Genomic DNA, 55,389 nt, shown 5'->3' with positions numbered 1-55,389 from the left:
TGATTCAAGCGACTTTGGAACATCCAGAAGGTGAACAGCACCCCCTGCGGTGTAGCCAGCGATCCGGGCGCCGAGGACAGCTCCATAGAATAGAGCCTGCTCGGCGGCCCTGAGTCGCTTTGCCTCCGTGTTGATCTCGCCTGGCGCCTTGTGCTCAAGCACGGCTACGGGCACAAGCCGCCCGTCCATTCGACGCGCTACAACGTGGTCGGGCTTTCCGACGCCCGGTCGTGCTGGGGGAGTAAACGCCGCAAACGAATAGTCGACGCCAGTGGGCATAGCAAAGGACAGGCCGGCTCGCGCAAGGGCCGTGAAGGATGTACCACCGAGATTGAGAGCCTCAAACGGACCGAAGCGCTCGCCAACTAGACCGTTGTCGAGGAAATACCCACGTTGGCTGAGCTCCTCGTTTGGCACACATGCTCCATGTCTGTTCGGGCGCAGATCCCGAGCGACCGCGCGACGATGTCGATCACTGATCCTAAGGCCCTGGCGCAATCGTTCCCGTCAGTCCATGCTGTGCCTCGGCTCGCCGGATGGCCCATCGCGGTGGCTTGGGGTGGGTCGTAAACCGAGCAGACTCGTACGAGGACGTCAATCGGTGGCCGAGCCCGTATGCCTCCTAGAGATGCAGTCTGGACTCGACAGCTGTGAGCATCACCACTAGGCCGCACCAAACGACACTCGGCCTGTCCCGATGGGCCGGGATGACAACGTGTGGCGCAAGCCGGGCAATCGGGCTCTGTGCCGCCGGCGTCGTTAACGCGCGCCAAGCTAGCTGAGTAGGCGGCTCGACGGGACCGCCAGCATGAACTGTGGAGACCGGTCACGAACCATCGTGCCAAGAATCGCGCGTCGCCGATCCACATGAACGTCGCAGCAGATCAGCCCCCCGCGGTGATCGACCCAAGGCCACTGGAGACGTTCGACGTTGCCGCAGCGCGCGGCGGGTCCAGCGATGCCACGTAAACAGCGTGAACACGCTCGGTTGCATCGCGCAGGCGCGCGTTCCACCCACTGAGGCGTTCGCCACGAAGTTCGCCGACGTAGACGATCTCTCCGCCCTGCCGGAGGATCCGGACGGCTCCATAAGCACGGCCGGTCGAGTCCACCATTGTCCAGACGCCTGGCGTGCGTTCCTCGGCGTTGAGCAGCGGATGCCACCCGACTCCGCTGTAATGGGGCTGGGCCATCGCCGCCTCCTCCCGCGGAACCGCCGAGGCGGCCTGATACTCGTCCCACACACATTCGGCCGCAAGTCGGAGTTCGTCGAGCGGGAAATAGCCGAGGAACGCTCGAGCTGCAACATCCGGCGACCAAGTCTCAGCCCGCAGTAGTGACCGCGGCGGGTTCGATCTCTGAACAACGCGATTGACTGCGATGCGTCGCGACCCGTCGAACTGAACCCACTCGCCTCGCTGCACGGCTCGCAGTTTCGGCTGCCAATAACGCACTGTGGCCGGACTCCTCGAAGTTGTTCGGAGCGCACCGGCCCGCGCGATGATCTGAGTGTACGGCGAGCGTGTACGGCGCGGCCAAGGTGCGCCAGCCTCGGGATCATTCTGATGACCGAGAGGACCACCTATGCGATCACCGGACTCCTGGCGCGCGAACATTGCACTCGTGAGCATCGGCATCGTCGCGGCGCTTGCTGCGGTCCAGGCCGCCGCGGTCTTCGCGCTCGCTGCGATAACGTCAACCTCGTATCCGCCGCTCACGGTGTGGCAACTGGTGGGTCTGTATGCGCAGCCTGATCCGACATCCGTCACTTCGCAGCCGGTATCCGCGGCCGACCACTGGGCACTTGTTGCCGTCCTCGCCGCTGCAGCCATCTTGCCTCTCGCGTCTTGGACCGCACTTCGGCGCGACCCAGCAATTACCGAGGCGCTTCGCAAGGGAACCGCCCGGCGACTAGAACTCGCGAAGCACGCAGGCGCCGATCAACTCGTCGCCCGTGCGCGCACCCTCCGCCCCTCCGTGAATTTGAAGGCGGCACGCCCCGAGGACGTCGGCTACTGCATCGGTCGCTCGCATCGACTGCCGATATGGATGAGTGTCGAGGACTCGGCAATCCTCGTCGGCCCGTCCCGGTCGGGCAAGGGATTCAACTTCATCGTGCCCATGCTCACCAAGGCGATGGGCGCGGTCGTGACGACGTCCACTCGCGCGGACAACCTCCTCCTGACGATCGAGCACCGCAAGCGGACGGGCGGGCCGGTGTTCGTCTTCGACCCGAGCGGCGTCGCAGCCGGCGCCGGAAACCAGCTGCGCTGGTCGCCGCTCGAAGGGGCAGAGGACCTCGACGTTGCGATGCGACGCTTGGCGTCGCTCATTCCCGGTGACGGGTTCGAGGGAGTGCAGAACGCCGGCTACTGGGAAGCGACGTCGAAGAAGATCATCCTCGCGCTGTTCCACGCGGCCGCGCTCGACGGCCGCACGATCGAGGACTTCTGGCGATGGATGAGCGACCCGAACCTCGCGAAGACCGAAGCGCTTGAGATCCTCAACAGCTTCCCCGACGCCGACCGAGCCACCGCGCGGTCGCTCAACGCCGTGCTCACCGGCAGCCCCGAGCAGCGCGGCAACGACTGGGCGGCGGCATATGCGGATGTCGCGTACATGGCGTCGCCGAAGGTGCGGACGTCGATGATCCCTGACGAGGATGACGCACCGTTCGACCCGTTCGACTTCATCATGTCGCGCGGGACGCTCTACCTGATCGGGGATGCCACATCTGCGGCCGCCTTCGAACCGCTCATCGTCGCACTCGTCGAGGAGATCTCCGCGGTCGCGCAGGGCATCGCCGGCGCGTCGCCCGGTGCGAGGCTGGATCCTCCGGTGCAGTTCATCCTCGACGAAGCGGCGAACTTCAAGATCCCGACCTTGCCGAAGCTCATCAGCTACAGCGGTGGGTCGGGGCTGACGGTCATCGTGGTGCTGCAGTCGATCTCGCAGGCTGAGATGGCGTGGGGACGAGAGGGCGCCCGAGCAATGTGGGGAGCGGCGAGCCTCAAGATCGTGCTCCCCGGAGGATCCGACCCATCCGATCTCAAAGATCTCGAGACGCTCGTCGGCGAGGTCGAACTCGAGCGCCGCTCGTACTCCACCTCGGAGAGCGGCGTCTCACATCAATACGCGCGCGAGGAGAAGCGAGTGCTGCGGGCGAGCGAGATTCGTACCCTGCCGTTCGGCACGGCGCTCGTGTTCTTCCGGCAGCTCAAGCCCGCGATCGTGAACCTCTCACCCTGGATCAAGCTGCCGATCGCCGAACAGCTCGAGCGAGACCGCGAGCTCGTTGCCGCACGCCTGAAGGCCGCAAGCCCGTACGCCGCGCGACTCCGCGCCTGGGACAATTCGCGAGCCTGATGTCGATGGCACCCGCGGGCCGGTCTCGGGCCGGGCTGGGGCTTACGCGAAAGCAGCGCTATGACGCGTACATCGACTCGCCTCAGTGGCGGCAGCGCCGCGAGGAGTGGCACGCGGAGCAGCGCCGGCGATCGCCGGCCGGGACGGTATGCGCCGTGTGCGGGAACCGGTGGGATCTTCGCCGCGACGATCTCCATCACGTCGAGTACTCAAGGCTCGGCGCGGAGCGACACGAAGACCTCGTTCCGCTCCATCGCCGCGCGCACGACGAGGTGCACCATCTGCTCGATCGCCTCGGGCTGCGACGTCGGATGCCGCTTCGCCTCGCGAACTTCCATGTACTTGCGCTCCTCCGACGAACACCGCCCTGCGCCGCGGCCGTCGCTGCGCGGCGGGTGGCATCGGAAGGGTGAGGTCCGCATCCGGTGGCCCTGGAGGGAGTAGAGGAGTCATGGCAACCACGAAGGAGAACATCCCGCTCAAGGGGCGGCTGGTCACCAATCCGGAGCGATTGGAGCACGACAACGGTCCGAAGATCCGCTTCCGGTTCGTGGAGGAGGACTACAAGCGGGAGAACGGGCAGCTCGTCCGCGACGAGAACGGCTACCCCGTCGTGTCGAACATCGCGTTCCACGACGCCGTCGTCTGGCACGAGCCGCTCGCCGAGCGGATCGCGAGCACCCTTCGGTCCGGCGACGCCTTCGTCGCGACCGGTGACCTGAAGTTCTCGACCTACGAGGACAAGGACGGCAACACCCGTCCATCACATGAGTTCGCGCTCCGCGCGATCGGTGCTGACCTCGCCAGCGGGCGGGTGGTGATCGATCGCGCCCCGAAGGCAGCGACCGCGGCGGCGGAACAGCAACTCGCTCCTGAACAGACGCGTCACCTCGCACGGTGACCCATGGGGCGGCCTCCGCGACACGCGGGGGCCGCCGTCGACTTCAGCCGAGAGGACAACGCGATGCAGGCTCCCGAGTTCGCGGAGCAGTCCGCGGCATCCGCCCCGGATTCGCCATCAAGCTCGCACGTACGCCGCCGCGTCCTTCTTCCCCTGGCAAGGGCAGGAATCGTCGAGACCCACGGGAATGGGTATGACTTCCTTGCCGCGAACGAGCGGGCGGGATGGCACGCCATCCCCGACTGGGGCAGGAACGGCTGGGACCTCGGCCGATGGCCTACCGCGATTGTGATGGCCTCGGACGAGCATCGCGGTCCGCGGGCGCTCGTCTACCTCGAGGGGGACGTGGAGGCGCGAGAGTTCGACACCGTCGACGAGCGCACCCGGTTCCTCGACGAAATCGCCGAAGAGCTCTGGCGCAGCGGCGAAGCGGACGGGCCTCGCGATGTCGCCGCGTATCCGGCCGGCGAGCTGCCCGCCGAATACCGCGGGCCAGTCTCACGAGCGCAGGGGTCATCGGCTGCGGGAACCGTCGGCCCGTCGCCGACATCCGTGCCCTCCATGTGTGAGGCGCCGTCCACCGCACACTCCGTCGGGCGGCGCTGACGCCTCCGACGTTCCGCAGATCGGGGCAGCCGTCCACAGATCGCACCGTTCTCCGGCCATATCGCGACCCCCTCCATACCTTCAAACGCACGACCGAAAGGACCGACCACAATGACCGCACAGGACCAGATCGACATCGCTCTGCAGCGCACCGCGATCGCAGCATTCATCTACTACCCGCAGGTACACGTCGACCAGCCGGACTACCGGCTCGATGAGGATCTTGCCTGGTGCGTCGAACCGCTCGGCGAACTCGACCCAGTCGCTCTCGCCGCCGTCAGGGAGATCGTCGGGCGGGCGATCGTCGAGCCCACGGAATACCGCGAGGAGCTCTTCGCAATCCTCTCGGACCTGGCCGACGCAGACACCCCGGCCGAATGACTCGTCCCCTCCCGGAAGAGGAGCGCATCGCCCGGGACCGGGCACGCAAGCAGGCATGGTGGGACGCCAACCCGAACTATCGGGCGGAACACCGTGAGAAGAACCTCGAGCGTCTCCGCGAGCAGAACCGCGAGTACATGCGCGCCCAGGCCGCCGAGAAGAAGCGGCGGGCGCGCGAAGTCGAGCGCGTTCGCGAATGGAGCAAGCAGAATCCCGAGAAGCGTCGAGCCGCGCGCGAGCGCTACAAGGCGGAGAACCCGGAGAGGTATCGCGAGGCCCAGCGGGAGTATTACCACCGCAACAAGGAAGCGATCAGGGCTCGCCGGGATGCGGCGCGCACAGCTGATCAGGTGCGCGCAGACGCGCGACGCGACTACGAGAAGCGGGATCGGTCCAAGCCTGCGAAGCCGCCGTCGCCGGAGCAACGCGAGCGGCACAAGGCGCAGGAGCGCGAGAAGAAGCGCGTCGATCGAGCGCTCGCCAGGGCCGGCCTTCCACCGCGGAGCCTGCAGCGCGTGCTCGCGTTCGAGAAGCGGAACAATGCGGCTGCGGCGGACGAGTTCTTCACCAGACGGCGAACCGTCAAGGAGATCGCGCAGATTCGGAAGCAGGACGCGCCGACTCCCCGTGCGCTGCTCGAGGGCTTCACCGAGACGAACGCTCGCCTTCGGGAGCGGCTCCTGTTCCGGCGCGCCGTCGACACTCACCAGCTTGCCAACGCCGCCCGGCTTCACCGAGACGTCCTCCTCGACTCGCGGGCACGTGAGCTTGCCGGCAGGCCGCGGTACGACACGTTGCTGGAGGTTCGCCGTCGCGCCGCCAACGAGGTCCGCGAGGCGCAAGCCCGCCAGAGCGGCGCTGGGCGCCTCGTCGAGGCGCACCGGAGCGGAGCGGTTCTGAGGGCCGGGAGCGTTCGTGAACTGGTGCAGGCGAATGTGAGGGCCGGATGGCGCGTCGTCCCCTCGCGCGCCGGTGTCGCGCCGCAGCAGCTGTTCCTCTTGAGCGACGAGTTCGACTCCCCGCGGCTGCTGACCATCAGCCGTGGCGGACCCGAGGTCCGTGAGTTCGACAGCGTGGAGGCACGGTCCGTTCACCTCGGGAAGCTGAATGGAGGGAGCGAGGCGTCGCCGGTCGGCCCGTCAGCGGTCGCTACTCGGAGAGGATCGACGTCACAGCCGCCGTCCGTGACGTCGCCCCGCACGGCGGCGGTCCCGGGTCGGTAGGCACAGCCTGGTCACCGTGCGATGTCGCGTTGCCCGACTCGAACCCTCTGGGTCAACAGGACACAGCGATTTCGATCGACGAGCTGCCAGCATCCTGGAACGGCCCGGCCCCAGAGGTCTTCCTCGACCCACTCTCCGGTCGCGTGATCGAGCGCGAGTACACGGGAGCGTTCGCTGGTGTGCACCGCTCGCTCGATGTAGAGGATCCCGTGGCCACCGTCCTCGGCCATGCGCACGAGTCGCGCCCACCGCCAGCGCGCGTAAGTGTCCGCGACCTGGCGTGTCGTGGCGCCGCCCACGACTGTCGCGGCGCCAAGAAGAAGCGCGCCGGTGATTATGAACGCGACGGTCGCGGCATCTGTCATTTCCGTGGTCGCTGTTGGCACCAGGACGGGCGTCGATGCCGCTCCCGCGATGATCGCACCGAGAAAGCCTCGGCGCACCAAGCGCCGGCTCGGGATGAATGCCAGCATGGCGCCGAGGACGAACGCCGCGTGGGCTACTTGGGCGCCGACCATTCGAGCCATGGCCGTGGCGGGTTCCACCTCAATCGCTGCCAGCCGACTGCTGGACGCGTTGATCGCAACGGCCGACGCGACGATCAGCACGGTCGGGATCAGGACGGCCAGAACACGGATACCGCCCCAGACTCGCCAGCATCCGGTCCGGCCTGCCCGGCGGTGCTGTTCGTCGTACGCGCGCCGCCGATCGGGATCCGTGAGCACTCGACCCGCAGCCAGGACCCGGCGATGTTCGCGCCGCGTACGGCGGGAGCCGGCCAGGTCGGGATGGGTCGCGAAGGCGCGCTCGGTTGCGGCGCGCGCGATGGTTTCGGCGGATGCGTGACGGTCGACGCCGAGCGACCGGTAGAGATCGCCTCTCATGGCGCCGACCGTAGCTGCGGTCCACGATGCTCGTGCAGTTCGGTCGGAACCTGTGAAGCGGCGCCTACCAGCCCTCGGCGCGGGCTTCTCGGTGAATCCGGGCTCGTCTGCTCGATACGATCGAGCGCGCCCCTCGCCACGGTGTAATCGGCGCGGCGCTGATGGTTCAGGTCGTCGATGGGCCCAAGGGGGTCGGCGGCGGTCACGCCCCACTTGTCGCGGTAGGCGGCGATCGCGATGGCGGCGGATCGCCATCCTTCACGTGATGCGTCGCCGAGTCGCTCCGCCCATGGCTCGCGATCCGCGAGCGCACGGTCAAGGACGGTCTCGGCTCGCGTGACGATCGCGGCCGCGCGTTCCTCGAGCGCGCGGCGCATGTCTGCGTTGTCCGTCGTGACGCTCGGAATCAGGCCTGCGATGTGTTCGCTGTGGCGGTCAGGCCGGGATGCCGCGGCGACCGCGAGGCGATCGGTCAGCCGCTGATGCACCACGGCCGCAGCATCCGTCGCATCATGCAACTGACGCGAGCAGACAGCGTCTCTGACCACGTCACGGACGGGAAGACCTTGCTCGTCCACGCGGCGGACGAGCGCGACGAGCGCGTCGTACCCGCCGTGGCGCAGAAGCTGGTCGTGCAACTGGTCGCCGAGCGTGTCGGCGAGTAGTGGACCGTAGCGTTCGTGCGAGACGTGTGCCGCGAGTGTCTCGTACTCGGCCGCGAGCTGGCGGATGCTGGACACGCGCTCGTGCTCGCGCGTGATGGTCGCCGTCGCCGAGGTCTCGGCGCCGGTCGAGCGCAAGACGGACTCGAGCACATCCCGCCAGCCGCGCTCGAGCTGCCGGGTGGCGTCGGTGTCGGCGAGACCAGCGGTGACGTAGGCCCGGTTCGAGTGCTTGCCGCGGGTCATGCCGACGTAGAAGATCTCCTGCGAGGTGCTCTCATCGACCAGGACGTGTGCCGTGTCGACGGTGCGGCCCTGGGACCGGTGCGCGGTCGTCGCGTACGCGAGTTGGACGTGGTCGCGCAGGTAGTCGACCGGCAGCGTCACGCGGGCCCGGTCGGCGTTCTCGACTATCGCTTCCCCGTTGCGCCGTATCCGGACGATGACCCATTCCTGTCCGTTTCGAACCCAGTCGCCGGCGCTGTCGCGCAGCGTGCGGTTGTTGTTGCGAGACACGATGCGGTCGCCGATGTGGGCGCGCATCCGCTCTGAGATCTCGACGGATGCCTCGCCGAGGCGGCCAGCGTCGCGAAGCCATTGCTGGGCGTGGTCGTTCAGCGTGCGAACCTGCGCGTTGTCGGACGCGATCAGGAGGGCGTCGCGATCGTCAGCGACATCCTGTTTCCATGCGGAGAGCGCGTCGGCGAGCATCTGCTCGCTCGTGCCCGACTCGACCCTGTTGTGCGCCGCGTAGGCGTCGATCGCGGCGGGGTCGCCGAGGCGGAGCAGCACGGACGCGTCGCGTTCCCACTCGGCGGTAAATCGCCACACCTGGTCGAGTTCGGCGGCGTTCTTTCCGCGGGAGGCGGCGATCGTGGCGAATATGCCGCCGGCGTCGACGGCGCCGAGCTGTGCCCAGTCGCCGACGAGTAGCAGCTTCGCACCGGCCCGCTCGGCCTGGGCGCGGAGCTCGTCGAGTGCGAGGGTACCGCTCATGCCGGCCTCGTCGACGATGACCAGCTGTCCCTGGCGCATCGCGAATCGCGCGGCGGGGCGGGTTGAACCGGTGATCCACATGGCGGTGTTCTCGGTCTCGATCTCGAGCGCCTCGCCGAGCACTTTCGCGGCTGATGCTGACGGGGCGAGACCGATGACGGAGTTCTGCCCGTGCTGCTGCTCCCAGAGTTCGCGGAGCTTCGCGAGGGTGGTGGTCTTCCCGGCGCCGGCCGGCCCGACGAGCACGTCGACGGCGAGCCCAGACGCGGCGATCATCGCGACAGCGTCACGCTGATCGGTGCCGAGCATGCGCCCGTGCGGGTCCGGCCTGTCGAGCCGTGCCTCCAGGATCGCGGCGTCGACTCGAAGCCCGGTCTGGCGCGATGCGGCATTCAGGAGCCGGCGCTCGGCGTCGAGCAGTCGCTGTGTCGTGAACAGCTCGCGGGATGTGGGCGCGAACGCGGACGCGCCATCCGACTGCCGGAATTCGCGCGGCGCATGCAGCGGGTCTCGTAGGGTGACTGCGACCGCTTGGTCGATGACGTGCTGCAGCACTCGCCGAGATGCGTCGTCGCGGTCGAGGATGCTGCGGAACGTGATCGGCTTCAGTGCCCGGTGGATTTCGGCCATTGCGTTCGCCCGCGACCACGTCGCGCGCGCCTCGGCCAACCGCGCGAGCACCCGGCCGGCGACCTCCGCTACATCGAGCGCATCGGCGAGGTCGTCGCCACGCACCGACCAGCGGCCCTGTTTCGCGAGTCGGGCGGATCCGGCACGGACGATGTCGGCGACGAGCTCGTCGGGGTCTGTGATGCGAGCGGCGCGTTCCCGCCAGTCCTCGGCCAGTTGTTCGAGCGAGCGGACGCTCTTCGCGGTGCGCGTGCGGCGGGTCGCTTGGTTGCGCATCCGCCACACCTGGAACCGGGACGGCTCCCTGCCGGTCGCCGCCCGATACTCCTCGATCAGCTCGTCCTTCGCCTTCGCGATCGCCGCCGATCGTTGCGAGAACTCATCGAGCAGCCGTGGCGGGATGCCAGCGATCTCCCACTTCCGGTTCCGCGTCGCGACCCCGTTCGCGTCGGCGAACAGCGCCCGCGCCTCCTGCGAATCGGACAGGCCGTGGTCTTGCAGGAAGCGGGCGTAGCCGCGCTCGTCGACGGCGGCGGTCCGCTCGGTCCACTCCACGCCGAGCCGGTTCGAGAGCGCATCCATCAGTGCCGCGTCGTACGTTTCCGAGAGGGTGACGACGTGCGGCGAGAGCGCGTGACGCGAGTCGATGGTGCGCCACCGCCCGTCCGGCGTCTGCACCCGGTTCGCGATGAGCAAGTGCGTGTGCAGCTGCGGGTCGCCATCCCGCGAGTCCCAGTGATCGAAGCCGGTCGCGACCGCGCCGAGCACCTCGAGCTGCGCCACTCCACCGGCCCCGACGCGGGTCCGCAACGCATCGCGCTCGAGGATCGCGAGAGTCTCCTGCAGCGCCTGCTCGTGCGCGGCCTTGATCTGATCCTGCACGGACGTCGGCGCGAGCGCCCAGAGCACGCTCACCGACTTCGGCGGGTTGAACACCAGCTCGAACCCGGCGACGGATGATGGCGGCGTGTGCGCCGTCTCGTCGGCGATGATCTTGGCGACGGCGTGCTCGCGCGTCGCGTCATCGAGCGAGGTGTCGAGCTGCTTGACGCGGGCGTCGACCCGTTCGTCGAGTGTCGCGACTACGACGTACCGTCGCGCCAGCGGCTCACCGGTCAGCGGATGTGCGCCAGCGCCGTACAGATGCGACAGCTCCGCTGGCGTCACGGTCCGACCTTCGGCGACACCGAGGCCCGCGACACCGGCGCCGTACCACCGCCCCGCCGGCGTCCCCTCCGCGGCGTAGTAGTCGACAGCGTCACCACGCCCCGCTTCGACGGCGACAGAATCCTGGAAGTAGCGCCACGCATCCTCGCCTGACGCGATCTTCACCATCGAGATCACGACGCCGCCCCCTGTCGCGCCCGGTGCGCCGCGACACGGCACCGCGTCGAGCAGTACTGCTGGCCTGCGCGACCGCGCTGCATGTCGCCGCGACACGCGGCGTTCGCGCACGTCGTCCGGCGCGGTGACGCGACACGCGACGCGTCATGCCAGGCACGCTTGCGACACGTCGCCGAGCAGAAACGCTGACGCGGAATCACCGACACGTACCGCGACAGACAAGCCTCGCAGCGGCGCACCAGCACGGATGTCGCGGCATCGCTGTGATGACGCGACTGTCGACGTCGCGCCGCGTCACGACACGACTGCGAGCAGAACGCCGCGTGCTGTGTGCCGGCGACAAAGCGGCTGCGACACTCCCGACACCACGACGCGAAGCGCCGGTGCCCGATCCGCTGCGGCGCGTGCGTCGCGTCGCCAAGCGTCCGCATCACTCGCGACAACTGACGCGTCAAGGTCGCTGCTCGACGTCGGCCGTGGTCGCAGGCTTCGTGTCGGCTGGCTCCAGCCGCTCGTCGCCGTGCTCGAGTTCAAGGTCCGCGCCGGGTGCCTGCTCCATGCTTGCCCGATAGACCACGGCGCGCACTCGGCGTAACGCGGTTGCGACGCAACCGCCCTCAAGTGCCAGACGTGTTCAGCTTCTTCAAGCAGCCAGGCGCTCTGCCGGTAGAGCGCTGCACGGCTGCCGTCGCCAGGGTCCGCCGCCGCAAGCGAGAGTCGGAGTGTTGCCGGATCTACCGAGCTGAGTCGCCGGTGGCAACTTTCCCCAACCGATTTGGCGCTCCCCGGAGAGAAGCAATCCCACCTTCGCAACGAGGCACGCGCACGTGCCAGACGCCGCCCAGGATCGACGCGGCATCCTCGCGAGGCCTGTTGTCGACGTATCCCCGTGCGCGCCGCATACTTCCCGCGTCCCATCGGCGATGCTCAGCGACGCGTCCCTCCGGTTGCAGCGACGCCGCCCCGACTCGCCTTGACGTCCTATTGGTGCGACTCAGTGACGACATCCCTGCGGATCGTGGAGCGCTGCTCGGCGACGTCCGGCACTCACAAGAGGTCCGCCGTCAACGCCGAGAGGATCCGCTTCGGACACCCGGAGTGCCGCGTTGACCGACGGCGCGGGCGCGGTCCACACTTCGCGTCGTCGCACTGGTTCTCGTCGCCATCCGTTGTGCGAACCGTCAGGTAGCACGGCCGGATGTCTCGCTAGGAACGGCCGAACAACTCCATGAGTCGCGCTTGGACTTGATCGCCAAACCTCAACGGGCCGTTCGCACCCGGATAGTAGGGATTTGCGCCCCACGTGAAATGCCCAGTCTGCGGATCGAAATCCACCCAACCCTCGTAGCTTCCTTTGCCAGAGTTGGATCGAACCCCGATGTCCACTCGATAGTCGGTGATCGACACCACTTCGATCTTCCATGCACTCGCCGCAACGTCCTCGGCAATCGCTCGAAACTCTTCCTTCGAAATCAACGTCACAAGTCGTACCCTCCCATTCTGAGCGGGAAGCAGTCAGAAATCGGCTGTGTCCCGCCGGTAGGCCGCGTGATGTTCTATCATGTCGGATCCAGCGCAGGCGGTCGTGGTGTCCTGCCTCCCGCAACGCATCAAGGCGGTATCCGAGCACTTCATGGATCGTGGAGCCCTCAATGCGGCCGGCTTGTGCCACGTCGTGAGACTTGAGGACCGCTTGCCGACTAGATGAAGCTCATGTCGTCCCGAACCCGCTTATCCAAAATCGTCTCGAGCACCGACCACCGCCAGACCCTGCCCAGATCGGAGGTCGGGTCGGTCCGACCCGAATAGACACCCACAAGCTCCCATCGAACACCCCCTGATTTCGAGTTGCCCGAGGTGGGAACGGAGCGGATAACTGGCGAGCCGGACTGGCCGAGCCGCGTCCGAGCGTCGATGAGGAAGCACGGCTCCCCGGAGAAGTTGAGGGTCGGTTCCGAGGCAACTGTGCCGCGGACCCACACAGCGGAATTTGCTCCGCCCGTAAGGCCGAACGGAAAGCCCACGACGCTCAGGTCGACAGAAGGCTCCAGCTCTGGCGCGGGGTCAGCGGACCCGAGCGAGTACGGCAGCAGCTTGGTCGAGATCGCTGAGTGCCCTCGGGATTCAGGTGGGGCGAGCGGAATGGCGACCACGTCGGCCCGCCTCCCGAACGTGGGGTGAACTAGCCAATTCGGCCTGTCATCCGCGTCATACAGATCAATCTGCCGGGACGAGAACCCGATCAGCGCCGCCTCACCCAGGCCCGGATCGGTCGCTTCGATTGGCAGAGCGGTATCGAGGTACCTCGGGAGCACCTTGATTTCCCCCAGGGGGTCGTCCGTGATGCGATGCCGACCCGTGACGATGTGACCGTTGGTGATGAGGAAGTAGTCGGAATCGTGCTCAATTACGAATCCGGTTCCCTCGATCACTCGCACGGACGCGAGGGGCGGGCCAACCGCGTCTCGCATGGCTTTGATCTGCAATGACATGAACGACTGAATGGCCATGGGGGAATTCTGCCGATGATTCGCTTCCAGGTCGCGGGTTGTCACTAGAGTCATCAACGGTGTCCACGGTGTGGGCCAAGGGCGACTTCAGGCGCGTCGGCGCGAAGGGGGTTGCAGTGACTGTTCTCTTTCCGGCGGTTTGGTCTGACAAGCCTGAGCCAGAACTCGGCCAGGTCCTCGAGGACCTGAAGCGGCGCGTCGCCGGCTGGTCTCAGGAGATTTCCGAACCGGTGCCCCTTGTCGAGGGGCCGAGCGAATCCGTCGTGTCGCAGGATCACCAGGGTCGTACCCGCTGAGCACGTCCCACCGGTGCGGCGCCTCCGCCCCTTAGCGATCTGACCGCGCGAACTCGAACCAGTCGCCCGCGTGGTCATCGAGCTCCTGCGCGAGTTCATCAAGCAATCTAAGAACGAGGCCCTCCAGTTCGTCATGGGTCATCACCCCGAATAGCTTCCCGTCGCCGGTCACGCCAATTGCGAGTGACTGATTCGGCAACGCGCCGATTCCACGAGTACGGGCGGCAGCGGTTCTCGCCGTCGCAGTCCATGACTCCTGATCGAGTTCCGCCTCATCGAGATGCTCAATGGCGTTCCGAAGTCGCTTCAGATTCTCGAGGGACTCGGGTACACGGCGTCGGCGTGCGATGTAGAGTTTGCGCACCCATGCCTCAAGGTTGGCGGCGCTGAGGATCAGAAGACAATCGGTAGTCCAGACTTGTCGAAGCGACTCCTCGACCGCCTCCCACGTGATGCCATCACCGTCCATTCGCTCGTACATCGAATCCAGATTGCGGTAGTGCCGCCGTCGTTCCTTCGAACTGTTGAGCAATTCGTACGTCGCATCCGCCCAGCTTCGTGCAAGCATCAGCGGAATGTCGTCTCCGTTGGCATCGAACGTTTGGAGCGGCTGCGGCCCGGGCATGCTCGTCATCGTAGCGAGGCTCGCTCGGGCGGAGCCCTTGATACGGAGGACCTGGTGAAGCTCATCCTCTGGCGTCTTGTGGCCAGCGCATGATCAACTGCGTGAACGAATCCGGGTCGGGCGCTCACGGCCCGCAACTCGCCGCGCTACTCGGCCCGTGTCAATGGCGGCCGCGGCATCCAGAGTGCCCATACCGCGCCGGGTACGCTGGGCAACATGTGGACTGAGACTGGGGGCCTCACCGGCGTCGGCTATGAGGGGAAAACCATAGAGCTGCTGGTTGCAGACCTGGCCGCCCTCGGGGTGACCATCCTCGTGGATGTCCGACTCAACGCGATCTCGCGCAAGAAGGGATTCTCCAAGCGCGCGCTTGCCGATGCCCTCAAGGCCGCCGGCATCTCCTACCAGCACCGACCCGAGCTCGGAAACGCCCGCGACAACCGCGCCGGCTTCTCGGAGGAGTGGCGCACCGAAGTCGGCCGCGCGGCGCGTGCCAAGTATGCCGACGGCCTGACCACGCCCGACGCGGCCGCGGCCATCGATGAGGTCGCGGATCTGGCGAGCACCGAGAGGGTCGCGTTACTTTGCTTCGAAGCGTCGGAGCTCCATTGCCATCGCCGCGAGGCTCTTACTGCCCTCCGCAACCGCATGAACCAGGTCGTCGGCGCGTAGTGGCTCAGAACAGGCGCACCTTCGAGGCCACTGCCAACGGCGGGTAGTAGATGCCGAGCACGCTGAACTTCGACCGCTTGAACGGGGCCTCGAAGTTGCCCATGAAGAACGATGTCTGTCGGCGGCCCTCGAACATCTGCCGGACAAACTTGTCCTCGACGATCTCCCGCAGGCGACCGATCGACTCACGGTGATACCGGTTTTGCAGTGCGGTCAGCTCCCAGTCCAGATTCAACCCCTGATGTGTCGGGCACTCGGGCTCTAGGCACTTGTACTGATACCGGAGCTTCAGTCGCGGCGCTCTGAGCTTCGTCGCCGGCGGAGCATTCGTTCCGAACAGGTCCAGCTCCGAGCTCAGCATGGCCTTAGCGATCTTCGCTTCCTCCTCGGCCGTCCAGCCCGGGTGATTCTCGAGCGCGTATCGTTCTAGGCCCGCTACCCTCACCATCCCCAACGATGGGGCGGCATGATCCCGTTCCGTCTCACGTATCAGCCGACAGGTCGTTGTCGCCGGGAGCATGTTCATGTAGGGCGCCCGAGCAGCCCAGCCGTCCAGATGCTCCACCACTTCGATCGACTGCGTATCTGGGACGAAGCTTTCGGTGCGGCTATCCTGCGCTCGTCGATTCACGCTCACGTCGATGATGTCGAACTTGCTGAACTGGCTGCTAGAGCTCAACCAGCGGAACGGCACCGGGTACAAGCGAATCCACCGGTGCGGCGACTCATCGATCCGCAACCCGGCGACGCACACGGTGTCCCCGTACTTCGCTGAAGGCTGGGGTGAAGCCTTGACCGTCACCAGTACCCGAGCCCGCTCCCCAGCAATCCCCATGTCGTGACCCTACCCAGCGGGTCGGCGGCCGCGAGCGTGCGATCCCGGGGATTCCGCACCCGGCGTCCTCGGGCACCGATGCGGCGACGTGCACGCCAAGCGCGCCGTGCCGCACTTGTGCGGGCTCGCAGCAGCGCGACGGCAGCCGGTCGCCAACCGCGCGCGAGCCAGGCAGCTACCAAACGCGGCCGGTCGGTCCGAAGATTTGCGAACGTGCGCGCGGTTCTCTCGTTCGCTCCTACCGCGGATGCCATTCAGTCTCCACGCAGCGATCTGCTGAGGCCCGGCTGACGCCGACCACGACCGCGACCTGCGCCATGGTGAAGCGCCGCTCGTCGTAGAGCTCCTGCGCCTTCTGACGTGCTTGTCGGTGATGCTGCGACGGCGTCCACCGACCTTGGCGTTTGCTAAGCGGCTGGAATGCGCGCGGCGGCCCGACGCCTTCACATACGCCAACGTTTCACAAGAATCCAACGGTGCGTGCAGAACCCGTTTCGGACGTCGGCGTGCCCCCGATCCATGCGAGGCGACGTTCGCGGCGCTGCAGTGCTGGTTATCGCGCAGATCGCTCGAATTCGCGATGGTGGCGCTAGCCTCATGCCATGGCCCGACCTCCACGATGGCAAGCCACGCTTGACGCGAGCATCGAGGAGGCATGCTTGGCCGTGCGCCTCTACAACGACTCAGCTGAGGCCCGCGCCTTCGAGGGGTTCGTCATCCACATGCATCTGGCGTGGCTCTACCTGCTCCACGCCCAGTTCGTCCGCGACGACGTGGACTTCCGGTATTGGGACCCGAACTTCACGAGGCGTCTGCTGAGGATCGATGGCGAGCCGAAGCGGTGGGAGCTCGAGCGTTCCATGAAGGAGCGGTGGCCGGCGGACTCCGACCCGGTGCGCGCGAACCTCGCCCTGTTCATCAAGCTCAGGAACCGCCTCGAGCACCGACACGCGCACGCCGACGAGGCGCTCATGCTCTACCTCGCCGGCCATGCCCATGCGCTCCTCGTCAACTACGAGTCGGAGCTGACCGAGCAGTTCGGAGAGAACCAGTCGCTGGCCTTGCGGCTGAGGCTGCCGATCTTCGTCGGCACGTTCACGCCCCAGGGAGAGCAGGCGCTGAGGAAGTTCCGCGGCACGCTGCCTGCGGACCTCCGAAGCTTCGTCACGGAATACGAGGCCGGCCTCGACGACTCGGTCACAAGCGACTCGCGCTACGAGTTCAGGCTCCGCGCCATGGTCGAGCTCGCTCCGAAGGATCCGGATGCGATCGCCATACAGTTCACGAACTACGCCGACATGACCGACGACGAGCGAGAGTTCGCTGAGAGGCTCGGCCGCCGGGGCCAGGTCATCGTGCGTGATCGGCAGCAGCCCGTCTCCGGGCTGGGCCGATACATGCCGACGAAAGCCGCCGAGGAAATCCAGGCGGCGATTCCCTACGTGTTCAACGTCTACCACTTCACCGAAGCCTGGAAACGGAAGAAGATCCGTCCGCTCAACGGGGATCCGAACCCGGCAAGGACCAATTCCGACTTCTGCGAGTACGACGAGCCGACGAATTCGTACCGCTACACGAAGGCGTGGATCCAGCACCTCATCAAGAAGTGCTCGACAGCCGAGGGCTTCAGTGCCGTGACCGGCGCACAACCGAGGCTCAAGCTCGTCGAAAAACCCGGGTAGGCCTGTACCGCCTGGCAGCCGTCGACCGCCGCACGCCGCCCGGTAGAGTCCTGTTGCATGCGGACGAGGGCAACGCGCTGCTACATCGACGAGTACACGAACGAGGCAGGGACGCTGAGCGCCCGTCTCCGGGAGAAGATCACGGGCCGCAAGGTCGACCTCGGGATCGCCGACGCCGAGGCGCGCACGCACTTGCTACAGTTCCTGAGCGCCGTAAAGCAGAATCAGGCAGACTTCCCGGATTACTTCGACAAGGACGCCGACGAGAGCATCGTCGTGACCGGCGAGGTGGACTTCGACGCCCCCGACGAGATCCGTTATCTCTACAACGGCGAGCTGTCGTATCTCTTCGGGTAGCGGCATTGCAGACGACCCCAGTGATCGAGTACCCCACGGGCCACGAACCCGACTTCTGGGAGCCGGATCCCGGCGTGCAGTCGCACCGCTTTGCCCTCGGCAGCACATCCGGGTCGAGTGCCGGCGGGCCACCGCTCATCGCGATCGGCATGAACCCCTCGCACGCGGCAGAAACACAGGCGGACAAGACCGTCAAGAGGCTCATCGAAGCAAGCGTGCACCACGGCTACGCCGGCTGGGTAATGCTGAACCTCTATCCGGAGCGTTCGCCGAAGCCGAGCCGGCTCTCAGCGTTCAACGCATCGCTGTCGGCGATGAACTGCGCGGCGATCGAACAGGTGCTGCTCAGACACGGGGCGACCGAGGTACTCGGCGCTTGGGGGGACATGCCGCACCGCACGCTAAAGAGGGCCAAGCTCGACGTCCAGGCGCTGCTCGACCGGATGTACGTCCGGGTGTTCACCTGGGACCCTCTGACGAACTTGGGCAACCCGCGCCACCCGAGTCCGCCGGGAAGACCGCTGCCGATGCTCGGACCGAAGTGCTACCTGACCTGACGCTGGCTCTGGTCGGCGTATTCGGGGTTTGCGTTCTAGGGCCAGCGGCGTGGAGCAGGACCGCACCGACGAATCGCTGGGTGCCGCGGGCGAGACCGTCGAACTGGGCGGCGGCATGTGGCAGCTCGAGATCATCAGCGGCGAGCGAGTTGGTCGTCGATCGCGGCTTCCGGCTGCGGGGCGACCGTTGGTCGCATGTGCCGATCCCTCAGCGCACAGGAGCGCCGCTCGGAGGCGCCGCCCTCGATGCGGTGGTGATCCTAGAAGCCGGTGACTAGCAGCGTGAAGACGGCTCCGGCGACACCGAGCGCGATGAGCACTCCCATCGCGGTCCGACCAGCCCACGCGGGCATCGTGACGCGAACCACGCTCGCAGCCAAGGCAGTGAACCCGACGATCATGGCCCAGACGGCGGCTGTGCCAGGTCGAAGGGAAAGTGGCGGGCACACCTGAACTCCGTTGCAGGCTTGGGGCCATTGTCCGATGAAGAGGATCAAGAGGCACAGGGCAGCCCCGATCACGAGGGGTCGGATGGCTCTGGGAAGTGCAGGCGCTGGCCGAGTGGGCTCGAGGTCAGAACGGGTCATGGCTGATCCTTATCCACCCGGGCCGCGCCCTGCCATGGCTCCGCGATGGTCGTTGCCAAATCGATCCCTTGGCGACACAATCGGTATGACCGGTTATACTTTGGCAATGAAGACCGCGATCTCCATCCCGGATGGCGACTTCGAGCGTTTCGAACGCGTGGCCGCCCGGCACGGCATGAACCGCTCGGAGTTCTTTCGACGCGCTGGCCGCCGCTTCGTCGAGGAACTCGAGGGCGAGGCAGAGCTGACCGCCCTGGCCGACGCGGTCATCGAACGCGTCGGGCAGCCCTCGGCCGACAGCCCGTTCCTCTCGGAGTCCGAGCGTCGCATGCTCGAGGCGACGGAGTGGTGATCGCCCACGGCGACGTCGTCTGGGTCGACTTCGGTTTACCGCGCGGATCGGAACCGGCGAAGCGGCGTCCTGCCGTCGTCATGCAGGAGGACTGGCTGCTCGCCACGCAGATCGCCACCGTCCTGGTCGTGCCGTTGACATCGAACGTCGCGCTGGAAGCGTTCCCCGGCAACGTGCTCGTACCAGTCGACTCGTCCGGCCTCGAGAAGGACTCGGTGGCGGTCGTATCGCAAGTCGGACCGGTCAGCCGGGAGTTTCTCGACGCGTTCCCGGTCGGGCACCTCCCGAGCTACGTTCAGACGAAGATCGCCGACGGCATCCGCCTCGTCATGGGCATCTGAGCCGCGACCACACTGTCGATCCGCTTACGATCCCTCAGTGAGGCGCGGTGGCGATGCGTAGCTCTGCCGCGAGACGTCGGTGCTCGAGGACGATCGCGATGATGCCGAGGATCGCGGCGGCGATTGCGACACCGACTATGACGGGTCCGAGCCAGATGTAGCCGGTGCCGGGTGATCCGAGGGCGGGCCCGCTCGCGCTCTGGGTGGGGAAGCTCTGCAGCCCGGCGAAGAACAGCACGACTGCACCGAACGTCCATGCCCACCACAGATGTTGCTGGCCATAACGTTGTGGTCACGTAGGAAGGTCGCGGCAGGAGGCTCCGCCTCTGCGCGCGTCATCTCGGATTGGCTACAGGTACCTGCAGACCTCGTCGGCGTTGCAGGTCTCGGGTTCGGGTTCTGCGGCTGCGTCGCGGAGGGCGGCAACGTTGTCGCGGAGGGAGACGAGATCCGAGATCTGGCGCTCAATGTCCTTCAGACGAACGTCTAGGAGGTCCCGGACGTGGCCGCAGGGAATCTCGCCTCCATCGCGGATGTCGAGGATCTGTTTGATCTGCGCGAGGGTAAGTCCGGCAGCCTGGCCGCGGTGGATGAAGTCGATCCGAGTCGCTGCTTCCGGATCGTAGTCGCGGTATCCCGACGCGGTGCGCTCGGCCGCGGGAAGCAGGCCCTGCTCCTCGTAGAACCGCAGGGTCTTGGCGGTGGTGCCGGCCGCCTCGGCGAGTTCGCCGATCCTCATCTGGGTCTCCGATGTGTCACAGGTCGCACTTGACCTTCCCCCGTACTGGAAGGTCCATTGTGGCTGCATCAAGAGCAATTCCCAAGACTCAGGGGAGGAATCGGGATGCAGTCCAGGTACGACCTTGCGATCATCGGATCCGGTGGCACCGCGTTCGCCGCCGCCATCCGCGCGACCACGCTCGGCAAGTCGGTGGTGATGATCGAGCGCGGCACTTTCGGCGGCACGTGCGTGAACACCGGCTGCGTGCCGTCGAAGGCGCTCATCGCCGCCGCTGAGGCCCGCCAGACCGCTGCCGAGGCGGGCAACCGTTTCCCGGGGATCGCCACCACAGCGGACGACGTAGACATGCCCGCGCTGATCAGCAGCAAGCAGGACCTCGTCGAGGAACTTCGGGGTGAGAAGTACGTCGACGTCGCCGACGCCTACGGCTGGCAGATCCGCCACGGCGACGCTGCGTTCGCCGGCACGCCAGAAGCGCCCGTTCTTGAGGTCACCGCGACTGACGGTGCGGTCGAGACGATCGACGCTGATCACTACCTGGTCGCCACCGGCGCCAGCGCATGGGCCCCACCGATCGACGGTCTTGAGGAGGCCGGCTACCTGACCTCGACCACGGCGATGGAGTTGACCGAGGTTCCCGACTCGCTGCTGGTGCTCGGCGGCGGCTACGTCGCCTTGGAGCAGGCCCAACTGTTCGCCCGGCTCGGGTCGAAGGTCACCCTGCTGGTTCGTTCCCGGCTGGCGTCGAAGGAGGAGCCGGAGGTATCCAAGGCGCTGCAGGAGGTCTTCGCCGACGAGGGCATCCGCGTGGTCCGCCGTGCGGTCCCGACCCGCGTTGCCCGTGACGACGTCAGGGGCCAGGTTGTTGTCACCGCTGACATCTCCGGCGGCGAGCAGGAATTCCACGCCGAACAGGTCCTCGTCGCCCTCGGCCGCCGACCGGTCACCGATGGGCTGAACCTCGATGCGGTGGAGGTGAAGACCGGCGACACGGGCGAGATCGTGGTCACCGACCAACTGCAGTCCTCCAACCCCCGGATCTGGGCAGCCGGCGACGTGACCGGGCACCCCGAGTTCGTCTACGTCGCCGCCCACCACGGCAACATGGTCGCCGAGAACACGTTCGCTGGCGCTGAGCGGTCGGTGGACCACAGCCGGCTGCCGCGGGTGACCTTCACCAGTCCGGCGATCGGCGCGGTCGGGATGACCGAGGCCCAGGTGCTCGCTGCCGGGATCCGCTGCGACTGCCGCGTCCTGCCGCTGGACTACGTGCCCCGGGCGCTGGTCAACCGCGACACCCGCGGCTTCATCAAGATCGTCGCCAACGCTGAGACCGGCGAGATCCTCGGTCTCACCGCCGTCGCCAAAGACGCCGGCGAGCTCGCCGCCGCCGGTGTCCACATCCTCGGCAAGACCGTCACCGAGGTCGCCGACGCATGGGCGCCCTACCTGACCATGACCGAAGGCATCCGGATCGCCGCCAAGGCCTTCACCACCGACATCTCCAAGCTGTCCTGCTGCGCGTGACCCGCAGCCGACAGCCTCCACCCGACTCATGAAGAAGGTACCGCCATGTCGGAGCTCACGACGCAACTGCCCGAACGACTCAACAACACCGAAGAGACCGGCCTTGACGCCGTCCTATTGATCCCGCTGCTGCGGCTGATCGTCGAGGGCGGCCCGGTCACCGTCGAGCAGTTCGCCGCGGCCGCCGGCCGTCCGGTCGACGACGTACGCACGGGTCTGGCCGCGGTGCCGGACACCGAGTACGACGACCAGGGCCGCATCATCGGCCAGGGCCTCACCCTGCGCCCCACCCCTCACCGGTTCACCGTGGCCGGTGAGGAGCTCTACACCTGGTGCGCCCTGGACACCCTGATCTTTCCGACCCTGCTCGAGCGCGCGGCGAGCGTGGAGTCGGTCTCCCCGACCAGCGGCGAGCCGATCCGGGTCACCATCGACCCCGTCGCCGGCGTCACCAGCGTCGAACCCGCCACCGCGGTGGTGTCGCTGGTCAACCCCGACCAGATCACCTCGATCCGGTCCTCCTTCTGCAACCAGGTCCACTACTTCACCTCCGATGAGGACGCCGCGGGCTGGCTGGCCGAGCACCCCCGCGCCGAGGTCGTGCCCGTGGCCGTTGCCTATCGGATCGGTACCGACCTCACGACCGGCTTCCTCAACCAGTTCCAGGCCAACGCGGCAGTGGCCGACGACGGCCACTGCCGCTGCTGACCAAGAACACCGAAGGGAACTCCACTCCGATGAAGTCCAACCACGACGACCAACCGGGAGGCAGCGGCCTGCTCCTCGGAGCCGGGGCCGCGCTGCTCATGGTCGCCTGCTGCGCCCTACTTCCCTTGCTCCTCGCCGGTGGTCTGCTGGCCAGTGTCGGCGGGTTCCTCGGCAACCCCTGGGTGATCGGCACCGGCATCGCCGTCCTGGTGCTCGCGGTCCTCGCGACCACGCGGCGCCGCAGCGGCGGCAACAACGCCAGGCATGGCTGTTGCCCGCCTGTGAACTCCACCCACCCCAGCGACACGAAGGACGACCAGAACCGATGACGCTTACCCGCACCCGCCGCGCGACCCTCTCGGTCGCCGGCCTCCTGCTTGCAGGCTCTCTGGCTCTGACCGCCTGCGGAAACACCGACGCCACACCAGCCGCAGATGCGGGCACGCCAGCGGCGGTTACTAGCATCGACGGCCAGATGGTCAGCCTGCCCGCCAGCGGGAAGCCGACCGCGGTGTTCTTCTTCTCCGTCGGCTGCGGCGAATGCGTTGAAGGCGTCCGCTCCCTCGGCGAGGCCGCCACCGCTGCCGAGAAGTCGGGTGCTGGGGCGAGCTTCCTCGCCGTCGACATGGACCCCGGCGAGTCCAAGGAGACCATCGAGGGATTCATGGAGTACGTCGACGCCGAACACGTCCCGGCCGCCATAGACGAGGGTGCCGCCTTGTCCCAGCGATTCGACGTTGCCGCCCTGTCCACCCTCATCGTCATCGACGGCGACGGCAAGGTGACCTTCCGTGCCACCGAGCCCGACGCGAAGACGATCACCGCCGAACTCGTCAAGGCCGGAGCCTGATCCATGGGCGGATTGCTCAGCCTCGCCTTCGCCGCCGGCATGGTGGCGCCGGTCAACCCATGCGGGTTCGCGCTGCTGCCGGCCTGGATCAGCCAGACCCTCGGCGACGCTGACGCCTCGCCCGTCCCGGTGCGGCTGCTGAGGGCCCTGCGGTCCGGAATCGCACTGGCGATCGGGTTCGCCGGCACCCTCGCAGCTGCGGGCCTGCTGGTGAGCGCCGGGGCTCGGGGCCTGATCCAGGCAGCGCCCAAACTCGGTCTCGCCGTAGGCGTCCTACTGGTGCTCCTCGGCCTGTGGATGCTGGCCGGCCGTTCGATCTCCGTGCGGTTGCCCCGGATCACCGGCCGAGCAACCGAAGGCCTCCCGCCAACCGCCCGGATGCTGGTCTTCGGGATCGGCTACGCCCTCGCCTCCCTGTCGTGCACCTTCGGAGTGATCCTTGCTGTCATCGCCCAGGCACAGGCCACCGCCAGCTACGCGGGGCTGCTGCTGGTCTTCGGTGTCTACGCCGCCGGCTCAGCCAGCATCCTGCTGCTGCTCGCACTCGCGACCACCGCCGCGGGTACCGGCCTAACCCGCCACGTCGCACGCCTCGGGAGTTATGGCCCCCGGATCACCGGCGCCGTCTTGCTGCTCACCGGCGTCTACCTCGCGTGGTACTGGTGGCCCGCCGCCACCGCCGACAACAACCTCGTCGCGACCGGCCGTGCCGGCGGTGTCGCCAGGCTCTCAACGACCCTGTCCGGCTGGGTTCAGGCTCACACGGCGCCGATCGCGGCGCTCGCGGTCATCTCCCTCCTCGTAGTACTCGCCCATGGCGCCGCCCATAGGCGGCGTCGAGCCAGTTCCGAATCGCCGGAGGCCTGCTGCGACACCACGAACGTCGGGCTCGGCGTGTCAGGCGGCGACCACGAGGGTCAGTAGCCGACGGCTGAATGGGGGGCTTGGTCCGGGACTCAGCGACTCGACTGGAACATTCTTCGAAGGACGTGCATGACTCACCGCAACTCGCCACTGTCAGTCGAGGGACGTCGGCGGCTGGTCGAGCGTTGCAAGACCCGGCCGATCGCTCACGTGGCAGCTGAGATGGGAATCTCCCGCGCTACCGCGTCAAAGTGGGTCCAATCGCCATCGTGAGTTCGGTGAGGTCGGTCTGCTCGACCGCTCATCGACGCCTAAGCAATCCCCGACAGCCACCCCCAACGTCGTTGTTCGCGAAGTCGAACGCATGCGGCGCGAGCACAAGTGGTCAGCGGCTCGGATCACGTTCGAGCTCGAACAGGTCGGCATTCAGATCAGTCGGCGCACGGTGAGTCGCATCCTCACCGACCTGCAGCTCAACCGGCGCCGCTTCATCGACCCGACCGGGGAAAGTAACCGCGAAGCGAGGAAGATTGTCGCTCGGTGCCCCGGCCACATGGTTCACCTGGACGTCAAGAAGGTCGGCCGAATCCCCGATGGCGGCGGATGGCGGGCTCATGGCAAGGACAGCCCGGAAGCTCGCGCCGTCGCGCGGACGAAAACCCGCGGCACGCGAGCCGGCTACGTCTACCTCCACTCAGCGATTGACGGCTACTCACGCCTCGCGTACACCGAGGCGTTGCCGAACGAGCAGGCCGCGACGGCCGTTGCGTTCCTCGCGCGAGCGCGGGCATGGTTCGCGGCTCATGGCATCACGCACATCGAACGGATCGTGACCGACAACGGATCCTGTTACCGCGCCTCAGCGTTCGCCGATGCACTGGCCGGGTCGCGGCACCAACGGATCACGCCCTATACGCCCCGCCACAACGGAAAGATCGAGCGGTACAACCGGATCCTTACCGAAGAGTTCCTCTATGCACGGACATGGACCTCAGAAGACGAACGCGCCAACGCCCTCGAGCGCTGGAACCTGCACTACAACTACCACCGCCCGCACGGTGCCGCGGACGGTCAGCCGCCGGCCACGCTCGTGCCAATTCGCGTCAACAACGTCCTGGCCTCATACAGCTAGATGGGTAGGACGATGCCGTTCATGAGGTTCTGCAGGGTGTAGATGAGCGTGGTCCAGATGCCGGTGAGCATGGCGATGCCGGTGAGGATCAGCAGCACGCCGCCGGTGAGGTTGATGGCGTGGATGTGGCGCTTCAGTAGTTGGAGGGTTTGTGTGGCCCACGTGAAGCCGAGGGCGACGAGCAGGAACGGGATGCCGAGTCCGAGGCAGTAGACGAACCCGAGGAGTGCGCCGCGCGCCGCGGATCCGGTGTCGAGGCTGAGCGCGGAGATCGCGGCGAGGGTGGGGCCGAAGCAGGGCGTCCAGCCGAGCCCGAAGACGACGCCGAGCACGGGCGCTCCGAGCAGTCCCACGGCGGGCTGGTGCGGTATCCGGATGGTGCGCTGGAAGAGCGGGATCTTGCCGATGAACACGAGTCCCATGACGACGGCGCCGAGGATCCGGGTGATCAGGTCCTGCCATTGAATGAGGAACGCTCCGAGCGCACCGAACGCGGCGCCGTACGCGATGAACACGGTGGCGAAGCCGGCGACGAACAGGGCTGTTCCGGCGACGACTCGGCGTCGGCTGGCGGTTTCGGTGGTGATGGTGCCTCCCGCGTAGGCGAGGTAGCCCGGTATCAGGGGGAGGATGCACGGCGACGCGAACGAGACCAGCCCGGCAAGGAGCGCGACCGGGATCGCGAGGTAGAGTCCGCCGCTGAATGCGTAGTCGCCCCAGCTCACGAGGTTGGGCTTTCGGGTTCGTCGAGGATGTCGCGGATCAGGGTGTCCAGCGTCGTCCGGCTGGGGATCCGGCCGAGGATCCGGGCTCCGACCCGGCCTTGCCGGTCGAGCACGACGGTGGTCGGTACGGCGTTCGGGGCGAACTCACCCGCGAAGGCGAGGGCGGCGGTTCCGTCGCGCACGTCAATGATCGACGGGTAGGTGACGCCGTAGGTTCCCGCAAATGCGATCGCGGTGTCGGCGCTGTCGCGGATGTTGATACCGAGGAAGTCGGCGCCTTGGTCTTCGTACTTCTCGTTCAGAGCTTGCAGGTCGGGTGCTTCGGCCCGGCAGGGCGCGCAGGCCGCGTACCAGAAATTGACCACCAGGACACGTCCGCGGTAGTCGGAAGACGTGACGTCCGCGCCGGTCTCCGTCGTGCCGGCGAACTCGACCGGCTCACCGCGGGAGTCCGGAGACCATTCGGCGATCGTGCCGTCGCCGGCGACGTAGTTCTTGGTGCTGCCCTCCCGGTATTGCTCCTGCAGGGCGGTGGGCGCGCATCCGGCGGTGCTGAGTACGACCACGCACGCGAGGACCGCGGCGATACGGCGTGAGATGGGTGGCTCGGCTTTCATCGTCCAGGTTGTGAGCGTTCAGTGCGGAGGCGTCTGCCGGTGAGAGTGAGGGCCAGGCACACGGCGACGCCGGCGAAGACGAAGATGTCGGCGAGGTTCCCGATGAAGAGGTCACCGTAGGCGAGGTAGTCCACGACATGGCCGCGAGCGAAGCCGGGGGGCCGGGCGAGCCGGTCGATGAGATTCGAGAGCGCGCCGCCCAGGACCAGCGCGAGCCCGATCATCCAGGACAGGGACGATGTCCTTCCGATGAGCCAGGCCGCTACGGCGACGCCGGCTGCCGCGATCAACGTGATGAAAGGAGTCGCAGCCGCGCCGAGGGAGAACGCCGCGCCAGCGTTGTAGGCGAGCTGCACGGCAAGCACATCGCCGAGAATGGGATACCGGTCGCCGACGGTCAACGTCGACTCGGCCGCGGCCTTCAAAGATTGATCGCCGGCGACGGCGACCACGGCGACCCCCAAACCGATCCCTAGGATGCCGCGCCGACGTCGCCCGTGCCCGGACTGCTTGGCCGGGCCTGCGGGAGACTCGGCTCCAGCCGGATCCGGCATCGCCGCGGACGTCGGGTTCGCGTGGGAGCTGGGGAACATCAGGTGAGGACCCCGATCAGGCGGGGGACGACGCCGGACTCGATCAGGATGAACAGCCCGAGCCCGATGAACACCACAGGGACAAGCCAGGGCTCGATCCGTTCGAGGGTTTCCGTGACGGCTTTGTGGGTGCCGATGAGCTTGCCGAGCAGGCACCACACGCTGACCAGGGCAAGGAACACCACGATCGTGATCGCAGTATCGACTGGTGAGATTGTGCGGAACACGGGCGTGTACAGCGAGATGTTGTCGGCGCCGTTCGCGATCGTGATTCCCGCGATCCCGAGCAGGCCGAGGTTCTTCAGCGTCGACTCGTCGGCGTCTTCGTCGCCGCCGTCGCGGATCGCTCGGACAAGGCCGATCACGCCGATCACCAGCGGGATCAGGCCGAGGAAGCCGACCCACTCGTCGGGCACGATCGTCAGTCCCAGCGCAGCGACGACGCTGATCGCGACCAGCGTCACGAAACCGAGGTACTGCCCGAGCACGATCTGCCACGGCCGCGGTCCGCCTCTCGTGGAGGCCAGGAACAGCACGGTCAGGATGACGATGTCATCGATGTTGGTCGCCGCGAACAATCCCACAGCCGTCGCGATGGTTCCCAGCATCAGTCGTCGTCCTCGTCGAGTTCCTCGAGGACCTCGAACGGAGACTCGACGTCCCCGCGCCACGCCTCGATGCCCTCCCGGACCGCGAGCACCGCGACCACCAGCGCGGCGACGGAATCGGCCCACATCCAACCGAGCAGCGCGTTCAACAGCAACCCGACCAGGACGGTCCCGGAGAGGTAGATGCACAGGACGAGCTGCTTGGCGTCGGCCTGCACGCTCCGGGAGCCGAGCTCGCGACCGGTACGGAACTCGAACCACGCCAGCGCCGGCATCACCAGCAGACTCACCGTGGCGATGCCGATTCCGAGCGGACTACGGTCAACGGCCTCCACGCCGGTCAGCGTGAGCACGGCATCCACCGCCACGTAGCCGGCCAGGAGAAAGAACGCGACCCCGATCGTTCGGACTGTCGCCTTCTCCCACCGCTGCGGATCCTTGCGAGTGAACTGCCAGGCGACCGCGGCCGCCGAGAGCACCTCAACGACCGAGTCCAACCCGAACCCGATCAACGCGGCCGACGAGGCGAGCACCCCGGCCCAGATCGCGACGATCGCCTCGACCACGTTGTACGTGATGGTGAACCCGACGATGAACCGGACCCGTCGATGCAGGACCGCGCGACGGCTGTCCGTGACGGCGACCGCGGTCACTGCGCTGACCCAGAGCAGCCCGAAACAGTGCAGGCCGGATCGATGCACAGCGCGCTCTCGTCAATCGCGAGTGTGACATCAACCAGAAGCGTCAAAGCACGGGCAAGGTGCGGATCCGCGATCTCATACCGATGCTGCCGGCCCTCCGGCTCGGCGACCACGATCCCGCAGTCGCGCAGACACGTCAGATGGTTCGACACGTTCGAACGCGTCAGGCCGAGATCCCGCGCAAGCACCGCCGGATAGGAAGGCGCCTCGAGCAGCGCCATCAGAATCCGCGACCGGGTCGGATCAGCCATCGCCCGCCCGAGCCGGTTCATCACGTCCAAGCGAGAAGTCACAGTCAACACAACAGTGACTATACAGCCCCCACTGTATCGAACCCGAAGCAGCACGACACTGTAGCGAGACAGCCCGCAAGACGGTCCTCGACCGCAGCGCCACGCGCATGGGCGAGCTGAAGCGCGAACTGGAGAACCCTGCCTTCGACGCGTCCTCAGATGACCCGCCCGATTGGAGTGCACGCTGGGGGTTCGACAATCGGACACTAGCGGATGAAGAGCTTCTGCGCCTGCTTGACGGATAAGTCCTTGACCCCGATCGGCGCTCCCGCTCCGAGTGCCTCCAGATATGCATTCGTCTGCCTGCGGTAAAGGTACGGGAACGCTGCGCGTGCCACGACTCCTACCTGCTCCGCGATGATGTCGAGCAGTCGCCACGTCTGAAGCTGCGTGAGATGCGCACCGTGCGCCATGTACGGCCGGTGCTCGACCAAGCCGAGGGCCGCTTCCTCTGGCGTGATTGGGTTCCCCAGACCGAGCGCCTCGAGGTGAGCAGCGAACTCCGCGTGCCCAGCTTCGGTCCGGAGTTCGTCGCGGAGGTGTGCCAGCTTGTTGCGAATCCAGAGCACGGCAACGAGGTCGGGTGGTCTGACGTCAACGCCGACGTAGTGACGGTAGAACGCCTCGCACTCGGCCCACTTCCAGGAGTCTTCGGTGTTCATCGTGGCGAGTTGAGCGCCGGCCCGTCCAAGCACGACATTCGCCAGTTGTTCGAGGAAGACCTCATACAGGGCGACAGCGTCCTTTACCACCGCAGCAGAGAGCTGCCAGAAGTAGTCCGGCGGCCACACGCCCACGCGGTCCTCATAGACCTCAGCAACCAGTCCGGCGTCGTGATAGTCGGGGTCGAAAATCTCGCTCGCGTGGCTCTCCGCCGCTTCCCACTGCGCATCGAGCCACGCACCCATCGCGTGGTTCGTCGCCTTGAGAAATCCACGGATCTTCAGCTCGTCCATCTGCCAATAGACGTACTCGGCGGACACGGTCTGCGAATCGAGGTACACGACCATCCCGTCATACTCTCGTAGTAGGGCCTAGGTGCGCTCACCTCATCATCAAGTCGGGTGTTCAACGGCGGAAGTATCACCGCGCACGCTCGCGTCCCAGACTCGTGGATCGACAGACGACTAGCGGTTATCGCTTAGCCCAGACCTGGAGAATCCGGCGCGATACATCAGGCGAGGATCGAAGTTTGCCGTCAGGCTGCGATGCGATCGACGAGACGCTGCCGGATACGACGAAGTCGTCCGCGGAACGACCGGGCGGCGCGGCGACGTCCGGCGACGATCTCGGTAGCTCGGCGTTGCCCCGTCGCAATCGGCACCCGCCGCGTCGCCATGTCCCGGTTCGGTCTCCCATCGGCAGAGCCGGGAGGAGACTGTTCCGCGTCAAGCACGCTGAGGATGAGCCCGACGGTCATGACGGCGCCCATGATGGTCTCTAGTGCGGCGATGCCGGGCAGCCCGGTGTCGTTCGGGTCGATGTCGATGTCCATCGGCACGAGGACGGAGACGATCTCCAGTGCGAGCTGGGTGAGCATTGAGGACTCTGTTCTGAGTCCCGCCGTTCAGGACCCACAGGAGAGGTGCGGTCTCTAACCCACCGTCGGACGTCGCCTCTACGCTGATCTGAAGTGAGCTGCCGAGAGGGGGGCGTGAGATGAGCGACGAGATAGAGTTGATCAGCGATGGCGACGGCCTCGCGGTGTTCGGCAAGAAGTCCGCTGTCCAGCGGTTCCTCGGTGAGCGCGGCCTTCTTGAGTTCGCCCAGGACCTCGGCGCGACTCGGCTCGGTGAAGTCGCGCAGACGGCGGACACGGTTCTCTCCGCAGCTTCGGAGATCGCGGCGAACTCCGGGCGCTGGATCAAGCTCACCAGGGAGTCCGCCGACCTTGTCAAAGAGTTCGGCCTGATGGAGACCAAGACCCGGGGCATCAGTCACGCGATGATCGGCGACCCGGGCTCGATCAGCAAGTGGCTCCAGATCGACACAAGCACAGGCTCACTCCTCACGAACCCTGCCGTGCTCACAGGTGCGGCTGGTGTCCTGGCGCAGCTCTCCCGTCAGCAGGAGATCAAGGAAATCAAGGCGTACCTCGCCAAGATCGACGAGAAGCTCGACGACGTTCGCCGCGGTCAGCGCGACGCCCAGCTCGCCAGGATGGACGGCGTCGCCTTTGCGATCAAGGAGGCGTCGAAGGTCCGCGAGATCACCGGTCACGTCTCGGACGTGAACTGGTCCAAGGTCCAGGCCGCCTCGACAACGATCGGAGAGACTCAGTCCTACGCGCTCCGACAGCTCCAGGGTCATGCCGACAAGCTCGACGCGGCGAAGAAGATGGCGGACATCGCGAGAACGGCGCGGGAAGCCGAGGCTGACACTGCCGTCTGGCTCGCGGTCATCGCGCGCTGCTTCGAACTCCAGGAGGGCATCGCAGTCATCGAACTCGATCGCGTTCTCGAAGCGGCTCCCGCTGACCTGGACGGGCACCGTGCGGCGCTCGATGAAGCCCGCGAGGAGCGCCGCTGCCTCATCCTCGCCCAGACCGCGCATCTCATGGAGCGCATGGTCAATGCCGCGGGCACTGCCCGGCTCAACATTCTGCTCCACCTTCCAGCGGCCAGGAGCGTGGTCGACGCGGTTCAAAGCGTGGGGGCGACGGTCGACGACTTCCACCAGCCGCTCGGAATCGAGCCAACCACCAGCGAAGTGCAACCCGTTCGGTTCCGCGACGCTCTCCGGGAATGGAAGCAATGGAAGGGAGCTGGGAGGGAAGCCGGGCCGAAGCTTGCGGCCGGTGCCCTGATTGTCGGCGGCGTCGTGCTTTACGCCCACCCGAAGACCAGGCCGATGGCCCAAGCCGCCCTGAACGCCGCGACGAAGACCCTCGGCAGGTAGATCCCCGCGCCGCTCACCTATCCGTGCAGCAGACCCAAGATCACCGGCGATGCTAGGTATAGCGCATCGCTGTACCCACTCCTGCAACAATGGGGCAATAGAGGGGGTGCCGGTGGGATTCTTCGAAAGCGCCGAAGCCGATGCCGCGGACGCGTTCGATCGCTGGCAGCGGCAGAAGTTCGAGGCGGAGGAGCGCGAGCGTGCCGAACGTGAGCGGATTGAACACGAGTACGGCACAGTCGTGCAAGAGTTTCTCGCGGAGGTCCGCCGCCGGCAGATTCCGTCGCGCTCGTTCTTCCGAAACGGGAAGTCGGAGCCGGGAGATGAGGTCGGGCAACTCGGTCTTGGCTGGGTGGTTGGCGTCGTCGAAAACCAGGACCACTACCCAACGGTGTACCAGATCACCGCGGTCTTGGAGGACGGTCGCGTGTTCGGCCTCAGTACGCAGGAGAGGCCAGAGAAGACTACTCCTGGCGAAACGGAGCTCTTCGTTGTCGAGCGTGGTTTCGAGCACAAGATCGGACCCCAGGACTGGCGAAGGCCCGGAGAGCTGACTCAGGCGTGCGGTGAATTTTTCGCCGCAGCCACTACCTCCCGATCCTTGCGCGCAGGAGTAATCAAGGCGAGCAGCTGAGCCCACGGGAACGGCGTCGGGCTGTGACGTAATCATCGGTACCATCACGTCAACGGCCACCACCGCTCGTAGTCACTTAATAGTCACAAAATCGGCATCACCTTGATTCACTCGAGTTCACACTTCGCGAGATTGCGGACCCCGTGACCCCGAGTGAAGCCGAGTGAATCACTACTGGATAACTTCTGCTTCCCAAGCAGACAGCGCGGGTTCGATTCCCGTCATCGGCTCTGATCAGGGGTTTTACTGCGGGAAGGCGCCGCGATCTTCACGACAGACCAGCTTTAGTGGTCACATAATCGTCATTTTGCTCTCAAACTCACGGGCCCTCGACTGGGCCAATCCGACGACCACGGCGCAAGAGCCGGGGGGACTCAGGGTGACGCGCGCTCTCCACCGAAGCATTTCTTAGTCAGAGGTGAGCGAACTCCGGTCGGCGGGGACCTCGCATCAACACCTGGGCTCGGGCAGCATCGCCAGCGCGAGGTTGAGCTTGGCGAGAGTTCCACCCGAGAGGCGATCGACGCACATGTCGGGGTAGCGGCCGAGGTCGAGCTCCTCGTACAGCTGCGTTCAGGATTGCCGTTGCTCCTCGCGGGCGAGTCCGCGCACGACGCCAACAGGTCGAAGCGCTCGTTGCGGGTCAGCCGCTCCAACACGACGGGACGCTGCGGGCAGTACCCCGGCGACCCGCGCAGGTCGACCTGTCCAGCGCCAGCAGAGAACAGCCCGAGCAGCATCCGCATCGGCGTGGACTTGCGACCCGTGACCGAGCCACGCCGGGCTGGCGCGTGACCGTGGCGTGTTCGAGCATCTCCTTCCGTCACCGGAACGTCCACACACCCCGACGGTAGGCCTTCGCTATACCCGGCCGTGAGAACGGGTTCTCCGGGCCCAACACTGCGGCGCCGAGGCGGGCATCCTGCAACCTCTTCTCGGCCCCGGCGCCTCGGCTCGATGAGCCTCGACCCGTGTCATCGGGTTTCGGCCCTCCCCTGCTTGACCGCCTCCCGAACCGGGCACTTCCCCCTTCGTCAGCGGAAACGTAACAGCCGAGGGAATACCCCCTGGGGGTATTTAGGTTGTGTTCTCCATCGCACATCAATCAGGGAGTCGTCACCATGCGCCTGTTCCAGATCCGTGACTACCGCCACTTGTTCGGCGCCCAGATCATCGCGCTGTTCGGCACCGGCCTGGCAACCGTGGCGCTCGGCCTGCTCGCCTACGATCTCGCCGGCCCGAGCGCCGGCGCGGTGCTCGCCACCGCCCTGACCATCAAGATGGTGCTCTATGTCGTCATCGCGCCGCTGGCGGCCGCGTACGCGGACCGCCTGCCGCGGCGACTGTTCCTGACCCTGCTCGACGTCGTGCGGGCCGCGGTCGTCCTCGCGCTGCCGTTCGTGACGGAGGTTTGGCACGTCTACGTGCTGATCGGCGTGCTGCAGTCCGCTTCGGCCGCATTCACACCCACGTTCCAGGCCGTCATCCCGGACATCGTGACCGACAAGGACGCGTACACGCGGGCGCTGTCGGCGTCGCAGGTCGCCTACACGATGGAGAGTCTGCTGAGCCCGGTGCTCGCGGCCGTCGCCCTCGCCTTCATGAGCTTCAACGTACTGTTCGTCGGCACCTCGGTCGGCTTCATCATCTCGGCGATCCTCGTGCTCACGGCGCGGGTGCCGAACGCCCGCCCCACCGGCCAGACCCGTGTCTGGGACCGGCTCACGTCCGGCATCCGCACCTTCACTGCCACTCCTCGGCTGCGCGGCATTCTCGCGCTGAACCTCGTGGTCGCGTCGGCCGGCTCGATCGTCATCGTCAGCACTGTCAACGTCGTGCGTGACGAGCTCGGCGGCGCGCAGTCCGACGTGGCCTGGATGCTCGCGGCCTCCGGCAGCGGGACGCTCGTCGTCGCGCTGCTGGTTCCCCGCCTCCTCAACCGGATCACCGAGCGCACCGTGATGACAGCCGGCGCCGGCGTGCTCGTTGCAGGCGTGATCGCGGCCGTCGTCATGAGCGCAACCGGCACGATCTCATGGGCGTTGATGGCGTTGATCTGGACCGTGATCGGCGCAGGCACGGCGATGGTGGTCACCCCGACCGGCCGCGTGATCCGCTCGGCCACGACCCCGGCGGGACTGCCCGCGGCCTTCGCCGCCCAGTTCTCGCTGTCGCACCTCGCCTGGCTCGTCACCTACCCCCTCGCCGGGTGGGTCGGCGCCGCCGCCGACGTCACGACGGCATGGTCGATCCTCGGCGTCCTCGCCGCTGCCGGCGCGCTCGCGGCCCCGGCCCTCTGGCCGCGGCGCATCACCGCCGGCCAGGGCAGCGCAGCCTCGGTCCCGACTCGATCGGAGGATACCCGCGGTGGCGCGCGCCGTGCACTCGACGTGGCGCCCCCGGTCCGTGTGAAGCACCGCCCTCGCCGCGCCGCTCTTTCCGGCGACCGGCGCAGCGCCCGTCGGGCGAGCGAGAGCAGGACCGCGACCTAGCGCCTCCACTCCGGAGGCCGAGCTGGCGACGGTCGACGCCTGAGGCGCAGGTTCCGGGGGAGCGCGGGTCGTACGACTCGCGCTCCCTTCGAGCCGCGGCCGCGGCCGCACACTCGACACTGCTCGACCGCCGACCGCCGACCGCCGACCGCCGACCGCCGACCGCCGACCGCCGACCATCGGTGGGTAGCCGCTTGCTCGCTCCGAGCCGGCCAAATCCAACGCGAAGCTTGCGAAACCGATACCCCTACAGGGCATCAAAGGGGACGCATGAACGGCTACGTCACGCACAAGGAAGGGTCGTTGAACGGGTTTCGCCGCGCGGAGGGTCAGGTGCGCGGCATCCAGCGGATGGTCGGCGGAAACGTCTATCGCATCGACATCCTGACGCAGGTCTCCGCGGCCACGAAGGCACTTGAGACTGTCGCCCTGTCGTTGCTCGACGATCACCTCAGTCACTGCGTCACGGAGGCGAGCGCGGAAGGCGGGCCGGCTGCCGACGAGAAGCTCCGCGAGGCCAGCGCGGCGATCGCCCGCCTCGTTCGATCCTGATCGCTGCCATATCGTGACCCACCTAGCCCGTGGGGGCCCGGCCTGAACCCGGCAATTGGCCGATAGTAGACCGTTCGCGCCGCGCTCGCCAGAGGGTGGATCTGGCTCCGCCGGTCTCGTATCCTCTGCCGTGTCTGGCAACCGTCAGGCGTCACACCATGACACGGAACCGGGGAACGACGATGCAACGACGCGCGTCACTCATCACGGCCGCCGTCTGCGCCCTGGGGCTCACAACGCTCGGGCTCAGCGCACCGGCCGCGGCCCATCCAGACGATCAGCACGGCGAACTCGAGGGTCATCTCCTGGGCGAGGGGGAATGGGGCAAGATCGACCTGAAGACGGTCCTCGAGCTCACCGACGTCAACGACCTGATCGCCGATGTCGCCGTCTCCCCCGACGGCAACACCGCCTACCTCGCGAACTGGGGGGAGCCGGACTGCGCCGGTCCTGAGAGCGGCGGTCAGAACAGCCCGGATGCCGGTGCCTACATCGTCGACATCTCCGGCGTCGACCGCGATCCCATGGTCGAGCCCGAGTTGATCGGCTTCATCCCCTCGCACCAGGACACGCGCCCCGGTGAGGGCATGCAGGTGATCGAGGTGACCACCAAGCAGTTCAGCGGCGACGTGCTCCTGATGAACAACGAGCCGTGCGGCAAGAACGCCAAGGGCGGGGTCAGCCTGTGGGATGTCTCCGACCCGTCGAAGCCCAAGAAGCTCGCCGAGAATGTCGGCGACAAGGAGCCGGGCAGCTCCGACGTGAACCAGATCCACAGCGCGTTCGCCTGGGACACCGGTGACAACGCCTACGTCGTCCTCACCGACAACGTGGAGGGACAGGACGTCGACATCCTCGACATCACCAACCCGAAGCGGCCGAAGCTGATCGCCGAGTACGACCTGAACGACTTCGACGTCGACCAGCCGGAGCTCGGACTCACCGATTCGTTCCTCCACGACATGGTCGTGAAGCAGATCGACGGCACGTGGTACATGCTGCTGTCCTACTGGGACGGCGGGTTCGTGATCCTGGACGTGGACGACCCGGCCAACGCCGAGTTCGTCGCCGACACCGACTTCCCGGCGGTCGACCCGGAGCTGCTCGAGTCGCTTGGCGTCTCCCTCACGCCCGAGGGCAACGCCCATCAGGCCGAGTACACGATCGACGGCGGGCTCTTCATCGGCACCGACGAGGACTTCTCGCCGTACCGCGCGGACGCCTTCAACATCACCACCGGCCCGTACGCGGGCGAGTACGACTCGGTGATCGTCAGCGGCGGCCAGCCGCCGGCCGCGCTCGACGACCTGACCCTCAGCGGCCCGGTCGTCTACGGCGGGTACGGCTGCCCCGGCTCGGCGGCGATCCCCAGCCCCGAGGACGTCCCCGGATACCTCGACCTGCTCCAGCCGGGTGACGAGAGCATCATCGTGCTCCAGCGCGGACCGACCGGTGACCCGAGCGCGACCGAGGAGGCGTGCTTCCCGGGTGAGAAGGCCCACGAGGCCGTGCTGGCCGGCTGGGACTCGGTGGTCTTCGTCCAGCGGCACGTCGAGCCCGACTCGGCGTTCTGCGGATCGGGTGCCTTCGTCGACGAGGTCGTCGCGGTCTGCACCACGCACGAGGCGTTCCACAAGATGTTCGGCCTCGACCCGGTCGAGGGCCCGTGGAGCTACCCGGAGGACATCGCGATCGGAACGATCGGTGAGCGCATCGAGGTCGGCTCGATCTTCGACGGATGGGGCTACGTGCACCTCTACGACGCGGAGACCATGGCCGAACTCGACACCTTCGCCATCGACGAGGCGCACGACCCGGCCTACGCGTTCGGCTACGGCGACCTCTCGGTGCATGAGGTGGCCGTGGATCCGCAGGATCCGTCGCTCGCGTACCTCGCGTACTATTCGGGCGGCCTCCGCGCCATCCAGATCATGTGCGCCGGCGAGCCGTACGACCCGGCGACCGTGACCGACACCAGCACGTGCGAACTCGTCGAGGTGGGTGGTTACCTCGACGAGGCCGGCAACGACTTCTGGGGCGTCGAGACGTTCGTCGGCGAAGACGGGATGACGTACGTCCTCGCCAGCGACCGCGATAGCGGCCTTTGGATCTTCGTCGACCCGTGATCGACTGATCGGCCATCACCTGAAGGGGGCGGGCAACCGCCCCCTTCTTCGTGTGCGGAGGCCGACCACCGGTCGGCCGGTGACGGCGGCACTGGCATCGGAGGCCCTAGGACCCTTCTGGGCACAGTCCCGACCGGCTTGACTTGGCCATGTCGCCGTTCGATCCGAGAGGTGGGCAGGGCTGATGATGTGGGACTACGGGTACGGGGCCTGGTGGATGTGGATCCCGGGCGTGCTCATCCCGCTGCTGATCGTGGCGGGGATCGTGGTCGCGATCGTCTTGGCCGTGCGCGCGACCAGGTCGGGAGGCCAGACCCCCGGCGGGCCGGGCCAGGTCGAGTCCGACTCGGCGCGGCGGATCCTCGAGGATCGACTTGCGCGCGGCGAGATCACACCGGATCAGTTCCGCGAGCTGATCGAGACGTTGGAGTCGGGTCGTCACACGTGAATTCGGTCGCAGCGACCGCAGGGATCACGCGGTGAAGCGCGCGACCGCTGCGTCTCGCATCTGGCGCACGCACCATCGGGCGTACATCCGTCCGCCGATCACGCCGAGCCAACGGTTCCGCTCGGGCCGGTCGTAGCCGATCCACGCCGTCAGCGCGCATCCGTCGGGATGCGGGTCGATCCGAAACCCCATGGCGTAGTCGCCGATCACGACGAGATGCTCCTCAACCGTCTGCCACGTCTTCGAGCGTGGCGGTATGCGTTCCACCACGACCTCGTCGACGAAGAGCCTCAGCCCGAAGGCGGTGCCTCCCATGCGGATGCGCGAACCGACCTCACGCCCGCCGCCGGCATCGAGTTCGAGGCTCATCTCCCCGCCGCCCATCATTGGTGAACTGCTGGATCCCATGTGACCGGCGAGCGAACGGTGGTCGTCGAGGTATCCGAAGACCTCGTCCATGCCTGCGGCGAGCACGGCCGAGGCTTCCTCGTGGAAGTGGTGCTTCCTCAGCGTCTGGATCATGCTCTCGTCATACCGCAATCCCGGCGCCGCGCCGAGGTCGTTCGTCCCTCCGCGTTCCGTGGTCAGAGTCGGGCGAGGATCCAGTCGACCCGCTCGGTCGGCGGAAGGACCGGCACCGACTCGACCGGCATGTCGAGCTCGCGATACACGCCCCCGAGCAGCTGGTGGATGCGGTGCTGCGCTTCAGCGTCCTCGGTACGGGCGTAGTCGGCGGCGAGCGGGAGCAGGTCGAGGAGGAACACCTTGCGATACGACGCCCGCCGCAAAGCCTCGACGAGCTCCCTATCGGGTTCGAGGTCCAGGAACCGGAGGTATGCCAGGGAATCGGGCAGGGCGCGGTCGAGGAACACGAGCGCGTCGGGGTCGAGTTCGGCTTCCTGCGCGATCTGCATCGTGGCAACGCCCCGTTGGAACTCGAGCTGGCGGCTGCGGATCTCGTCGACGGATCGGCCCCCGAGGCGCTGGAGGTCGATGTAGTGCCGGGCGTGCTCGATCGTGGTCGTGTATCCGCGCTCGCGCAGCAGCGTGACCGTGGTCGTCTTGCCGGAACTCGGCCCACCCGTGAGCACGTACCAGTTCGTCACCCGATTCCCCATTTCACCGGCCGGCCTGCACCGCACGATGCTGCATGCGCACGTGCTTGGGATGGTGCGGTGCCCGGTGGGCCACTCGCGTGCGGGCGACGAAGATCAAGCCGACGACGAGGCCGAGTCCAAGCACCCACGTGAGGCCGATCGACAGCCCCACCCACTCGTCGAAGGTCTCGGTGAGCCCGGCGTCGATGAGCAAGCGGTACGGTCCGTAGCCCGGCAGCAGGAGTGCCGGTCCGGGTGGTTCGAGCCTGAGCATCGGGCTCTGCGTGATGCCGAGGTCGAGGAACGGCACGACGAACGCGATCAGCACCCCGCTGACGCGGTCGAGCAGGAATCCGAGACACATTCCGAACAGCGCGTAGACGATCGCGAGCAGCAGCATCCCACCGATGAACGCGCCCCACTGCTCGGCCGGGAAGACCAGCGCGGTCACGACCAGCGACGCGGTCGTGGTCACGAGGACCGCGACGGCGACCTCCCCGAACCGGCCGGCCAGCAGCGCGGACCGGTGCAACCCGCTGAGGACGAGCCTCCGGTCGCCGTCGCGAGCATTCAGCGCGATGAACAGTCCGGCGACCGTGGCGAGGGATGCCACGGCGATGGGCGCCATGGTTCCGGCGTGGGTGTCTGGGAGCCAGTAGCGCAGGTCCACCGTCCGTCCGTCATCGATCACCCGCATGACCGCGTACTGCTCCTCGGTGATCAGCTTGGACAGCCAGATGAAGATCACCGGGACCGTCACGAGCAGGACCCACAGCGCCGGATTCCGCCCGTACTCTCGCACACCGAGACGGAACGCGGTACCCGCCTGCCGCAGCCAGCCGGGGTGGCGCTCCGGGCGCCTCGCCCGCCCCACCCGCGTCGCGCGGGCCAAGAGCAGCCAGCTGCCGATCAGCGCGACAGCGACCCACAGCAGCGCCAGGCCCAGGTCGCCGAGCCGGCCGCCGTGACCGGACGGCAGGTCGACCATCCAGAGCGTGGTGAAATGCGTCGGCATCCAGCGGGTCAGCTCGACCCGGTCGGGTGAAGTCAGGGCCGGACCGAAGAAGACGTCGAGGATCCAGATCAGCAAGATCACGACGGTGCCGTTGACCGGGTCCCTGACGACGGCGCCGACAGCTGCGCCGATGCCCACGTAGATGGCCGCGAACATCAGCGTTCCCGCCGCCACCCGGAGCGGATCGTCCACGTCGGTTCGCAGGTAGAGCGTGGCGAGCGCGGCGGCCGATACGAACACCGCGATCAGCAGGCCGGTGGACAGGCGTGCGGCCACGAGCACCGAGACTCGGAGACCGGCGAGCACGAGTCGCCGGTCGGCTGAGCGGGCCTGTCTGGTCTGGAAGTACATCGCCAACGCGGCCAGGAACGCGGCCGCCCATCCGGTCGTGGCTGTCTCGACGGCGACACCGGTGCCACCGAGGAGCTCCGCGGCATCCGCCATCGGCTCTGCGGCGACCAGCACGAACACCACCGGCACGAGAACCAGGACGAGCAGGTTCACCGGGTTGCGCAGGTACTCCAGCAGGAACCGGCGGAGGAGCACCGGGAAGGCCGTCACTTCTCGACCGCCTTCCCGGCGGTGAGCTGCACGATGCGGTCGAACCGTTCCTCGTCGGCGATGAAGTGGCTGATCACGAGGACCGCCCGGCCCGACGCGCGGCGGCGGCCCATGAGGTCCCAGAATCGCACGTAGGTGTCCCAGTCGAACCCGGCGTACGGTTCATCGAGCATGAGGATGTCGGGGTCGGGCAGCATCGCCAGAGCAAGGTTCAGCTTCGCGAGGGTCCCACCGGACAGCCGGTCGGTCCGCATGCCGGCGTACCTTGCGAAATCGAGCTCCTCGTACAGCTCGGCTTGCGACCGCCGCCTCGCCTCGCGCGTCAGTCCGTACGCCACGCCGAACAGCTCGAAGTGCTCATCGCACGTCAGCCGGTCGAACACCACCGGACGCTGAGGACAGTAGCCCAGCGATCCACGCACGTCGACCTCGCCGGCATCCGCCGTCAAGAGGCCGACGAGGATCTGCATCAGGGTGGACTTGCCCGAACCGTTCTCCCCGACCAGTCCCAGCACCTCGCCCCGATGCAGGGTCACCGCCGCGCCGTCGAGCACCTGGTTCCGCCGACGGAACGGCCAGACGCCCTGACGGTACGCCTTGGAGACCTGGCTGGCCGAGAGGACAGGATCGGACAGGAGAGGCCCCGACGCCGATGCAGACATGCCGCTCCTCTCGAGGTCAGAAGTCAGGCCATTCGCTCGTCGAGAGCCAGACAAGCACCGAGACAGCGCTTCGGTCAGGGCCATTCGGCCCATCGGACCCAACGTCAGACGCGCGGCCCCGGTACCCCCATGGGGTAGTACGATCGCTACATCGGCAGCCCCCGCCTCGGCACGCCGCACTATGGCAGAACTCGATCGATTGGACTCCCTCGTGACCGCTTCAGCGTTCAGCGACCTCGGCCTGACGGCGAAGACCGACGGCTGCGCCTGCTGCTCCCCCGCGCACCAGACCGACACCGACGGTGTTCGCGGCACGAAGACCGACGCGATCGCCGGAACGGTGTCGGCCGAGTACTCGGTCGAGGGCATGACCTGCTCGCACTGCGCCAGCAGCGTGACCGAGGAGCTCACGGCAATCCCGGGTGTGCTCGACGTCAGCGTCGAACTGAACCGCGGTGTCGCATCGCAGGTGCGCATCATCAGCCGGCGCCCCGTCGAAGCACGTCTCGTGCAGGAGGCCGTCGAGGAGGCCGGCTACCGGCTCGCCTCCCGGTGACCCACCTGCGATCGACGTGCCAGCGGTAGTGAGCCCCGCGACGGCGGGGCCGTGGGCATAGCTAGGGAGGTAGTTCGGTACCATCCGCGGGCGTAGGGTGGCACCATCGACCGACAGGCGCGAAGTCGTGACGAGAGGGACTGGCTATGCGCAGCATCCGAGCACTCGTCACCGATCGCGTGCGCTCGGCCCGGGTGATCGTGGTACTCGTCGCCGCCACTGCGATTGTCGCCGGACTCCTCGCGATGCACAGCACGGGCGCTCAGCACGCTTCACATGCGGTGGTCGGCGGAACCGTTGCGGGTCAGCCCCACGGCGATGCACTCGCCGATTCACGCCCGGCCCCGGTCCCGGCGATCCTGGACACCCACTGCGCAGGCGACTGCAGCGTACCCGAACACGACCTCTTGGCTGCATGCGTACTGGCCTTGCTGGTCTTGCTGTTCCTGGTGACTCCGCCCGATCGACGATCGGCGTACATCGCCCTGCAGCCTGCGCCATGTTCGCGCGGACCCGCTGGCAGGCCGAGCCTGGTGCGTCCGCCATCGCTTCCAATGCTCTCCGTCAGTCGGACCTGATCCGCGTGGTCCGGTCGGGGCCGACGGCCGCTCGCTGCGAGCAGCACGATTTTCGGTTCCCACCGCTCCGCTTCCGAGAACCGTCGATCGACGGACCGGAGCAGCATCAGTAGGCACGGATCGCGACCTGCCGGGAGCGTGTGATCACGCCGGTGACTGGGACTCGCAATCCACTCAAGCGAGGAGCAATCGTGAAGCAACCAACCACATCAACCGTCGTGCTCGAGGTGTCGGGTGTGCACTGGGCATCATCCAAGTCGGTAGCCGAGTCGTATCTCTCTCGCCAGCCGGGCGTGCTCGCCGTCGAGGCCAACCCCGTCGCGCAGACCGCCAATGTCACCTTCGACCCGGATGTCACATCTGTGGCGAAGCTCCGCACGTGGGTGCGCCATTGCGGCTACCACTGCGCCGGCCAGTCAGTACCCGACCACATCTGCGACCCGGCCGACGATTCCAACGTCACGACCCGGCACCATGCCGGGCACGCCGGGCATGGCACGTCAGCTGACACCAGTGCGGGGGGAGCCCGCCACGCCGACCACGTGGCCCCGACGACCGCAGCGCCGCAAGCCGGCCACGCGGTGGCGCACAGCGCTGAGGAGATGATGGGCCACGGCGGTCATGCCGGCATGTCCATGGACGCGATGGTCCGAGACATGCGCAACCGGTTCCTGGTCGCGCTCATCCTCTCGATTCCGATCACGCTCTACTCGCCGATCGGACGCGACGTGCTCGGATTCGAGGCTCCAACTCCGTTCGGGCTGCGCGACGACGTGTTCTCGCTCATCTTGTCGTTGCCCGTCATCTTCTACTCCGCTTGGATCTTCTTCGACGGCGCATGGCGGGCGCTCCGCGCGCGGACGCTGGACATGATGGTCCTCGTCGCCGTCGGCGTCGGTGCCGGCTGGATCTACAGCGTCGTCGTGACACTGACAGGCGGCGGCGAGGTCTTCTACGAAGCCGCGACGGTGCTCGCCACCTTCGTCCTGCTCGGCCACTGGGTGGAGATGCGCGCCCGCGGCGGCGCGAACGACGCGATCCGGCGACTGCTCGAGCTGGCCCCGCCGCGCGCCGTGGTGATCCGTGGCGGCCGCGAGCTCGAAGTCCCCACCTCCGAGGTGGTGCCGGGCGACCTCATGCTGGTGCGACCCGGCGCGAAGGTCCCCACCGATGGCCAGGTCGAGGACGGCGAATCCGAGGTCGACGAGTCGATGGTCACCGGCGAGAGTATGCCGGTCGAGAAGGCCCCCGGCTCCGACGTGATCGGCGCCACCGTCAATACGGTCGGCACCCTTCGAGTGCGGGCGACGAAGGTGGGCGCCGACACGGCGCTCGCGCAGATCGTCGCGCTCGTGCAGGAGGCGCAGAACTCGAAGGCGCCCGGCCAAAGGCTGGCCGACAAGGCGGCGTTCTGGCTGGTGCTCGTCGCCCTGATCGGCGGAACGGGCACGTTCCTCGTCTGGCTCCTCGCCGGCGCCACGGTTCCGGAGGCGATCCTGTTCGCCATCACCGTCGTGGTCATCACCTGCCCGGACGCGCTCGGGCTTGCGACGCCGACCGCGATCATGGTCGGCACCGGACTCGGGGCCAAGCGGGGCGTGCTCTTCAAGAACGCGACCGGCATAGAAACCGCGGCTCGGATCGACACCGTCGTCCTCGACAAGACCGGAACGCTGACCAAGGGCGAACCGGAAGTCACCGACTACCAGTCGTTCGACATGGACGGCGACGAGCTGCTCGCCCTGGCGGCCGCGGCGGAACGCGAGTCGGAGCATCCGCTCGCCAAGGCGATCGTCAGGTACGCCGAGCAGGCAGGGGTTCCACGCCGTGCAGCCAGCTCGTTCAAGAACGTGACCGGGCAAGGTGCAACCGCCTCGGTTGATGGTCGCGCCATTCTCCTTGGCAACGGGCGGCTTCTCGAACAGGAGGGCGTCGACGCCGGCCCTGTCCTGACGACACAGCAGACGTGGGCAGAGGCAGGACGCACCGCCATCCTGATCGCAGTGGATGGGAAGGCGGTCGGGGTCATCGCCCTGGCCGACGCCCCCCGTGAGACCGCGAAGGCCGCGATCGACGCGCTCCACGAGGCAGGCGCCGAGGTGGCCATGCTGACCGGAGACAACCAGCCGACCGCCGAGCGGATCGCCGGCCTGCTGGGAATCGATACGGTGATCGCCGAGGTGCTGCCCGAGGACAAGAGCGCCAAGATCGCCGAACTGCAGCGCGCCGGTAAGAGGGTTGCCATGGTCGGCGACGGAGTGAACGACGCTCCTGCGCTCGCGCAGGCCGACCTCGGTGTCGCGATCGGTGCAGGCACGGATGTCGCGATCGAGACGGCCGACGTCGTCCTCATGAGGTCCGACCCGATGGATGTCGCGGTCGCCCTCCGAATCGGCAAGGGCACGCTGCGCAAGATGCGGCAGAACCTCGGATGGGCGATCGGCTACAACGCCATCGCGCTCCCCATCGCCGCCGGCGTGTTCTATCCCGCGTTCGGCATCATGCTCAGCCCCGAGATCGCGGCCATCACCATGTCGGGCTCGAGCGTCATCGTCGCCGTCAACGCACTGCTGCTCAAGCGGCTTCGCCTGCCCGCGCAACTCCCCGTTGCCGCAGACGAGGTTCCCGTCGCGCACCGGCAGCCGGTGGAGTAAGAACTCACGAGGGAGCGGATCTCTTCGGCATACGGTGGGTCAGCCGAGCCGGGCCGCCAACCAGGCGTAGCCGTCGAACCGAACACCGTCGATCCCGTACATCTCGAGGTGCAGGTGGGCGCCGGTGGACTGACCGGTCGACCCGATCGAGCCGATCTGCTGACCGGCGACAACAGCGTCACCGACGTCGACCAGGCGCGAACCGTAGCCCATGTGCGCGTACAGGCTGGTGATGGTCTCTCCGTCGACTTGGTGTTCGATCTCGATCATCACCCCGTAGCCGCCGCCGGCGTCCGTCGAGCTGATCACCGTTCCGGCCGCGACTGCCATCACCGGCGTGCCGTCGCCGGAGTTGAAGTCGACACCGTCGTGGTCGGTGGAGCATCCGCTGCACGGGGCGATCCTGGGACCGAACCTGTCGCTGATCCGATCGGGGTACAGCACCGGCCAGGCGACCGAGGTCAGCACGCCGACCGGAGCGGCCTGCACCTCCGCCACTTCGACGGGCGGAGGAGGAGGAGGAGGCGCCTCGACGGTGTAGCCATCGGTTTCGATGGTCGCCACGTCCACGGCGGCACTGACGTCAAGCGTCTGGGAGTCGAGGTTGTCGCTTCGAGCCGATGACGCAAAGGTGCTGCTCTGTGCCGGATCGGAACTGATGGCCAGGGCCGGCACGCTCGTCGTGACGAGGATGCCCCCAGCGAATGCCATCGCCCAGAGGGACCGAATTCCTCGCGCGGGCGTGCGCCGAGCGGCGCGTGACGCTGTTGTGCGGTGGGCAGTGCGATGCGTCGCTTCGGGGAGATCGCTTCTTCGGAGTCGAAACGGCGTCGTAGGGGGACCGGCCGCGCGGCGACCGCGTTGGGCATTGCTCATGGAGTGGGGTATCCAGTCGGGGGGCGGGGACCGGGGCAACGTACGTGCCGAACCTGAGTGTTCCGTGTTATCAGAACGTTATTTTCTTGCCCGCGGGTGGCCGTCCGCCCCGCCGGGTGCCGGCGCCCGTTGTGCGCCGGAGCCGAGCCTCGAGCAGTCGTCGAGGCGAAGGACCTTCGACATGCTCGGCCACGGTGGCTTCGGGAAAAATGATCTGCGTGACGAACCCGCAGGATGCCGCCGCACTCCCTGCCCCGCGTCGAATCGTCGTCGGGGTGGACGGCTCGGCACTCTCCCGGCGCGCATTGGAGTGGGCGGTGGCCGAGGCGCGGCTACGCTCTGCGGCGGTGCATGTGATCACCGCCTGGGAGTATCCGGCGGTGGTCGTCGGCATGGAGGGGACGCTCGACACGCGCGAGATCGAAGCAGGGGCACGACACGGCCTGGACGCGGCGCTTCGCCGGGTGCCACATTCGGACGTCGAGGTCACTTCAGAGGTCATCCAAGGTGGCGCCGCCCGAATCCTGATCGATGCGTCGGCGCGAGCCGACCTGCTGGTCGTCGGTTCCCGCGGACACGGCGGGTTCGTCGGACTGATGCTCGGCTCGGTATCGAGCCAGGTGGTCCATCACTCGATGTGTACCGTCGTCGTCGTACGAGGAGTGTCTGACTGAGGGCCCGCGAACCATTCCGGCTCCCGGGCGGACGCCCTGACTGATGGGATACTCTATGCCGGTATTCCGGCCCCGCCGCGCGACGAATCGGGAGGTGTCATGAGCCTGGACGCGATACGTCGTGCCGCCCTTCCCGGCTCCCGCACCATCCGCTCGACACTCCTCAGCGTCGTACTGATGACCGCAGTGGTCTTGGGCCTGGTCGCGATGCACGACTCCGGCGGCGAGCACCTCGCTCACGATGGCGCGTCCGTCGCCACGGAATCGGCCCCGCACGATGGGCATCTCGTCCACGCCGCGCCGTCTCCGACCGAGTCCGTCCCCATTGCTGCCCCCGTCCCTGTGTCCACGATGATCGCCGAGTGCGACACCTCCTGCATGGCGGACCTACTCGACTGCGCCGCGGTCGCGATGGCGTGCGCGATGATGATCGCGTTCGCGGTGGTGCTCGCGCTCGCCGCCCGACCCGCGATGTTCGCCCGGCTTCGCGATGCGGGGCGCGCGGTGCTCGCGGTGCTCCGTGACAGCGTTGCCGCACATCTCCAACCCGACCTGCACGTTCTCTCGATCAGCCGAACCTGATTCGCCGGTTCCGCTCGACCGCGCCACCGCGCGGGCAGCGCCCCCGATTCAGAGTCCAAGATTTCGAGAGAACGGATGTGACGCATGCGTACCGCACGCACTACCCTGACCGCCGCCACCGCCCTGGTCGCGGCGTTGACCCTCGCCGGCTGCGCGACCGGCCAGCAGAACCAGACCGAAGCACCCCCTGCCGCGAGTTCGCCGGCTGCAGAGGCGGAGTTCAACGACGCCGACGTGATGTTCGCGCAGATGATGATCCCCCATCACGAGCAGGCCATCGAGATGAGCGACAGCCTCCTCGAGAAGGACGGGGTCGACGAGCAGGTTCGTGACCTGGCACAGCAGATCAAGGACGCCCAGCAGCCCGAGATCGACCAGATGAAGGACTGGCTCGACGCGTGGGGCGAGGACGAGCTCGGCGACATGGGTGGCATGGACCACGACATGGGCGGTATGGGCGACGGCATGATGTCCGACGAGGACATGGCGCAGCTTGAGGACGCCTCCGGCGCAGAGGCATCCCGACTGTTCCTCGAGCAGATGATCCTTCATCACGAGGGCGCCATCCAGATGGCCGAGTACCAGGTGCAGGAGGGCGAGAACCCCGACGCCGTCGCCCTCGCCGAACGCATCGTCGAGGACCAGACCGAGACCTCGAGGCCGTGGAACTCGACGACGGACAGCTCCGCATCTACGGGCATGACGCTGCGGATGCCACGATCCTGGTCAGCGATGACAGCGGAAAGACCTGGGACCGGATGCCCTCCGTCCAGGCCCGAGACCTCGCCGTCGACCCCCAGCGACCCGACCGCCTTTATGCCACGACTGCCGAGGGTCTCCTGCGCAGCGACGATGCCGGGACCACCTTCGCTCCAGTCTCCGGCGCCCCGGCGCTGTTCCTGGTGACGATCACCGATGCCGGCGCGATCGTAGGCATCGATGTCGAGGGTGTGATTCACACCTTCGACGGGACGACCTGGACCGCGCACGGGCGCACCGACGGCACGCCGGAGGCGTTCGCGTACGTGGACGGTGCGGCGCCGTGGTTGCTCATCGCGGATCAGCGTGGTCTTGTCGCCACCGAGGACTACGGCGATACGGCGACAATCCTCCTACCGATGGCGGACTAAACCGGTCGAGGTGACCCGACGGCGGCGGGATTCACTCGGCGGGACACTCCCGGTCGGCCGAGCGCGTGAAGTCGGGCACCGCCCGAGCCTCGGCCTCCTCCGCGGTCGCCGCGATGCCGTTCTCCTCGATGTCGCGGATCAGCCAGTCCATCTCGTCGATCTCGCGGCGCTGCGCCTCGCTGATCGCGACGGCGAGCTCGCACACGCGGACGTCCTGGTTCTGGAACCGCTCCGCCCGGGTGATCGCCAGCGAGTGGTGCGGGATCATCGCGCGCATGAACGACGTGTCGTTCACCGTGACCTGGCTGCGGTCGAGGGCGATCCCGCCGCCGATGAGCAGTACGCTCGCCGCGATCACGGCGATGTTCCCCTTCGTGCTCCGGTACATGCCGAGCATCCAGACCAGCATGACCAACCCCATGGTGCCGCCCATGGTGATCGCCATGAAGATGCGGCTCTGGCTGAAGCGGATGTGCGTCCACTCCCATGAACCGGCGAACATCACGAAGTACATCACCACCATCGAGGTGAGGATCATCGCGGCGAAGCGCAGGTACATGTTGAGCGTTTGGCGCGACTGCTTCCCCTGATTCGTCTGCTCGTCATGATCCTTCTTTTCGTGCTGGTCGTCGGGGCCGTGCGAGCGCGCGTCCTCCGCCTGCCGGCTCGGGGTGTCCGGGTTCGCGGACATGGTTCCTCCTCCGTCGAGTCGTTCCATACGAGCGCACGGACGGCTGGGCCGTAAGCGCGTTGCAGCGTGTAGCGGAATCTGATAGCCCTCGGTATCGAGGCGGAGAGTTCCCGACGGGTGACCTTCGTCGGCAGTTCAAAGCCTTCCGAACGACGCGAGCGGGCTTGTCAAGCCCGTCGAAGCGCGCGACCGGCGTGACTAACGTCGCAGGCACGCCATTGACGTTGGAAGGAGACATCCATATGTCCACCACGAGCGAAATGCTGCGCACCTATCCCAAGGACCTCGGCGGAATCGACCAGGCGAAGCTCTCCGAATGCATCGCAGCCTGCATCGAATGCGCGCAGGCCTGCACCGCCTGCGCGGACGCGTGTCTCAGCGAAGACATGGTCGCGGAACTCACCAAGTGCATCCGCACGAATCTCGATTGCGCAGACCTCTGCGCGGCTACCGCGAACGTCCTATCGCGGCACACCGGCTACGACGCCAACCTCACGCGCGCAACGCTTGAAGCCTGCCGAAGCGCGTGCGCCTCGTGCGCCGGCGAATGCGAAACCCACGCCGACATGCACGAGCACTGCCGAATCTGTGCCGCCGCGTGCCGCCGCTGCGAGCAGGCCTGTGCCGAACTGCTTGCCAGCCTCTGACACCGGTCACAGGGTGTTGCCGCCCTATCGGAAGGACGTCTCCGATCGCCTAGTGGTCACTTAATGGTCACAAATTCGGCATCACAGTGGTTCACTCAAGCTCACACTTCCCCGTGATTCCGGGGTTCGTGGGCCCGAGTGAAGTCGAGTGAATCACTACTGGATAACTTCTGCTTCCCAAGCAGACAGCGCGGGTTCGATTCCCGTCATCGGCTCTTTACAAATTGCCTGATCAGACCCTCCTTCCATGCTCCGTCAGTGGGTACGCAATCCCACATAACGCACGGAAACAGTCCACGCGGATGCACCTCGACAGGTTCTCTGGTCTGATCAGGGATTTGGACTACTGCGGAGCCGCGACTCTCGATTGCAAAGTCGCTCTCGTAGTCACTTAATGGTCACAAATTCGAGCGGACCCCCGCCGTAGCGGCCGTCGCCGACGGTCATGCGCCTCGACTCATCGACTCGCCGCGGTGGGGCACTGATCGCTGTGACTGCCGAGTTCGAGTGCCGGACGCACGTGCCGACCGGCGTGCAGGAGACATTCGACCGCTCTCGGAGCATCGATCTTCACATGGCGTCCATGTCGCATTCGCGTGAGCGCGCGATCGACGGCGTCACATCAGGCCTGATCAGCGAGGGCGAAGAGGTCACCTGGCGGGCATGGCATTTCGGGGTACCGATCCGAATGACCAGCCGTGTCACCGCGATGACGGAACCGGAGTACTTCGTCGACGAGCAGGTGCGCGGTCCGTTCCGCTCGTTCCGGCACGAGCACGAGTTCCGACCGGACGGGTCCGGCACGCTGATGATCGATCGCGTGAAGTTCGACGCGCCACTTGGACCGCTCGGGACGATGGCGGAACTGGTGATCGGCCCCTACCTGTTCCGTCTCATCGAGAAGCGCAACGCACACATCGCGGCAGGCGACTGATCACGGCCCTCCCTCGACGCGGATCCTAGAGCCGGTCTCCGGGGACGGGGTTAGGCTCTCCTGGTCAGTTCGTCGGCCGGATCGGGGGCAGTGGCGCCTCGCCCCACCAGCCGAGCCCGTGGCGGTCGTAGACGAGCGAGTCCACGATCGACCCGAGGGGCTCGGCTACGGCGAGATCCGCGAACTCACGACCCGCCTCTTCAGGTGTTGGGCCGAACGCGGAGTCGGAGGTGAGCCAATGTTGGTACCAGAACGGGGGCCGTCCCTCCGTCGAGCTCGACGTGACTCGAACTCCGACCTTTGGACCCCACGGCGACTGGTAGATCAGGCAGTAGCCGTCGTCGAACGCCCACGCATCCTGAACGCTGACCTTCTGGCCTACCCCTGCCTCGTCGCCGAGGTGACGAAGGCATGACAGCAGCGCCCGCGGGCCCCATGCGTCGGGCCCCGATGCCTCCAAGCTCTTGACGAGCGCGCGGTGCTCCGGTGTGTACACGCGATCGATGGTAGCGACGCTCCCGATATCGGACCCGCCGCTGACGCACGGACGATCCCTTGGCGCGATGCTTCACCCTCCCGCGACACTTGCGTGCGAGATGGTGACGGCAGCTCGCGGCGCCGCTCGCTCGATGAAGACGACTGAGCCGGCGAGGAGAAGTACTGGCACCCCCAGAACGGCGATGGTGATCGGGGCATGGCCCTCGAAGATGAGTGCGAAGACCACGCCGGCTGCAGTGATGACAAGACCGGCACATAAGGCGATGAGGGATACGGCGACCAGCGTGCCGCGGTACGCAAGAACCGCGACGATGCCGCCGAGCACGGCGTACGCCGCTGAATGCCACGCAAAGCTTGGCGCCGCACCGACGAGTATGATCAGGCCGACTTGGATCGCCATCGCACTCCCGGCGAAGATGGCCCCGACGGCCAGCGGTGCACGGTCCGCCGTACGTCGGCCGCCCAAGAAAGCAGGCACGGAACTGATCGCACCGTAAGCGGCGGAGAGGGCGGCACCAATCAAGATGACGTGAACGGCGAACCAATAGTCCTGACTGATCGCCATCCATACGACCGAGATGCACCCGCCGACGAGCGCACCCCACGCCGCATTCCTCGCGGCAAACCAACCCAAGGAGCCGCGAACGGCAGTCCCCCTTCGGAGGCGCAGCGGCTCGGTCACGTCCATATTGTGCCGGGTTAGCAGGGGTGCCCGGTAGCCGGTGTGTTCGGAGGAGCAGCCCGTTGGCGGCCTGCGTCTGTTGTGAGGCAGGCTGGGGAGGTGCCCGCTATCAACCAGAGAGCCGCGTTGGCCGCAGACCCGGACACCGAGGCGTCGATCCTGCGGGCGCTCGCATCCGACGCCTTTCCGAAGGGTGCGCGAGGCCGTCGCCAGCAATCCTGCGACCGCTGCCGATGCGCTGGAGATGCTGGTCGCTGATCCGAAACCCATAGTGCGCTGGGCGGTCGCGACGAACCCCAGCCCGCTCGCGCGGCCCATCGCGATCGCCGCGTCAGATCCGCACACGCGCGAACTGGCGGCCGCCCGCGATGATCTCGACTCCGAAGACCTCAACCGGCTGGTCAATGATCCGGTCCGAAGTGTCCGGCTGCAAGTGGCCAATCTGACGACCGACGCCGAGCTCGCACGCCGAATTGCCCGGGATGCGGATCCACAGATGCGCGCCATGATCATCCACAACCACGTCCTGCCGGACACCGATGTAGAACGGCTCGCACACGACCCGGTGGCCGCGGTTCGTTCGTCCGCTGCAACGTCCCGGCGGCTACAGCCCGAGACGCTGACAACCTTAGCGACCGACAAGTCCGCGGTGGTGCGGTGGCACCTGCTCGTGAAGAATCCCGAGCGGATCGATCTCGCACGCGTGATCGCCAAGGACTCCGACGAGATGAATTCCAACCAGGCGAAGGCGCAACTCGCGGACCCCCGGCAGTTCACAGCCTTCCTTGGGCCCACCGACCTGGTCGAGTAGCCGACGGCACGCACCGGACCGTCGGCGACGCATGCACGCCCCAATTCGCGTCACGATCGGCGGATGCGCGGCGTCATCTGCTTGCGCCATGCGAGACTCGTCGAAGACGCTGAGGGAGCGACTCGGATCTCGCATCCGCGGCACTCAAGGCGCCTTCGTAGTCACTTAATAGTCACAAAATCGAGATCACGTTGGTTCACTCGAGTTCACACTTCCCCGAGTTTCCGGGGCTGATGAGCCTGAGTGAAGCCGAGTGAATCACTACTGGATAACTTCTGCTTCCCAAGCAGACAGCGCGGGTTCGATTCCCGTCATCGGCTCTTCGCAAAAAAGACCAGATCTGCCACTTTTCCCGCGTCGATATCGATGGACGTCGATTCGATTTGTTTCCGTCTGATCACGGTTAACTCACGCTTAATGATTCAGTTTGTTCTCGTGAGCGACCCCAGCTCCACTCTGCTGCCGCACGTCTGATCTCCTCTGACCGCGACCGCGATGAGCCGGTGATGAGCCCTGAGCGTCCCCATCGCCGTCCCGTACTGAATCGCATGTCGAACGAAGCTCAGGCCGAATTAGCGAAGCGTTCACCACGACCCGGTGTAACGGGAGGTCCGCGAGGATCTCGCGGCGCGAATGTGGGGCACCCGGGCAGCGCTGGGCGACGCGCCCCACCGAGCCAGCCTTGATCCGCCGGGACTGCGGAGCCCATACCCACGCCCTAGGGTCGCCGCGGCGCCGATCGGGGTGAAGCCCGTGTATGCACGTCGGTACGGGCTCGTCGGCGCGAGCGCCGGACTCGGCGCCCAGTCGTCCGGCTGCCTGCATCAACCGCACCTGCCGCCATTGGCATCAGCGGTGGTGATGGAGACCATCATCGATCGCAGCTTCACCGGGACGCGAGTGTTGGGATTGACTCGATAGCACGCCGCTCAGCGCCGCGCGCGTGATTGGAGTCACTCGTGTCATCGCCGTCCGACCACAGGACCGCCCCCGTCCCAGTTCCCTGCGTGTAGACGCTGCACGAGACCCGGAGCCGGTGTCCGCCTCTCCGGGCAGGCCTGCCGTCGCCGGTGATGCGCCGGCACCGCGACTGGCCGGGTCATCCCTGCCGCCACCACCAGAGTCAGAGGAGTCTCAATGACGAACACCTCAGTCCAAGCCGAACCAGAAACGCGTCGGGCCGGTACGCCCCAAGCCGTGCTGCTGCTTGCCGGCAGTTGCATGCCCGTGCTCGGCTCGGTGCTGCTCACTCCGATCCTGCCCCAGCTGTCCGACGAGTTCGCCGAAGTGCCCGGTTCGGAGGTCCTCGTCCCGCTTGTCGTCGCCGTTCCGGCCCTCATGATCGCTCTCTTCGCGCCCTTCGCGGGACAGGTCGTCGACCGGGTCGGCCGGAAGGCGTTGCTGATCTTCGCCATGTTCGCGTACTCGCTTGTCGGAATCGCCCCGGTCTTCCTCGACAGCCTCCCGGCGATCTTGGCGACTCGAGTGGGTGTGGGCATCGCCGAGGCCGCCATCATGACCGTGTGCACGACGCTGATCGCCGACTATTGGCGCGAGCCCGACCGGCGGGCGAAGTACCTCGGGTTGCAGACCGTGGTCACGACTCTGGCGGCGACCGCGTTCATCGCAATCGGGGGCGCGGCCGGCGCGGCCGGGGCGCGGACGCCGTTCTGGATCTACCTCGCCGCCTCGATCATCGCCGTGCCGATGCTGTTCCTGCTGTGGGAGCCGAGCAAGCCGGATACCACTGACGAGCGTCGGGTCAGGCCGAAGGCGCCGATCCCCTGGCGTCGCCTTGCCCTGCCGCTGGTCGTCGCCCTGTTCGGCGGGCTGGCGTTCTACGTGCTCATCATCGAGACCAGCTACCTCCTCGTCGGCGCCGGCGTCGCGCCGACCGACACGCTGACGATCGGCGGCATCGCCGCCATCGCGTCCCTCGCGACTGCAGCCGGCGCGTTCACGTTCTCCCGGATCGCCCGGGTCGGTGCGAACGTGCTGCTCCCCACCGCGTTCGGCCTCCAAGCCATCGGCATGATCGTCATCTGGCTGGTCCAAACCGTTCCCGGCGTCGCAGCGGGCGCCATCGTCGGCGGCGCCGGCTCGGGCCTGCTCCTGCCGACCATGCTGACTTGGGCGCTGTCCACGATCCGCTTCGAGGAGCGTGGCAGAGCCACCGGCCTGTGGACTTCCGCGTTCTTCCTCGGCCAATTCCTCACGCCGATCGTCATGGGCGTGCTGGTGGCCGCGACCGGTGGCCTTCCCGCGGCCGTCGGCGTTGTCGGCGCCGCTTGCGCGGCGGCGGCCCTGGTCCTCGGGGGGGGGGGCCACCGCCCCAGACCCCCCCCCCCCCCCCCCAAAAACCCCAAAAAAAGCCGCCCCGTGTGCCGTTCCCCCCCCCGCCGTTTTTTCCCCTCCCCCAGCCCC

The 55,389-nt window shown here is 66.9% G+C and carries 60 protein-coding genes, 2 tRNA genes and 1 pseudogene (1 of these 63 running past the window's edge); 36 read left to right on the top strand and 27 right to left on the bottom strand.

Annotation, left to right across the window (positions count from 1 at the left end):
* On the bottom strand, positions 1–417 hold the beginning of the coding sequence (locus ACZ4TW_RS03070; RefSeq protein ID WP_465539995.1) for an N-6 DNA methylase. Its footprint begins 2,259 nt before the window's first position; only the first 417 of its 2,676 coding nucleotides appear in the window; it begins with the start codon at positions 415–417; its stop codon lies beyond the left edge, outside the window.
* 467 nt (positions 418–884) lie between these two features.
* A complete protein-coding gene (locus tag ACZ4TW_RS03065) occupies positions 885–1,193 on the bottom strand; it encodes a hypothetical protein (protein WP_465539994.1) in 309 nt (102 codons plus the stop codon).
* A 430-nt stretch (positions 1,194–1,623) separates the two neighbouring features.
* Here ACZ4TW_RS03065 and ACZ4TW_RS03060 point away from each other — a divergent pair, with 430 nt between their 5' ends.
* Positions 1,624–3,366 carry a type IV secretory system conjugative DNA transfer family protein gene (locus tag ACZ4TW_RS03060; RefSeq protein WP_465539992.1) on the top strand — a complete coding sequence of 581 codons (1,743 nt, stop codon included), beginning with the start codon at positions 1,624–1,626 and terminating at the stop codon, positions 3,364–3,366.
* Positions 3,367–3,575: 209 nt separating this feature from the next.
* On the opposite strand, the gene ACZ4TW_RS03055 is transcribed toward ACZ4TW_RS03060, so the two are convergent.
* On the bottom strand, positions 3,576–3,704 hold the full coding sequence (locus ACZ4TW_RS03055) for a hypothetical protein (RefSeq protein WP_465539989.1): 129 nt from the start codon (positions 3,702–3,704) through the stop codon (positions 3,576–3,578).
* Between the two features lie 113 nt (positions 3,705–3,817).
* Between ACZ4TW_RS03055 and ACZ4TW_RS03050 the strand changes: the two genes are divergently transcribed.
* From ACZ4TW_RS03050 to ACZ4TW_RS03035, 4 genes are all read left to right on the top strand, one after another.
* Entirely contained in the window at positions 3,818–4,267 is a 450-nt protein-coding gene (locus tag ACZ4TW_RS03050; protein ID WP_465539987.1) for a single-stranded DNA-binding protein, read from the top strand.
* 63 nt (positions 4,268–4,330) lie between these two features.
* The gene (locus ACZ4TW_RS03045) at positions 4,331–4,873 is read left to right on the top strand and encodes a hypothetical protein (protein ID WP_465539985.1); all 543 of its coding nucleotides are present in this window, start codon (positions 4,331–4,333) and stop codon (positions 4,871–4,873) included.
* A 111-nt stretch (positions 4,874–4,984) separates the two neighbouring features.
* Entirely contained in the window at positions 4,985–5,254 is a 270-nt protein-coding gene (locus tag ACZ4TW_RS03040; RefSeq protein ID WP_465539984.1) for a hypothetical protein, read from the top strand.
* A gap of 137 nt (positions 5,255–5,391) precedes the next feature.
* Positions 5,392–6,477 (top strand): hypothetical protein, encoded by a 1,086-nt coding sequence (locus tag ACZ4TW_RS03035; RefSeq protein ID WP_465539982.1) that lies wholly within the window; start codon positions 5,392–5,394, stop codon positions 6,475–6,477.
* Positions 6,478–6,488: 11 nt separating this feature from the next.
* Here the strand turns inward: ACZ4TW_RS03035 and ACZ4TW_RS03030 are convergent, their stop codons facing one another.
* The 4 genes from ACZ4TW_RS03030 to ACZ4TW_RS03015 all read right to left on the bottom strand — a co-directional run bounded on the left by ACZ4TW_RS03030 (position 6,489) and on the right by ACZ4TW_RS03015 (position 13,503).
* Entirely contained in the window at positions 6,489–7,361 is an 873-nt protein-coding gene (locus tag ACZ4TW_RS03030) for a DnaJ domain-containing protein (RefSeq protein WP_465539979.1), read from the bottom strand.
* Complete coding sequence (gene mobF / locus ACZ4TW_RS03025; RefSeq protein ID WP_465540261.1) at positions 7,358–10,984, bottom strand: MobF family relaxase; 3,627 nt, start codon at positions 10,982–10,984, stop codon at positions 7,358–7,360. The genes ACZ4TW_RS03030 and mobF overlap by 4 nt, the downstream gene beginning before the upstream one ends.
* A 1,215-nt stretch (positions 10,985–12,199) precedes the next feature.
* The gene (locus ACZ4TW_RS03020; protein ID WP_465539977.1) at positions 12,200–12,475 is read right to left on the bottom strand and encodes a hypothetical protein; all 276 of its coding nucleotides are present in this window, start codon (positions 12,473–12,475) and stop codon (positions 12,200–12,202) included.
* A 218-nt stretch (positions 12,476–12,693) separates the two neighbouring features.
* Positions 12,694–13,503, bottom strand: coding sequence for a trypsin-like peptidase domain-containing protein (locus ACZ4TW_RS03015; RefSeq protein ID WP_465539975.1), 810 nt, complete (start codon positions 13,501–13,503; stop codon positions 12,694–12,696).
* A 59-nt stretch (positions 13,504–13,562) separates the two neighbouring features.
* On the opposite strand from ACZ4TW_RS03015, the gene ACZ4TW_RS03010 reads away from it, so the two are divergent.
* Entirely contained in the window at positions 13,563–13,799 is a 237-nt protein-coding gene (locus ACZ4TW_RS03010) for a hypothetical protein (RefSeq protein WP_465539973.1), read from the top strand.
* 31 nt (positions 13,800–13,830) lie between these two features.
* On the opposite strand, the gene ACZ4TW_RS03005 is transcribed toward ACZ4TW_RS03010, so the two are convergent.
* A complete protein-coding gene (locus tag ACZ4TW_RS03005) occupies positions 13,831–14,424 on the bottom strand; it encodes a hypothetical protein (RefSeq protein WP_465539971.1) in 594 nt (197 codons plus the stop codon).
* Between the two features lie 216 nt (positions 14,425–14,640).
* Here ACZ4TW_RS03005 and ACZ4TW_RS03000 point away from each other — a divergent pair, with 216 nt between their 5' ends.
* Complete coding sequence (locus tag ACZ4TW_RS03000) at positions 14,641–15,096, top strand: DUF488 domain-containing protein (protein WP_465539969.1); 456 nt, start codon at positions 14,641–14,643, stop codon at positions 15,094–15,096.
* 4 nt (positions 15,097–15,100) lie between these two features.
* On the opposite strand, the gene ACZ4TW_RS02995 is transcribed toward ACZ4TW_RS03000, so the two are convergent.
* Positions 15,101–15,931 (bottom strand): hypothetical protein, encoded by an 831-nt coding sequence (locus tag ACZ4TW_RS02995; protein ID WP_465539968.1) that lies wholly within the window; start codon positions 15,929–15,931, stop codon positions 15,101–15,103.
* Between the two features lie 602 nt (positions 15,932–16,533).
* On the opposite strand from ACZ4TW_RS02995, the gene ACZ4TW_RS02990 reads away from it, so the two are divergent.
* The 5 genes from ACZ4TW_RS02990 to ACZ4TW_RS02970 all read left to right on the top strand — a co-directional run bounded on the left by ACZ4TW_RS02990 (position 16,534) and on the right by ACZ4TW_RS02970 (position 19,807).
* The gene (locus tag ACZ4TW_RS02990; protein ID WP_465539966.1) at positions 16,534–17,613 is read left to right on the top strand and encodes a DUF3644 domain-containing protein; all 1,080 of its coding nucleotides are present in this window, start codon (positions 16,534–16,536) and stop codon (positions 17,611–17,613) included.
* A 57-nt stretch (positions 17,614–17,670) separates the two neighbouring features.
* Positions 17,671–17,970: a hypothetical protein gene (locus ACZ4TW_RS02985; protein ID WP_465539964.1), complete on the top strand. Its 300-nt coding sequence runs from the start codon at positions 17,671–17,673 to the stop codon at positions 17,968–17,970.
* Positions 17,971–17,990: 20 nt separating this feature from the next.
* Positions 17,991–18,527 (top strand): DUF1643 domain-containing protein, encoded by a 537-nt coding sequence (locus ACZ4TW_RS02980; RefSeq protein WP_465539962.1) that lies wholly within the window; start codon positions 17,991–17,993, stop codon positions 18,525–18,527.
* 693 nt (positions 18,528–19,220) lie between these two features.
* Positions 19,221–19,466, top strand: coding sequence for a ribbon-helix-helix domain-containing protein (locus ACZ4TW_RS02975; RefSeq protein WP_155052534.1), 246 nt, complete (start codon positions 19,221–19,223; stop codon positions 19,464–19,466).
* On the top strand, positions 19,460–19,807 hold the full coding sequence (locus ACZ4TW_RS02970) for a type II toxin-antitoxin system PemK/MazF family toxin (RefSeq protein WP_465539960.1): 348 nt from the start codon (positions 19,460–19,462) through the stop codon (positions 19,805–19,807). The genes ACZ4TW_RS02975 and ACZ4TW_RS02970 overlap by 7 nt, the downstream gene beginning before the upstream one ends.
* A 34-nt stretch (positions 19,808–19,841) precedes the next feature.
* Here the strand turns inward: ACZ4TW_RS02970 and ACZ4TW_RS02965 are convergent, their stop codons facing one another.
* Positions 19,842–20,045, bottom strand: coding sequence for a hypothetical protein (locus tag ACZ4TW_RS02965; RefSeq protein WP_465539958.1), 204 nt, complete (start codon positions 20,043–20,045; stop codon positions 19,842–19,844).
* Positions 20,046–20,156: 111 nt separating this feature from the next.
* Positions 20,157–20,546 (bottom strand): heavy metal-responsive transcriptional regulator, encoded by a 390-nt coding sequence (locus ACZ4TW_RS02960; protein WP_040347802.1) that lies wholly within the window; start codon positions 20,544–20,546, stop codon positions 20,157–20,159.
* Between the two features lie 105 nt (positions 20,547–20,651).
* On the opposite strand from ACZ4TW_RS02960, the gene merA reads away from it, so the two are divergent.
* The 6 genes and pseudogenes from merA to ACZ4TW_RS02930 all read left to right on the top strand — a co-directional run bounded on the left by merA (position 20,652) and on the right by ACZ4TW_RS02930 (position 25,630).
* Positions 20,652–22,076, top strand: coding sequence for a mercury(II) reductase (gene merA, locus ACZ4TW_RS02955; protein ID WP_465539955.1), 1,425 nt, complete (start codon positions 20,652–20,654; stop codon positions 22,074–22,076).
* 45 nt (positions 22,077–22,121) lie between these two features.
* Entirely contained in the window at positions 22,122–22,784 is a 663-nt protein-coding gene (gene merB, locus ACZ4TW_RS02950) for an organomercurial lyase MerB (RefSeq protein ID WP_155048750.1), read from the top strand.
* A 29-nt stretch (positions 22,785–22,813) separates the two neighbouring features.
* Positions 22,814–23,113 (top strand): hypothetical protein, encoded by a 300-nt coding sequence (locus ACZ4TW_RS02945; protein WP_005882715.1) that lies wholly within the window; start codon positions 22,814–22,816, stop codon positions 23,111–23,113.
* Positions 23,110–23,634, top strand: a complete 525-nt coding sequence (locus ACZ4TW_RS02940; RefSeq protein WP_005882713.1) for a TlpA family protein disulfide reductase — start codon at positions 23,110–23,112, stop codon at positions 23,632–23,634. Before ACZ4TW_RS02945 ends, ACZ4TW_RS02940 begins: the two co-directional genes overlap by 4 nt.
* A gap of 3 nt (positions 23,635–23,637) precedes the next feature.
* A complete protein-coding gene (locus ACZ4TW_RS02935; protein WP_310519360.1) occupies positions 23,638–24,558 on the top strand; it encodes a cytochrome c biogenesis CcdA family protein in 921 nt (306 codons plus the stop codon).
* 69 nt (positions 24,559–24,627) lie between these two features.
* Positions 24,628–25,630: pseudogene (locus ACZ4TW_RS02930) on the top strand (IS481 family transposase).
* Here the strand turns inward: ACZ4TW_RS02930 and ACZ4TW_RS02925 are convergent.
* The 8 genes from ACZ4TW_RS02925 to ACZ4TW_RS02890 all read right to left on the bottom strand — a co-directional run bounded on the left by ACZ4TW_RS02925 (position 25,627) and on the right by ACZ4TW_RS02890 (position 30,662).
* A complete protein-coding gene (locus tag ACZ4TW_RS02925; RefSeq protein WP_465539951.1) occupies positions 25,627–26,355 on the bottom strand; it encodes a cytochrome c biogenesis CcdA family protein in 729 nt (242 codons plus the stop codon). The pseudogene ACZ4TW_RS02930 and the gene ACZ4TW_RS02925 sit on opposite strands and share 4 nt — an antisense overlap.
* The gene (locus tag ACZ4TW_RS02920) at positions 26,352–26,972 is read right to left on the bottom strand and encodes a TlpA family protein disulfide reductase (RefSeq protein WP_465539950.1); all 621 of its coding nucleotides are present in this window, start codon (positions 26,970–26,972) and stop codon (positions 26,352–26,354) included. The genes ACZ4TW_RS02925 and ACZ4TW_RS02920 overlap by 4 nt, the downstream gene beginning before the upstream one ends.
* The gene (locus ACZ4TW_RS02915) at positions 26,969–27,424 is read right to left on the bottom strand and encodes a signal peptidase II (protein ID WP_465539948.1); all 456 of its coding nucleotides are present in this window, start codon (positions 27,422–27,424) and stop codon (positions 26,969–26,971) included. Before ACZ4TW_RS02915 ends, ACZ4TW_RS02920 begins: the two co-directional genes overlap by 4 nt.
* Positions 27,425–27,564: 140 nt before the next feature.
* The gene (locus ACZ4TW_RS02910) at positions 27,565–28,173 is read right to left on the bottom strand and encodes a cadmium resistance transporter (RefSeq protein WP_465539943.1); all 609 of its coding nucleotides are present in this window, start codon (positions 28,171–28,173) and stop codon (positions 27,565–27,567) included.
* Complete coding sequence (locus ACZ4TW_RS02905; protein ID WP_465539941.1) at positions 28,173–28,826, bottom strand: cation efflux transmembrane domain-containing protein; 654 nt, start codon at positions 28,824–28,826, stop codon at positions 28,173–28,175. Before ACZ4TW_RS02905 ends, ACZ4TW_RS02910 begins: the two co-directional genes overlap by 1 nt.
* A complete protein-coding gene (gene cmtR / locus ACZ4TW_RS02900; RefSeq protein ID WP_465539939.1) occupies positions 28,823–29,176 on the bottom strand; it encodes a Cd(II)/Pb(II)-sensing metalloregulatory transcriptional regulator CmtR in 354 nt (117 codons plus the stop codon). The genes ACZ4TW_RS02905 and cmtR overlap by 4 nt, the downstream gene beginning before the upstream one ends.
* A 197-nt stretch (positions 29,177–29,373) precedes the next feature.
* Positions 29,374–30,177: a hypothetical protein gene (locus tag ACZ4TW_RS02895; RefSeq protein ID WP_465539937.1), complete on the bottom strand. Its 804-nt coding sequence runs from the start codon at positions 30,175–30,177 to the stop codon at positions 29,374–29,376.
* A gap of 188 nt (positions 30,178–30,365) precedes the next feature.
* Entirely contained in the window at positions 30,366–30,662 is a 297-nt protein-coding gene (locus ACZ4TW_RS02890) for a hypothetical protein (RefSeq protein ID WP_465539936.1), read from the bottom strand.
* A 164-nt stretch (positions 30,663–30,826) separates the two neighbouring features.
* Here ACZ4TW_RS02890 and ACZ4TW_RS02885 point away from each other — a divergent pair, with 164 nt between their 5' ends.
* From ACZ4TW_RS02885 to ACZ4TW_RS02855, 7 genes are all read left to right on the top strand, one after another.
* Positions 30,827–32,065: a hypothetical protein gene (locus ACZ4TW_RS02885; protein ID WP_465539934.1), complete on the top strand. Its 1,239-nt coding sequence runs from the start codon at positions 30,827–30,829 to the stop codon at positions 32,063–32,065.
* A gap of 112 nt (positions 32,066–32,177) precedes the next feature.
* Complete coding sequence (locus ACZ4TW_RS02880; protein ID WP_465539932.1) at positions 32,178–32,699, top strand: hypothetical protein; 522 nt, start codon at positions 32,178–32,180, stop codon at positions 32,697–32,699.
* A gap of 158 nt (positions 32,700–32,857) precedes the next feature.
* Positions 32,858–32,929 (top strand) — tRNA-Gly (locus tag ACZ4TW_RS02875).
* An 891-nt stretch (positions 32,930–33,820) separates the two neighbouring features.
* Complete coding sequence (locus tag ACZ4TW_RS02870) at positions 33,821–35,191, top strand: MFS transporter (protein ID WP_465539931.1); 1,371 nt, start codon at positions 33,821–33,823, stop codon at positions 35,189–35,191.
* 270 nt (positions 35,192–35,461) lie between these two features.
* The gene (locus tag ACZ4TW_RS02865; protein ID WP_465539929.1) at positions 35,462–35,743 is read left to right on the top strand and encodes a metal-sensitive transcriptional regulator; all 282 of its coding nucleotides are present in this window, start codon (positions 35,462–35,464) and stop codon (positions 35,741–35,743) included.
* Positions 35,744–35,925: 182 nt separating this feature from the next.
* Positions 35,926–37,869 carry an LVIVD repeat-containing protein gene (locus tag ACZ4TW_RS02860; protein WP_465539928.1) on the top strand — a complete coding sequence of 648 codons (1,944 nt, stop codon included), beginning with the start codon at positions 35,926–35,928 and terminating at the stop codon, positions 37,867–37,869.
* Between the two features lie 184 nt (positions 37,870–38,053).
* Positions 38,054–38,317 (top strand): SHOCT domain-containing protein, encoded by a 264-nt coding sequence (locus ACZ4TW_RS02855; protein ID WP_465539925.1) that lies wholly within the window; start codon positions 38,054–38,056, stop codon positions 38,315–38,317.
* Positions 38,318–38,341: 24 nt separating this feature from the next.
* On the opposite strand, the gene ACZ4TW_RS02850 is transcribed toward ACZ4TW_RS02855, so the two are convergent.
* From ACZ4TW_RS02850 to ACZ4TW_RS02835, 4 genes are all read right to left on the bottom strand, one after another.
* Positions 38,342–38,839 (bottom strand): SRPBCC family protein, encoded by a 498-nt coding sequence (locus tag ACZ4TW_RS02850; protein ID WP_465539924.1) that lies wholly within the window; start codon positions 38,837–38,839, stop codon positions 38,342–38,344.
* A 62-nt stretch (positions 38,840–38,901) separates the two neighbouring features.
* On the bottom strand, positions 38,902–39,423 hold the full coding sequence (locus ACZ4TW_RS02845; RefSeq protein ID WP_465539922.1) for an AAA family ATPase: 522 nt from the start codon (positions 39,421–39,423) through the stop codon (positions 38,902–38,904).
* Positions 39,424–39,436: 13 nt separating this feature from the next.
* Complete coding sequence (locus tag ACZ4TW_RS02840) at positions 39,437–40,990, bottom strand: ABC transporter permease (RefSeq protein WP_465539918.1); 1,554 nt, start codon at positions 40,988–40,990, stop codon at positions 39,437–39,439.
* Complete coding sequence (locus ACZ4TW_RS02835) at positions 40,987–41,652, bottom strand: ATP-binding cassette domain-containing protein (RefSeq protein ID WP_465539915.1); 666 nt, start codon at positions 41,650–41,652, stop codon at positions 40,987–40,989. Before ACZ4TW_RS02835 ends, ACZ4TW_RS02840 begins: the two co-directional genes overlap by 4 nt.
* Positions 41,653–41,863: 211 nt before the next feature.
* Here ACZ4TW_RS02835 and ACZ4TW_RS02830 point away from each other — a divergent pair, with 211 nt between their 5' ends.
* Complete coding sequence (locus ACZ4TW_RS02830) at positions 41,864–42,208, top strand: heavy-metal-associated domain-containing protein (protein ID WP_465539913.1); 345 nt, start codon at positions 41,864–41,866, stop codon at positions 42,206–42,208.
* Between the two features lie 769 nt (positions 42,209–42,977).
* Positions 42,978–45,440, top strand: coding sequence for a heavy metal translocating P-type ATPase (locus ACZ4TW_RS02825; protein WP_465539911.1), 2,463 nt, complete (start codon positions 42,978–42,980; stop codon positions 45,438–45,440).
* A 39-nt stretch (positions 45,441–45,479) separates the two neighbouring features.
* On the opposite strand, the gene ACZ4TW_RS02820 is transcribed toward ACZ4TW_RS02825, so the two are convergent.
* Complete coding sequence (locus ACZ4TW_RS02820; RefSeq protein WP_465539909.1) at positions 45,480–46,151, bottom strand: M23 family metallopeptidase; 672 nt, start codon at positions 46,149–46,151, stop codon at positions 45,480–45,482.
* Positions 46,152–46,534: 383 nt separating this feature from the next.
* On the opposite strand from ACZ4TW_RS02820, the gene ACZ4TW_RS02815 reads away from it, so the two are divergent.
* From ACZ4TW_RS02815 to ACZ4TW_RS02800, 4 genes are all read left to right on the top strand, one after another.
* Positions 46,535–46,990 carry a universal stress protein gene (locus tag ACZ4TW_RS02815; RefSeq protein WP_465539908.1) on the top strand — a complete coding sequence of 152 codons (456 nt, stop codon included), beginning with the start codon at positions 46,535–46,537 and terminating at the stop codon, positions 46,988–46,990.
* A 177-nt stretch (positions 46,991–47,167) separates the two neighbouring features.
* Positions 47,168–47,572 (top strand): hypothetical protein, encoded by a 405-nt coding sequence (locus tag ACZ4TW_RS02810; RefSeq protein ID WP_310519352.1) that lies wholly within the window; start codon positions 47,168–47,170, stop codon positions 47,570–47,572.
* A gap of 84 nt (positions 47,573–47,656) precedes the next feature.
* Positions 47,657–48,478, top strand: a complete 822-nt coding sequence (locus ACZ4TW_RS02805; RefSeq protein ID WP_465539905.1) for a DUF305 domain-containing protein — start codon at positions 47,657–47,659, stop codon at positions 48,476–48,478.
* Positions 48,475–48,702: a hypothetical protein gene (locus ACZ4TW_RS02800; protein WP_465539903.1), complete on the top strand. Its 228-nt coding sequence runs from the start codon at positions 48,475–48,477 to the stop codon at positions 48,700–48,702. Before ACZ4TW_RS02805 ends, ACZ4TW_RS02800 begins: the two co-directional genes overlap by 4 nt.
* Positions 48,703–48,733: 31 nt before the next feature.
* On the opposite strand, the gene ACZ4TW_RS02795 is transcribed toward ACZ4TW_RS02800, so the two are convergent.
* A complete protein-coding gene (locus ACZ4TW_RS02795) occupies positions 48,734–49,393 on the bottom strand; it encodes a DUF305 domain-containing protein (RefSeq protein ID WP_465539902.1) in 660 nt (219 codons plus the stop codon).
* A gap of 242 nt (positions 49,394–49,635) precedes the next feature.
* On the opposite strand from ACZ4TW_RS02795, the gene ACZ4TW_RS02790 reads away from it, so the two are divergent.
* Entirely contained in the window at positions 49,636–50,040 is a 405-nt protein-coding gene (locus tag ACZ4TW_RS02790) for a four-helix bundle copper-binding protein (protein ID WP_465539901.1), read from the top strand.
* A 520-nt stretch (positions 50,041–50,560) separates the two neighbouring features.
* Positions 50,561–50,974, top strand: a complete 414-nt coding sequence (locus ACZ4TW_RS02785) for an SRPBCC family protein (RefSeq protein WP_465539900.1) — start codon at positions 50,561–50,563, stop codon at positions 50,972–50,974.
* A gap of 64 nt (positions 50,975–51,038) precedes the next feature.
* Here the strand turns inward: ACZ4TW_RS02785 and ACZ4TW_RS02780 are convergent, their stop codons facing one another.
* Together ACZ4TW_RS02780 and ACZ4TW_RS02775 are read right to left on the bottom strand one after the other, a co-directional pair.
* Positions 51,039–51,470 (bottom strand): hypothetical protein, encoded by a 432-nt coding sequence (locus ACZ4TW_RS02780; protein WP_465539898.1) that lies wholly within the window; start codon positions 51,468–51,470, stop codon positions 51,039–51,041.
* Positions 51,471–51,542: 72 nt separating this feature from the next.
* A complete protein-coding gene (locus ACZ4TW_RS02775; protein ID WP_465539896.1) occupies positions 51,543–52,154 on the bottom strand; it encodes a hypothetical protein in 612 nt (203 codons plus the stop codon).
* Positions 52,155–52,347: 193 nt separating this feature from the next.
* Between ACZ4TW_RS02775 and ACZ4TW_RS02770 the strand changes: the two genes are divergently transcribed.
* From ACZ4TW_RS02770 to ACZ4TW_RS02760, 3 genes are all read left to right on the top strand, one after another.
* On the top strand, positions 52,348–52,965 hold the full coding sequence (locus ACZ4TW_RS02770; RefSeq protein WP_465539894.1) for a hypothetical protein: 618 nt from the start codon (positions 52,348–52,350) through the stop codon (positions 52,963–52,965).
* Between the two features lie 248 nt (positions 52,966–53,213).
* Positions 53,214–53,285, top strand: a tRNA-Gly gene (locus tag ACZ4TW_RS02765).
* Between the two features lie 817 nt (positions 53,286–54,102).
* A partial coding sequence (locus ACZ4TW_RS02760; RefSeq protein WP_465539893.1) for an MFS transporter occupies positions 54,103–55,389 on the top strand: 1,287 nt, incomplete at its 3' end.

The organism is Agromyces sp. NPDC029043 (genome assembly GCF_055564615.1).
Note: the sequence above shows the minus strand (reverse complement) of the source record. Positions and strands in the feature narration are given on the sequence as shown.

What these genes read in the sequence shown, in the direction of transcription:
- ACZ4TW_RS03065 (WP_465539994.1), bottom strand. Translation starts at nt 1,193, where the DNA reads ATGGCCCAGCCCCATTACAGCGGAGTCGGGTGGCATCCGCTGCTCAAC.
- ACZ4TW_RS03055 (WP_465539989.1), bottom strand. Translation starts at nt 3,704, where the DNA reads ATGGAAGTTCGCGAGGCGAAGCGGCATCCGACGTCGCAGCCCGAGGCG.
- ACZ4TW_RS03050 (WP_465539987.1), top strand. Translation starts at nt 3,818, where the DNA reads ATGGCAACCACGAAGGAGAACATCCCGCTCAAGGGGCGGCTGGTCACC.
- ACZ4TW_RS03045 (WP_465539985.1), top strand. Translation starts at nt 4,331, where the DNA reads ATGCAGGCTCCCGAGTTCGCGGAGCAGTCCGCGGCATCCGCCCCGGAT.
- ACZ4TW_RS03040 (WP_465539984.1), top strand. Translation starts at nt 4,985, where the DNA reads ATGACCGCACAGGACCAGATCGACATCGCTCTGCAGCGCACCGCGATC.
- ACZ4TW_RS03035 (WP_465539982.1), top strand. Translation starts at nt 5,392, where the DNA reads ATGCGCGCCCAGGCCGCCGAGAAGAAGCGGCGGGCGCGCGAAGTCGAG.
- ACZ4TW_RS03030 (WP_465539979.1), bottom strand. Translation starts at nt 7,361, where the DNA reads ATGAGAGGCGATCTCTACCGGTCGCTCGGCGTCGACCGTCACGCATCC.
- mobF (WP_465540261.1), bottom strand. Translation starts at nt 10,984, where the DNA reads ATGGTGAAGATCGCGTCAGGCGAGGATGCGTGGCGCTACTTCCAGGAT.
- ACZ4TW_RS03015 (WP_465539975.1), bottom strand. Translation starts at nt 13,503, where the DNA reads ATGGCCATTCAGTCGTTCATGTCATTGCAGATCAAAGCCATGCGAGAC.
- ACZ4TW_RS03005 (WP_465539971.1), bottom strand. Translation starts at nt 14,424, where the DNA reads ATGCCCGGGCCGCAGCCGCTCCAAACGTTCGATGCCAACGGAGACGAC.
- ACZ4TW_RS03000 (WP_465539969.1), top strand. Translation starts at nt 14,641, where the DNA reads ATGTGGACTGAGACTGGGGGCCTCACCGGCGTCGGCTATGAGGGGAAA.
- ACZ4TW_RS02995 (WP_465539968.1), bottom strand. Translation starts at nt 15,931, where the DNA reads ATGGGGATTGCTGGGGAGCGGGCTCGGGTACTGGTGACGGTCAAGGCT.
- ACZ4TW_RS02990 (WP_465539966.1), top strand. Translation starts at nt 16,534, where the DNA reads ATGGCCCGACCTCCACGATGGCAAGCCACGCTTGACGCGAGCATCGAG.
- ACZ4TW_RS02985 (WP_465539964.1), top strand. Translation starts at nt 17,671, where the DNA reads ATGCGGACGAGGGCAACGCGCTGCTACATCGACGAGTACACGAACGAG.
- ACZ4TW_RS02975 (WP_155052534.1), top strand. Translation starts at nt 19,221, where the DNA reads ATGAAGACCGCGATCTCCATCCCGGATGGCGACTTCGAGCGTTTCGAA.
- ACZ4TW_RS02960 (WP_040347802.1), bottom strand. Translation starts at nt 20,546, where the DNA reads ATGAGGATCGGCGAACTCGCCGAGGCGGCCGGCACCACCGCCAAGACC.
- merA (WP_465539955.1), top strand. Translation starts at nt 20,652, where the DNA reads ATGCAGTCCAGGTACGACCTTGCGATCATCGGATCCGGTGGCACCGCG.
- merB (WP_155048750.1), top strand. Translation starts at nt 22,122, where the DNA reads ATGTCGGAGCTCACGACGCAACTGCCCGAACGACTCAACAACACCGAA.
- ACZ4TW_RS02945 (WP_005882715.1), top strand. Translation starts at nt 22,814, where the DNA reads ATGAAGTCCAACCACGACGACCAACCGGGAGGCAGCGGCCTGCTCCTC.
- ACZ4TW_RS02940 (WP_005882713.1), top strand. Translation starts at nt 23,110, where the DNA reads ATGACGCTTACCCGCACCCGCCGCGCGACCCTCTCGGTCGCCGGCCTC.
- ACZ4TW_RS02935 (WP_310519360.1), top strand. Translation starts at nt 23,638, where the DNA reads ATGGGCGGATTGCTCAGCCTCGCCTTCGCCGCCGGCATGGTGGCGCCG.
- ACZ4TW_RS02920 (WP_465539950.1), bottom strand. Translation starts at nt 26,972, where the DNA reads ATGAAAGCCGAGCCACCCATCTCACGCCGTATCGCCGCGGTCCTCGCG.
- ACZ4TW_RS02910 (WP_465539943.1), bottom strand. Translation starts at nt 28,173, where the DNA reads ATGCTGGGAACCATCGCGACGGCTGTGGGATTGTTCGCGGCGACCAAC.
- ACZ4TW_RS02895 (WP_465539937.1), bottom strand. Translation starts at nt 30,177, where the DNA reads ATGGTCGTGTACCTCGATTCGCAGACCGTGTCCGCCGAGTACGTCTAT.
- ACZ4TW_RS02890 (WP_465539936.1), bottom strand. Translation starts at nt 30,662, where the DNA reads ATGGACATCGACATCGACCCGAACGACACCGGGCTGCCCGGCATCGCC.
- ACZ4TW_RS02885 (WP_465539934.1), top strand. Translation starts at nt 30,827, where the DNA reads ATGAGCGACGAGATAGAGTTGATCAGCGATGGCGACGGCCTCGCGGTG.
- ACZ4TW_RS02870 (WP_465539931.1), top strand. Translation starts at nt 33,821, where the DNA reads ATGCGCCTGTTCCAGATCCGTGACTACCGCCACTTGTTCGGCGCCCAG.
- ACZ4TW_RS02865 (WP_465539929.1), top strand. Translation starts at nt 35,462, where the DNA reads ATGAACGGCTACGTCACGCACAAGGAAGGGTCGTTGAACGGGTTTCGC.
- ACZ4TW_RS02860 (WP_465539928.1), top strand. Translation starts at nt 35,926, where the DNA reads ATGCAACGACGCGCGTCACTCATCACGGCCGCCGTCTGCGCCCTGGGG.
- ACZ4TW_RS02855 (WP_465539925.1), top strand. Translation starts at nt 38,054, where the DNA reads ATGATGTGGGACTACGGGTACGGGGCCTGGTGGATGTGGATCCCGGGC.
- ACZ4TW_RS02850 (WP_465539924.1), bottom strand. Translation starts at nt 38,839, where the DNA reads ATGATCCAGACGCTGAGGAAGCACCACTTCCACGAGGAAGCCTCGGCC.
- ACZ4TW_RS02835 (WP_465539915.1), bottom strand. Translation starts at nt 41,652, where the DNA reads ATGTCTGCATCGGCGTCGGGGCCTCTCCTGTCCGATCCTGTCCTCTCG.
- ACZ4TW_RS02820 (WP_465539909.1), bottom strand. Translation starts at nt 46,151, where the DNA reads ATGGCATTCGCTGGGGGCATCCTCGTCACGACGAGCGTGCCGGCCCTG.
- ACZ4TW_RS02810 (WP_310519352.1), top strand. Translation starts at nt 47,168, where the DNA reads ATGACCGCAGTGGTCTTGGGCCTGGTCGCGATGCACGACTCCGGCGGC.
- ACZ4TW_RS02805 (WP_465539905.1), top strand. Translation starts at nt 47,657, where the DNA reads ATGCGTACCGCACGCACTACCCTGACCGCCGCCACCGCCCTGGTCGCG.
- ACZ4TW_RS02795 (WP_465539902.1), bottom strand. Translation starts at nt 49,393, where the DNA reads ATGTCCGCGAACCCGGACACCCCGAGCCGGCAGGCGGAGGACGCGCGC.
- ACZ4TW_RS02790 (WP_465539901.1), top strand. Translation starts at nt 49,636, where the DNA reads ATGTCCACCACGAGCGAAATGCTGCGCACCTATCCCAAGGACCTCGGC.